The 57,671-nt window shown below is 43.1% G+C and carries 43 protein-coding genes, 2 tRNA genes and 1 other RNA gene; 28 read left to right on the top strand and 18 right to left on the bottom strand.

Translation table 11 applies throughout. The features are described 5' to 3' along the window. Nucleotides 1–123: 123 nt before the first annotated feature. Together QL886_RS04205 and putP are read left to right on the top strand one after the other, a co-directional pair. Nucleotides 124–996, top strand: coding sequence for a LysR family transcriptional regulator (locus QL886_RS04205; RefSeq protein WP_058023799.1), 873 nt, complete (start codon nucleotides 124–126; stop codon nucleotides 994–996). 457 nt (nucleotides 997–1,453) lie between these two features. Next, nucleotides 1,454–2,953 (top strand): sodium/proline symporter PutP, encoded by a 1,500-nt coding sequence (gene putP / locus QL886_RS04200; RefSeq protein WP_160020915.1) that lies wholly within the window; start codon nucleotides 1,454–1,456, stop codon nucleotides 2,951–2,953. Nucleotides 2,954–3,512: 559 nt separating this feature from the next. Here putP and QL886_RS04195 read toward each other — a convergent pair. From QL886_RS04195 to QL886_RS04185, 3 genes are all read right to left on the bottom strand, one after another. Then, on the bottom strand, nucleotides 3,513–4,841 hold the full coding sequence (locus tag QL886_RS04195; protein ID WP_290177731.1) for an outer membrane protein transport protein: 1,329 nt from the start codon (nucleotides 4,839–4,841) through the stop codon (nucleotides 3,513–3,515). Nucleotides 4,842–5,224: 383 nt separating this feature from the next. Next, a complete protein-coding gene (locus QL886_RS04190) occupies nucleotides 5,225–6,436 on the bottom strand; it encodes an outer membrane protein transport protein (protein ID WP_290177730.1) in 1,212 nt (403 codons plus the stop codon). A gap of 219 nt (nucleotides 6,437–6,655) precedes the next feature. After that, nucleotides 6,656–6,913 carry a SlyX family protein gene (locus QL886_RS04185; protein WP_102091271.1) on the bottom strand — a complete coding sequence of 86 codons (258 nt, stop codon included), beginning with the start codon at nucleotides 6,911–6,913 and terminating at the stop codon, nucleotides 6,656–6,658. Nucleotides 6,914–7,153: 240 nt separating this feature from the next. On the opposite strand from QL886_RS04185, the gene QL886_RS04180 reads away from it, so the two are divergent. The 6 genes from QL886_RS04180 (at nucleotide 7,154) to QL886_RS04155 (ending at nucleotide 13,524) form a co-directional block, all read left to right on the top strand. Further along, a complete protein-coding gene (locus QL886_RS04180; protein ID WP_290177729.1) occupies nucleotides 7,154–9,097 on the top strand; it encodes an ATP-binding cassette domain-containing protein in 1,944 nt (647 codons plus the stop codon). Nucleotides 9,098–9,618: 521 nt separating this feature from the next. Then, complete coding sequence (petA, locus tag QL886_RS04175) at nucleotides 9,619–10,203, top strand: ubiquinol-cytochrome c reductase iron-sulfur subunit (protein ID WP_057759305.1); 585 nt, start codon at nucleotides 9,619–9,621, stop codon at nucleotides 10,201–10,203. Between the two features lie 22 nt (nucleotides 10,204–10,225). Further along, entirely contained in the window at nucleotides 10,226–11,431 is a 1,206-nt protein-coding gene (locus QL886_RS04170) for a cytochrome bc complex cytochrome b subunit (protein ID WP_191115374.1), read from the top strand. Further along, entirely contained in the window at nucleotides 11,431–12,144 is a 714-nt protein-coding gene (locus tag QL886_RS04165; RefSeq protein ID WP_290177728.1) for a cytochrome c1, read from the top strand. Before QL886_RS04170 ends, QL886_RS04165 begins: the two co-directional genes overlap by 1 nt. A 195-nt stretch (nucleotides 12,145–12,339) precedes the next feature. Further along, complete coding sequence (locus QL886_RS04160) at nucleotides 12,340–12,954, top strand: glutathione S-transferase N-terminal domain-containing protein (RefSeq protein ID WP_160020910.1); 615 nt, start codon at nucleotides 12,340–12,342, stop codon at nucleotides 12,952–12,954. A 132-nt stretch (nucleotides 12,955–13,086) separates the two neighbouring features. Further along, nucleotides 13,087–13,524 carry a ClpXP protease specificity-enhancing factor gene (locus QL886_RS04155; protein ID WP_057759297.1) on the top strand — a complete coding sequence of 146 codons (438 nt, stop codon included), beginning with the start codon at nucleotides 13,087–13,089 and terminating at the stop codon, nucleotides 13,522–13,524. Nucleotides 13,525–13,673: 149 nt separating this feature from the next. Here QL886_RS04155 and dcd read toward each other — a convergent pair whose 3' ends face one another. From dcd to QL886_RS04115, 8 genes are all read right to left on the bottom strand, one after another. Next, nucleotides 13,674–14,249: a dCTP deaminase gene (dcd, locus tag QL886_RS04150; protein WP_058024138.1), complete on the bottom strand. Its 576-nt coding sequence runs from the start codon at nucleotides 14,247–14,249 to the stop codon at nucleotides 13,674–13,676. A 128-nt stretch (nucleotides 14,250–14,377) separates the two neighbouring features. Continuing rightward, a complete protein-coding gene (locus QL886_RS04145; RefSeq protein ID WP_290177727.1) occupies nucleotides 14,378–15,547 on the bottom strand; it encodes a DUF2804 domain-containing protein in 1,170 nt (389 codons plus the stop codon). A gap of 12 nt (nucleotides 15,548–15,559) precedes the next feature. Continuing rightward, nucleotides 15,560–15,997, bottom strand: coding sequence for a hypothetical protein (locus QL886_RS04140; RefSeq protein WP_290177726.1), 438 nt, complete (start codon nucleotides 15,995–15,997; stop codon nucleotides 15,560–15,562). A gap of 64 nt (nucleotides 15,998–16,061) precedes the next feature. After that, nucleotides 16,062–17,285, bottom strand: coding sequence for an iron-sulfur cluster carrier protein ApbC (gene apbC / locus QL886_RS04135; protein WP_290177725.1), 1,224 nt, complete (start codon nucleotides 17,283–17,285; stop codon nucleotides 16,062–16,064). 196 nt (nucleotides 17,286–17,481) lie between these two features. Further along, nucleotides 17,482–18,282, bottom strand: a complete 801-nt coding sequence (locus QL886_RS04130) for a 3-hydroxybutyrate dehydrogenase (protein WP_290177724.1) — start codon at nucleotides 18,280–18,282, stop codon at nucleotides 17,482–17,484. Between the two features lie 42 nt (nucleotides 18,283–18,324). Further along, complete coding sequence (locus QL886_RS04125) at nucleotides 18,325–18,954, bottom strand: 3-oxoacid CoA-transferase subunit B (protein ID WP_290177723.1); 630 nt, start codon at nucleotides 18,952–18,954, stop codon at nucleotides 18,325–18,327. A gap of 141 nt (nucleotides 18,955–19,095) precedes the next feature. Further along, nucleotides 19,096–19,809 (bottom strand): CoA transferase subunit A, encoded by a 714-nt coding sequence (locus QL886_RS04120; protein WP_261868801.1) that lies wholly within the window; start codon nucleotides 19,807–19,809, stop codon nucleotides 19,096–19,098. Between the two features lie 255 nt (nucleotides 19,810–20,064). Then, entirely contained in the window at nucleotides 20,065–21,405 is a 1,341-nt protein-coding gene (locus tag QL886_RS04115) for a TIGR00366 family protein (protein ID WP_290177722.1), read from the bottom strand. Between the two features lie 432 nt (nucleotides 21,406–21,837). Here QL886_RS04115 and QL886_RS04110 point away from each other — a divergent pair, with 432 nt between their 5' ends. Both QL886_RS04110 and metG read left to right on the top strand, forming a co-directional pair. Continuing rightward, nucleotides 21,838–23,253: a GntP family permease gene (locus tag QL886_RS04110; RefSeq protein WP_201572660.1), complete on the top strand. Its 1,416-nt coding sequence runs from the start codon at nucleotides 21,838–21,840 to the stop codon at nucleotides 23,251–23,253. Between the two features lie 360 nt (nucleotides 23,254–23,613). Continuing rightward, nucleotides 23,614–25,713 carry a methionine--tRNA ligase gene (metG, locus tag QL886_RS04105; RefSeq protein WP_290177721.1) on the top strand — a complete coding sequence of 700 codons (2,100 nt, stop codon included), beginning with the start codon at nucleotides 23,614–23,616 and terminating at the stop codon, nucleotides 25,711–25,713. Nucleotides 25,714–25,826: 113 nt separating this feature from the next. Here the strand turns inward: metG and QL886_RS04100 are convergent, their stop codons facing one another. Further along, nucleotides 25,827–26,216, bottom strand: coding sequence for a hypothetical protein (locus QL886_RS04100; protein WP_201572656.1), 390 nt, complete (start codon nucleotides 26,214–26,216; stop codon nucleotides 25,827–25,829). 602 nt (nucleotides 26,217–26,818) lie between these two features. On the opposite strand from QL886_RS04100, the gene QL886_RS04095 reads away from it, so the two are divergent. From QL886_RS04095 to QL886_RS04050, 10 genes are all read left to right on the top strand, one after another. After that, the gene (locus QL886_RS04095; protein WP_290177720.1) at nucleotides 26,819–27,868 is read left to right on the top strand and encodes an ABC transporter substrate-binding protein; all 1,050 of its coding nucleotides are present in this window, start codon (nucleotides 26,819–26,821) and stop codon (nucleotides 27,866–27,868) included. A 77-nt stretch (nucleotides 27,869–27,945) separates the two neighbouring features. Then, nucleotides 27,946–28,986: an ABC transporter substrate-binding protein gene (locus QL886_RS04090; protein WP_160020900.1), complete on the top strand. Its 1,041-nt coding sequence runs from the start codon at nucleotides 27,946–27,948 to the stop codon at nucleotides 28,984–28,986. A 444-nt stretch (nucleotides 28,987–29,430) separates the two neighbouring features. Next, nucleotides 29,431–30,330 (top strand): ABC transporter permease, encoded by a 900-nt coding sequence (locus QL886_RS04085; RefSeq protein ID WP_101204314.1) that lies wholly within the window; start codon nucleotides 29,431–29,433, stop codon nucleotides 30,328–30,330. A gap of 64 nt (nucleotides 30,331–30,394) precedes the next feature. Further along, nucleotides 30,395–31,189: an ABC transporter ATP-binding protein gene (locus QL886_RS04080; protein WP_057759272.1), complete on the top strand. Its 795-nt coding sequence runs from the start codon at nucleotides 30,395–30,397 to the stop codon at nucleotides 31,187–31,189. Nucleotides 31,190–31,405: 216 nt separating this feature from the next. After that, the gene (locus QL886_RS04075; protein ID WP_290177719.1) at nucleotides 31,406–33,727 is read left to right on the top strand and encodes an FdhF/YdeP family oxidoreductase; all 2,322 of its coding nucleotides are present in this window, start codon (nucleotides 31,406–31,408) and stop codon (nucleotides 33,725–33,727) included. 148 nt (nucleotides 33,728–33,875) lie between these two features. After that, nucleotides 33,876–34,904 carry a formate dehydrogenase accessory sulfurtransferase FdhD gene (locus QL886_RS04070; RefSeq protein ID WP_290177718.1) on the top strand — a complete coding sequence of 343 codons (1,029 nt, stop codon included), beginning with the start codon at nucleotides 33,876–33,878 and terminating at the stop codon, nucleotides 34,902–34,904. 785 nt (nucleotides 34,905–35,689) lie between these two features. Next, complete coding sequence (locus tag QL886_RS04065; RefSeq protein ID WP_356625745.1) at nucleotides 35,690–37,339, top strand: sodium:solute symporter family protein; 1,650 nt, start codon at nucleotides 35,690–35,692, stop codon at nucleotides 37,337–37,339. A gap of 84 nt (nucleotides 37,340–37,423) precedes the next feature. After that, entirely contained in the window at nucleotides 37,424–37,558 is a 135-nt protein-coding gene (locus QL886_RS04060) for a putative transporter small subunit (RefSeq protein ID WP_218870079.1), read from the top strand. Between the two features lie 181 nt (nucleotides 37,559–37,739). After that, nucleotides 37,740–37,813 (top strand) — tRNA-Cys (locus tag QL886_RS04055). A 124-nt stretch (nucleotides 37,814–37,937) separates the two neighbouring features. Then, a tRNA-Leu gene (locus QL886_RS04050) sits at nucleotides 37,938–38,024 on the top strand. A gap of 284 nt (nucleotides 38,025–38,308) precedes the next feature. Here the strand turns inward: QL886_RS04050 and QL886_RS04045 are convergent. From QL886_RS04045 to QL886_RS04035, 3 genes are all read right to left on the bottom strand, one after another. After that, complete coding sequence (locus QL886_RS04045; RefSeq protein ID WP_290177716.1) at nucleotides 38,309–39,937, bottom strand: long-chain-fatty-acid--CoA ligase; 1,629 nt, start codon at nucleotides 39,935–39,937, stop codon at nucleotides 38,309–38,311. A 292-nt stretch (nucleotides 39,938–40,229) separates the two neighbouring features. Further along, nucleotides 40,230–40,588: a transfer-messenger RNA gene (ssrA, locus tag QL886_RS04040) on the bottom strand. An 85-nt stretch (nucleotides 40,589–40,673) separates the two neighbouring features. Continuing rightward, a complete protein-coding gene (locus QL886_RS04035; RefSeq protein ID WP_290177715.1) occupies nucleotides 40,674–41,345 on the bottom strand; it encodes a dienelactone hydrolase family protein in 672 nt (223 codons plus the stop codon). Between the two features lie 445 nt (nucleotides 41,346–41,790). On the opposite strand from QL886_RS04035, the gene QL886_RS04030 reads away from it, so the two are divergent. The 4 genes from QL886_RS04030 (at nucleotide 41,791) to QL886_RS04015 (ending at nucleotide 46,404) form a co-directional block, all read left to right on the top strand. Next, nucleotides 41,791–43,161 (top strand): glycerophosphodiester phosphodiesterase family protein, encoded by a 1,371-nt coding sequence (locus tag QL886_RS04030; protein ID WP_290177714.1) that lies wholly within the window; start codon nucleotides 41,791–41,793, stop codon nucleotides 43,159–43,161. A gap of 232 nt (nucleotides 43,162–43,393) precedes the next feature. Next, complete coding sequence (locus tag QL886_RS04025) at nucleotides 43,394–44,173, top strand: response regulator (RefSeq protein WP_290177713.1); 780 nt, start codon at nucleotides 43,394–43,396, stop codon at nucleotides 44,171–44,173. Between the two features lie 16 nt (nucleotides 44,174–44,189). Next, complete coding sequence (gene creC / locus QL886_RS04020; protein WP_290177712.1) at nucleotides 44,190–45,974, top strand: two-component system sensor histidine kinase CreC; 1,785 nt, start codon at nucleotides 44,190–44,192, stop codon at nucleotides 45,972–45,974. A 229-nt stretch (nucleotides 45,975–46,203) separates the two neighbouring features. Next, entirely contained in the window at nucleotides 46,204–46,404 is a 201-nt protein-coding gene (locus tag QL886_RS04015; RefSeq protein WP_290177711.1) for a hypothetical protein, read from the top strand. Between the two features lie 134 nt (nucleotides 46,405–46,538). Here the strand turns inward: QL886_RS04015 and aroC are convergent, their stop codons facing one another. Both aroC and prmB read right to left on the bottom strand, forming a co-directional pair. After that, nucleotides 46,539–47,642 carry a chorismate synthase gene (gene aroC, locus QL886_RS04010; protein ID WP_290177710.1) on the bottom strand — a complete coding sequence of 368 codons (1,104 nt, stop codon included), beginning with the start codon at nucleotides 47,640–47,642 and terminating at the stop codon, nucleotides 46,539–46,541. 154 nt (nucleotides 47,643–47,796) lie between these two features. Then, nucleotides 47,797–48,969: a 50S ribosomal protein L3 N(5)-glutamine methyltransferase gene (prmB, locus tag QL886_RS04005; protein ID WP_290177709.1), complete on the bottom strand. Its 1,173-nt coding sequence runs from the start codon at nucleotides 48,967–48,969 to the stop codon at nucleotides 47,797–47,799. A gap of 340 nt (nucleotides 48,970–49,309) precedes the next feature. On the opposite strand from prmB, the gene QL886_RS04000 reads away from it, so the two are divergent. Beyond that, on the top strand, nucleotides 49,310–50,713 hold the full coding sequence (locus QL886_RS04000; RefSeq protein ID WP_290177708.1) for a L,D-transpeptidase family protein: 1,404 nt from the start codon (nucleotides 49,310–49,312) through the stop codon (nucleotides 50,711–50,713). A 151-nt stretch (nucleotides 50,714–50,864) separates the two neighbouring features. On the opposite strand, the gene QL886_RS03995 is transcribed toward QL886_RS04000, so the two are convergent. Continuing rightward, entirely contained in the window at nucleotides 50,865–51,077 is a 213-nt protein-coding gene (locus QL886_RS03995; RefSeq protein WP_290177707.1) for a hypothetical protein, read from the bottom strand. 275 nt (nucleotides 51,078–51,352) lie between these two features. Here QL886_RS03995 and QL886_RS03990 point away from each other — a divergent pair, with 275 nt between their 5' ends. The 3 genes from QL886_RS03990 to QL886_RS03980 all read left to right on the top strand — a co-directional run bounded on the left by QL886_RS03990 (nucleotide 51,353) and on the right by QL886_RS03980 (nucleotide 57,578). Next, on the top strand, nucleotides 51,353–53,107 hold the full coding sequence (locus QL886_RS03990) for a DUF389 domain-containing protein (RefSeq protein WP_290177706.1): 1,755 nt from the start codon (nucleotides 51,353–51,355) through the stop codon (nucleotides 53,105–53,107). Nucleotides 53,108–53,261: 154 nt separating this feature from the next. Beyond that, on the top strand, nucleotides 53,262–55,934 hold the full coding sequence (alaS, locus tag QL886_RS03985) for an alanine--tRNA ligase (RefSeq protein WP_290177705.1): 2,673 nt from the start codon (nucleotides 53,262–53,264) through the stop codon (nucleotides 55,932–55,934). Between the two features lie 357 nt (nucleotides 55,935–56,291). Then, nucleotides 56,292–57,578: an aspartate kinase gene (locus QL886_RS03980; protein WP_057759246.1), complete on the top strand. Its 1,287-nt coding sequence runs from the start codon at nucleotides 56,292–56,294 to the stop codon at nucleotides 57,576–57,578. The last annotated feature ends 93 nt before the right edge of the window (nucleotides 57,579–57,671 follow it).

Genomic DNA, 57,671 nt, shown 5'->3' with positions numbered 1-57,671 from the left:
GCAGGCAAATCCTATAATAATAATTGATGATTTTTAACCAGATGCAAACTTTTATTTCTAATACGTTATAATTGGCTCAGCCCACTTTTATTTATAGCTCACAAAGTAGCTAAGGAAATCCGTTTGAACACCACAAACTTGACGACATTCGTTACCGTTATGCACACTGGCAGTATTTCAGGTGCCGCAGAAAAGCTGTTCATCACTCAGCCTGCCGTCAGTAAGCGCATCAAAAACTTAGAAGATGAGTTTAACATTACTTTATTTGATACTGTAGGCCGCGGGATTGTACCCACGCAGGCGGCCAGTGAGATGCTGCCGCATGCAAAACGTTGGTTGGAAGATTATGAGAACTTCAAGATTAACTTGCAGCATTCTCAGCATATCGTCTCTGGCAAACTTGTGATCGGCACGAGCCATCATATTGGTTTGCATCATCTAGCACCCGTGCTTAAGCATTTTATTCAGACTTATCCCGCTGTTCAGTTAGAAGTTCATTTTGTCGATTCAGAAAAAGCACATAAAGCCGTATTAGATGGTGATTTATCGTTAGCATTTGTCACGCTACCTCCTGTATACGATAAACGCCTGACCTATCACACGCTTTGGTCAGATCCACTTTATTTTATGACGGGTACTTTGTCACCTTTGGCAACCAAGTCTAATGTCACTTTAGAGCAGTTAGCACGCTATCCTGCTATTTTACCTTCTGCTAATACCTTTACCAGTCAGATTACTTTGGCTGAGTTTGCCAAACATAACCTAAAACCTTATGCCACGATGAGTACCAATCCGCTTGAATCCATTAGGATGCTGGTTTCTGTTGGACTGGGTTGGTCAGTACTTCCGCAAACTATGGTCAGTCAAGACTTGGAACGTATCGATATGGCCGACAACATTGAATTACAACGCTATTTAGGTGTGGTTATCAATCCAAAATTAACTCAATCTAGCAGCGTGACCGCCCTACTAGACTTACTTGCGCCTATTGAATAAAAAGAGCTCACTATAACAGTCTAAGAATTAAGCTATTCGCATTTGTGACTCTCATGCGTTATAATACGCTTGACGTTGCTTTTATAACAAAAATTTACCACAAGGACACTGATAGTCATATATTGAATACTTCTAGTAAGATATGATGGTTAACAGTAGGTTTAATGGTTTAGATTGATGATGTAGGTTGCTAATACTCATATATAAATAGCAGATGCGAGCAATAACAATAGATAAGTGGAATGCGATGTTCCCGTTGTTCTCTATCTCTATATGAGTGCTAGCCATAGAACAATATCAATCATATAAAACTACAGAAGATACTGAAAAAAGCCATTATGTCTCAATTAATGGCTTTTTTTGTCTTTAAATATTGTTTTGAACATCGCCTTGCAGGACAAAACTTTTATAGTTAAAAAATAATTACAGCCAACCATGTTGGTTAAGGACAATTTATATGAACGGAGTTTCTAGTGGCGTGCTGATATCACTCGGCGCCTATTTCTTAGTGATGATTGGGATTGGTGTTTACGCTTATTTTAAGCAAGCCAATGATACTGAAGGCTATATGTTAGGGGGTCGTAACTTAGGCCCAGCAGTAACCGCACTTTCTGCAGGTGCATCAGATATGTCAGGTTGGTTACTACTTGGCTTACCTGGTTATATGTTTGCCGATGGTGTGGTCAGTATTTGGATTGCGCTAGGTTTGACATTAGGTGCATTACTAAACTATCTCATCGTAGCACCTCGCCTTCGTGTTTATACCGAAGTGGCTGACAACGCTATCACCCTACCTGATTATTTTGCCAACCGCTTTGAAGACAAGTCGCATATGCTACGCGTCATTTCAGCAGTGGTCATCATTCTATTCTTTACTGTATATACCGCTGCAAGTCTTGTAGGTGGTGGTAAACTCTTCGAAAGCTCACTTAACCTCTCATATAGCACTGGCCTATGGGTTACTGCTGGTGTGGTTGTGGCTTATACGTTATTCGGTGGTTTCTTAGCGGTATCTATGACCGATTTCGTACAGGGCGTTATCATGCTGTTTGCCATGGTAATCGTACCTGTCGTTGCCTTTACTGATCTTGGTGGTATTTCAGCTACGACAGAAGCGGTTAGAAATATCGACCCTACCCTTTTAGACGTTACTAGCGGTATGAGTGTCATTGGTATTATTTCGTTAATGGCATGGGGTTTAGGTTACTTTGGCCAACCGCATATTATCGTACGTTTTATGGCGATTCGTTCAGTGAGAGATGTACCGACTGCACGTAATATCGGTATGAGCTGGATGGTTGTGAGTCTTATTGGTTCACTAATGACTGGTTTTGCTGGTCGTGCCTACGTACAAAAAACTGCGATGACGCTGGATGATCCTGAGACTATCTTCTTAGTATTCACTCAGTTCTTGTTCCATCCATTGGTTTCAGGCTTCCTATTGGCAGCTATTTTAGCAGCAATTATGAGTACTATCTCATCACAGCTATTGGTTGTATCAAGCTCTTTAACCAAAGATGTATACAAACTATTCTTTGATAAAGATGCTCCAGAAGCTCGCCAGGTATTGGTTGGTCGTATCTCAGTTATTATCGTTGCTATCGTTGCCATTATGCTAGCGTCTAACCCAGATAGCTCAGTATTGAACCTAGTTTCTAACGCATGGGCAGGATTTGGTGCTGCGTTTGGTCCATTGGTTATCTTCAGCCTTACATGGCGTGGTATGAACCGTAATGGTGCTGTTGCCGGTATGGTTGTTGGTGCGTTGACTGTTATCCTATGGATTTATGGTCCTTTCCAAGTAGATGGTATGGCACTAAATAGCTGGTTATATGCTATCGTTCCAGGCTTTATCTTAAGTACTATCGCTATCTTTGCCGTTAGTATCATGACTGGTGGCCCAAGACCTTCAGTTTCTGCTAAGTACAAAGAGATGGAGCTGAACTTAAACAAATAAGTTTACGTAATGTCTTAAGCCTATTGCTATAAAAAAAACCTCGCCAATAGTGACGAGGTTTTTTTATAAGTAACGATTTAATATATGCAATCTACTACAGTATCAAACCATGAGAACTTATGATCAATGAGACAGTAGTATGGATAGCTCTGTGATGGATATACTAAGCCAGATTGTCCTAGCCTATTTGGCAGTCCAACTGCTGCTCACTTTTACGAAGTAAGCCTTTATCAACAATACTTCTTTTCTTAATATCACATTTGATTATCTATTTAGATCTTTTCCTTGTGTACCTCAAGTATGCTACGTTATTAACAACTCATTCGGTAAGGTACGAGTGCGTATAGGTTCTTAAATGCAAGGGTATTTGCTGTATATGGACACTAAGCTAAACTAGGCAAATAAAATGTAGTCGTGCTATATGAATTAATACTATAAAGATTATATTTGCTGTTCTATCTATATTTGAGAACTTACAGTCAAATAGGTAATAGAAAACCCACAAAAAAGCGACCTATGATAGGTCGCTTTTTTATTGTTCAGCAGTTATATAAAGAGGCTATTTACCTTGATAAGAAAGTTTTACACCAGCGATATAGCCATCATTGTCTTGGAAGTCACCAACAATTTTACCTGTTGGTAATCGACCTTGAGCATCACCGAACCATAAATATTTACCACCAGCTGACACTGCCCAGTTTTCAGTCACGTTATACTTAGCACCAAGACCCACACTATAGTAACCATCGACAGGACCTAACGATGTCGTTGGATCACCGGCACCACTGTCCCAACCAACTGTTCCGCTAATAGCAAGTGCGGGTGCAACACGCTTAGCTAAGCCTAGCTCTACTTGCCACTGATCATCTTCGTACTCAACTAAGTTTAGACCATCAGGACCATAATTTCTTTTACTAACTTCATTATATAGTGGTGGGGTGATTACAAAGTCACTCCACGGTACCCAGCGTACTTTTGCTGTTGCTAATGTCGTAGGATTGATACCTGTTTGGAAATCAAAATTGACCGATTTAGGCGTAGTAATTTCATAATTACTAACTTGAGTTCCTCCAGCTGCTATTTGTTCTGGAGTAGAAGCGCCTCCTAGAATAGCTGCTATAGGATAAGTTTCAGATATTTCTATACTATGATCAATTTCGGAACGATATGTCAATGCAGCTTTTAATGCGATTTCAGGCTTACTGTAGGCAATACCTGCTATATAACCATAGTCCATATCAGGATTGCTGTTTGACGTATAGCCAGTGGCTGGACCGTAAGCAAGACCACGTAGCTTCGTTGTAGATTCAATGCGCTGTGCAACTGGACCACCATAAATTTGGAAATTTTTATTAGCGCCAAATTTCATACCAAGAATACCTGTTAGGCTTTGACTACGAACCTCCACATTGGTATTTTCACCCGCTGTAAAGTCTTGTGCTGTGGCTATGCCTCCCGCTGTTAGTCCATCTACACCTTGACCGCCTAAAGTAGTAGCATTAGCCACTATACCGTCATCGTTAGCGACAAAATTGCTTTGAGTATATTCAGCCGCAGCACCGAAAGGCTCATCATATAGCAGGCCAATACTAAATGTATCGTTAATATCAGTTTTTACACCATAACGGAAAAAGTCATAAGCTTCAGCAATATCACCCGTTTTATTACCACGTTCGTAAGCATTTTGAGCAGGGTTAACATTAGCACTATCGTAACCACTTACATCGGCATCAATATAGGTATAAACGGCTTCAGCGTAAGTACCGTCTTGAAAAAAGGCGGTGACATCCTGACCTGAACGATCAAGACCAGCAGCATTAGTCATGCTAGCGATAGAGAGAGTAGCGATCGCTACTGCAAGGGTTTTCAAGTGAAAGGTAGTGCGCATTGTATATCTCCAACGGTCCTTGTTGTATTACTACTTTAATAATCAATATATAGCATTGCTGCGCTTAACATTGAGAGTATCAAAGTCGTGTCCTAAGTTGAATACTAATGCCTTTTTGACACTAAAACAACAATTAAAGTGCTTTATTTCTCAATTATGACTGAACAGTACAAATAAGATATATATAGAAAGTTGACGTTTACTTCTCGCCTCTATTATGATTTTCGATATAATACTTATTAATAGCAAGCAACTATTTACTTTTCTTAAAACTTTCTAAATATATTTTTATTAAGAAATCGTTCACAAAAAAAAGCGACTCTTGAAGGGTCGCTTTTTTATCAATAACATTTAAAAAATTTGCTATATAGCTAAGTTGTGAATTACTGAGCTTGGTAAGATACCTTTACACCTAATACAAAACCATCGTTACTTTCGAAATCACTAACGATCGTCTTAGTTGGGATTTGACCTTTGGCATCACCGAACCATAAGTATTTACCACCAGCAGATACTGCCCAGTTCTCGGTCACATTATATTTCGCACCAAGACCAGCGCTATAATAGCCTTCGATAGGACCTAACGAAGTGACAGGGTTGCCTGCACCACTGTCCCAACCAACAGTACCACTGACAGCAAGTGCTGGCGCGACACGCTTGGCCAACCCTAGCTCTACTTGCCATTGGTCGTCATCATAGCTAACTAACGCTAATCCCTTATCATCCCGAGTCGAAACCTTGCTAACATCATTATATAGTGATGGTACGATAGCAAAATCACTCCATGGTACCCAGCGTACTTTGGCAGTTGCTAGGGTTGTAGGGTTGATACCAGTTTGAAAATCAAAGTTAACTGATTTAGGCGTAGTGATTTCAATACTATCATTTCTCTGTGCTGAAAGACCTAATGCAGATTCGATGGGAGCTGGTATAGCGCCAGTACCTACAATAGGATAGATTTCAGATGATTGTGCGTTGTGTTCAATTTCTGAGCGATATGTCAAGGCAGCTTTCAACGCGATTTCAGGCTTACTATAAGCTACGCCTGCAATGTAACCGTAATCTTGATCTGGGCTAATATGTGTCGTATAGCCGTTAGCAGCACTATAAGCGGTACCACGTAACTTTACATCAGCTTGTACACGTTGGGCCACTGGACCGCCGTATACTTGAAAGTTTTTATTTTCACCAAACTTAGCACCTACGATAGCTGTAATGCTTTCAGTGCGTACTTCTACATTAGTACCTTCACCGCTTGCATCTACAAAGTTATTATCACCACTATAATCAGCTGCTGCACCGAAAGGCTCGTCATATAAAATACCAACACTGAATGTATCGTTGATATCTGTTTTTACGCCATAACGGAAAAAGTCATAAGACTCTGCGATGTCATCGATCTTATTACCTGAGGTATCTTTACCGGTAACGTCAGCATCGATATAAGTGTAGACAGCTTCTGCATAAGTGCCGTCTTGTAGGAATGCGGTGATATCTTGGCCTGAGCGATCAAGGCCAGCAGCACTAGCGACGCTAGCAACAGAAAGAGTAGCAATAGCTACTGCAAGAGTTTTTAAATGAAAGGTGTGGCGCATTTTATATCTCCAAACATCCGCATTGTTTTACTGTTTTACCCAGTATTAATAGGTAATCAGTATCCGAGGTGGAAGATAGTAAAGATTTTTTAACACTAAAACAACTACAAAAACACATTATTCCCATATTATGACCACATAGTCATTAAACAGTATCTATATATAAAAATACGTATATATTTTCCGTTATTAAAAGATTTTCTTTCCAAATCTTACTTATCAATAATGTGGCGGTCTGTCTGCCATTACATCGAATGGTGCAATGCCACTTTCCGTATCTTGACCCTCAATCTGTTTATAAATCAGCTGTAGTTGACGTTGCAGCGTATGAATATCTTTGTCTTGTCGCGTGATTACGTCATCCAGTCGTTCGACGGTAACTTCAAGGTGCGCGAGGCTCATTTGCAAATCGATTACTTGGGCTTGCAGATCATCTTGCACTGTAGAAGTATCGGTTGTAGTTTTAGATTGGTTCATATTTTTCTCTAGATCATAGTAAGTATTAAAGTGAAAGAATGGATTATTAAGGGGTTCAAGGAGTACTGTAGATTAGAGATAAATCTATAATAATAGTCGTTAAATAGCATCCATTAGTAAAAGCAATAAATAGTACTGATAAAACTATTTACTCCCACTACAGTGATGCGGTGGCATGTTATACTGCAGGCAATTTTGCAACAACCCCTACCTCACTATTATATAAGCTTAAGATACTCTATGGCACTGATTCATTTAAAAGACATTCACTTAGCCTTTGGCGTCGCGCCTGTTCTTGATGGTATTGATTTTTCTATCAATACAGGCGAGCGTGTGTGCTTGATTGGCCGCAACGGCGAAGGTAAATCTACTTTGTTTAAACTGATCAATGGCTCATTGCAGCCTGACAGTGGCGAGATTATTACCAACAGTAGTATGCGTGTAGCGATGCTAGAGCAAGACGTTCCCGAGACCAGTGGTCGCATATTAGACATCGTTATGGGTGGTAGTCGTCGCACGGCTGATTTGCTCATTAACTATAATAAGCAAGTCGATATGTGTGCGAATGGCGATATGGATGCCTGTGAGCACATGGCGACCCTACAACATGATATCGATGCGGTACATGGCTGGGACTTAGAACGCGATGCCATGCGTCTGATTACGACCATGGGCCTTAATCCAGAAGACGACTTATCATCCCTATCTGGTGGTCGTAAACGCCGCGTGTTACTTGCTCGTGCGCTAGTTACCAAGCCTGATGTACTACTCCTAGATGAGCCAACCAACCATTTAGATGTTGAAAGTATTGAATGGTTAGAGCGCTTTTTGCTTGACTGGCAAGGCTTGACGTTGTTGTTCGTGACTCATGATAGAGCATTCGTCAATAAACTTTCGACTCGCATTATTGAGCTTGACCGTGGCCAATTGACCAGTTATGACGTAACACAAGGTGAAGGTGGTTACGCGCGCTATCAAGAGCTAAAAGAGCTACAGTTACAGGCTGAAGAAAAGAACAATGCCAACTTTGATAAAAAACTGGCACAAGAAGAAGTTTGGATTCGCCAAGGTATCAAAGCACGTCGCACCCGTAATGAGGGCCGTGTACGTGAACTAAAAGCCTTACGTGAAGAGCGTAGCGATCGCCGTGAGCAAGTGGGCAATGTAAACATCACCATGGGCCAAGGCGAGAAAAGCGGTAAGCTTGTCTGTAAAGTTAAAAACTTACATCTTGAGTATGATGGCAATGTCTTGGTAGATGATTTTACGACCACTATTATGCGTGGCGATAAGATTGGTATTGTCGGCCCTAACGGTGCTGGTAAAACTACGCTTATTAAAGCCCTACTCGATATGTCTGATGATGAAGTCACCAAGTCTGGTAGTGTCGAATTAGGTACTAATCTGAAAATCGCATTCTTCGATCAGCTGCGTGATCAATTGGATCTTGAAGCAAGCGTTGCGCAAAACGTTTCGGAAGGTTCTGACTTTGTAGAAGTTGGCGGTCGCAAAACACATATCATGAGCTACTTGCAAGATTTCTTATTTGCACCAGAGCGCGCACGTACACCTGTCAAAGCACTGTCTGGTGGTGAGCGTAACCGAGTACTACTGGCCAAGCAGTTATTGAAACCTGCCAATATTTTGGTACTCGATGAGCCGACCAACGATTTGGACATGGCAACACTTGAGTTGTTAGAAGAATCAGTCGCCAGCTTTGGTGGTACGATTTTGCTGATCAGTCATGATCGTTCATTCATGGACAATGTCGTTACCTCTACGTGGGTGTTTGGCGAAGATGAAGACGGCAAAGGAGTGGTCAATGAGTATGTAGGTGGTTATCAAGAGTACCTCGTACAAAAGAACCGTGAAGAAGCATCACGTGCTGCCAAAGCACCTGCCAACAATGCGGCTAGTAATAAAGCGACAAATAAGTCTGGCGCAGATACCAAGCCTAAAAAAGCAGCCAAAAAGCTGAATTATAATGAGCAGCGTGAATTGGATAACTTACCAAAAGAAATCGCCGCACTCGAAGCCGAACAAACTCAACTACAAGAAAAATTGGCTGATGGCTCTTGGTTTAATACCGACTTTGATGCAGCGACAGCCGCAAGTGAGCGTTTATTGACAATCGAAGATGAAATGATGAGTAAGCTTGAGCGTTGGAGCGAGCTTGAAGGCTAATAATGGCACTTCTCTAGCCACATTTATTAGAATATCGCATATGTACTTTGCATTGTGTATTTCGATAAACAAGTTTCTGATAGTCTGATAAAGCATTATTAATTATTCTGAAAGCATCACCATTTTATTATATAGAGTGGTGATATTCGTTTTATGACGTTTTATCCAGTAGTGAGATGGTGAAAGTTAGTGAACATTACCTTAATTTCAAGTATCATTCGCTATTGCTGAAAATCCTTATTATTTATAAGGTCATCACATCATAATCCTTGTTAAAGCAAACTTAGCGTTAAACGTTGATAATCCAACTGTTTTGGTTTGATTGTCATATTCAACCTTCTAATATGTCCTATTGAGGTTGCTTTATTTTTAACGCAATAATTTATTTTATCACCGAAATAGCTTAGAATAGCAACAATTAGCAAAATTAGGCACAGCTAAAGTGGCTTGATATTGTATATTTTCTAAGCCACAAACCCAGTGTGGGATAATCCCATTTCATTCACCTGGAGGAAGTATTAATGAGCCAAGCCGAAGGCGTTAATGTACAACGCCGTAGAGTTCTTATTGCCTCAACTGCCGCGATTGGTGCAGCTGGGGTAGCTGCCGTGGCGACACCTTTTGTCCGTTCTTGGTACCCAAGCGCTAAAGCTGAGGCTGCAGGGGCTGCAGTGACCCAAGATATTGGTTCTATCGAAGATGGACAAATGATCGTCGTCAAATACCGTGGTAAACCTATTTATGTGGTTAAGCGCACCGAAGACATGGTTGCAGGATTAGAGTCAGTCAAACCTCTATTATCCGATCCTGAGTCTGATGCGTCTCTACAACCTGAATATTGCAAAAATCCTACTCGCTCTTTAGATCCAACCGTATTGGTGGTCGAAGGCGTTTGCACACATTTGGGCTGTGCACCAAACTACCGTCCTGATGTGGGCGCGGTGGATTTAGGTGGTAATGATTGGTACGGCGGATTTTTCTGTCCGTGTCACGGGTCAAAATATGACTTAGCAGGTCGCGTATATAGCGGCGTTCCTGCACCACTTAATTTACCCGTTCCAGAATATGGTATGGATGGTACCATCTTGACGGTTGGGGAGGCTTAATATGAGTATGGGTAAAAAGTTAATGCATTGGGTGGACGCGCGTTTTCCAGCGACCGAAACCTATGAATACCATATGTCAAAGTACTACGCACCAAAGAACTTTAACTTTTGGTACTTCTTTGGCGTGCTATCAATGATCGTACTGGTCAACCAATTGGTGACTGGTATATGGCTTACGATGATGTACAACCCAAGTGCCGAAGGGGCATTTGCGTCTGTTGAATATATCATGCGTGACGTAAAAGGTGGTTGGCTCATTCGCTATATGCACTCAACCGGCGCATCTGCGTTTTTCGTCGTTGTATACCTGCATATGTTTAGAGCCTTGCTATACGGTTCATACCAAAAACCTCGTGAGCTTATTTGGCTCATCGGTATGGGTATCTACCTAGCACTTATGGCAGAAGGTTTCTTTGGATACTTACTACCTTGGGGCAACATGTCATTCTGGGGTGCTCAGGTTATCTTGAACTTACCTGCGGCGTTACCTGTTATTGGTGATGGCCTTGCTGAATGGGTACGTGGTGACTATATCATCTCTGGTATTACTCTAAATCGTTTCTTTGCTCTACACGTTGTTGCTATTCCATTAGTACTCGTGGGCCTAGTATTTATGCATATTGTGGCGTTGCACCATGTGGGTTCGAACAACCCTGATGGCATCGACATCAAAAAGCTAAAAGATAAAAATGGTGTACCATTAGACGGTATCGAATTCCATCCGTACTACACTGTGCATGACATGGTTGGTATCGTAGTGTTCTTTATCTGTTTCTTTGCAGTGGTATTCTTCTTCCCAGAAGGCGGCGGTTTCTTCCTTGAGCCACCAAACTTTGAGACAGCGAACTCACTGAAAACACCAGCACATATTGCACCAGTCTGGTACTACACACCGTTCTACGCTATCTTACGTGCGGTTCCTGATAAGCTTGGCGGTGTCGTCGCGATGGGTGCTGCAATTGCCGTACTATTCTTGATACCATGGCTGGATAGGTCACCAGTACGTTCTATACGCTATAAAGGCATATTGTCTAAGATTGCTTTAACAGTATTTGCGATTAGCTTTGTCGTACTAGGCTACTTGGGTGCAACCCCAACGACTCCAACAGCGACCTTGATGGCTCGTATATTTACGATTCTATATTTCTTGTTCTTCTTGCTGATGCCATTCTACACTGCCATTGAGAAGTGCAAACAGCCACCAGAACGCGTTACCGGAGGTCACTAATGAACACGCTAATTAAATCCCTAGTTGGTCTAGGCTTAGGCGCGGCATTGACGTTGACTGCTGGTACAGCAATGGCTGAAGGCAGTGGTTGCGGCACGTTTACTAATGCTGAAGGCGTTGAAGAGCATTTGGCTTGTAGTACTGCTCCTATTGATTTTACCAATAAGGGCTCACTACAAAACGGTGCAAAAATCTTTATGAACTACTGTGCTGGGTGTCACTCAGCCAAATATGTTCGTCATTCTCGTATTGCACAAGATTTAGAGATACCGCCTGAGTTAGTCGAAAAGTACCTAATGGTTACTACCGATCAAATCGGTGACCACATCACTGCTGAGATAGATCCTGAGATTCAAGCATCTTGGTTTGGCGCAGCGCCGCCTGATCTATCACTTGAGACACGTCTACGTGGCGACGACTGGGTATATACTTACCTACTATCGTTCTATGAAGATCCAAGCCGTCCTTGGGGTGCAAACAACTTAGTACTGGCCAATGCAGCGATGCCTCACGTATTGCATAATATGCAAGAAGAGTTGAGCCAAGAAGAGTTTGAATCTGAAGTTGGTGACTTGGTTAACTTTATGGCGTGGATGGGTGAACCTGCTCGTCACGACCGTCAAGTAATTGGTTTCTTCGTCATTCTATTCTTATTAGTACTGCTCATACCAGTTTACTTATTAAATAAAGAGTTCTGGAAAGATGTTAAATAAGTCATAGTCAGCAGATAGTTTTTAGAAATAAAAAAGGCACTACTTCGGTAGTGCTTTTTTATGCCTTAGTATAGAGCTTAAGTACTAAATAAGCTGAGAAATAAGTCGCTCAGGGCTAATGTTTACGTACACTACCTTGATAAACGTTGCGAGTTTGTTTACGATGACAACCTTCACTATTAACATTAGGCTTTCATGATTGATGCGAATGACATTCCAAGTAGTCAGCTAATTTTGTATGCTGATGACGGCTACGACAGTCATGTGGTACGCCTATTACTTGAAGAAAAAAAGCTCGCTTACTATTTGTCTCGCTTACATTCTGAGCGCCCTGAAGATTTGACTGAGCTAAACCCTTATCATACCTTGCCTGTTTTGCAGCAGCGTGAGATTGCGCTTTATGAGGTTAACGTCATTTTTGAGTATCTTGAAGAGCGTTATCACACAAATAAATTGCTCCCTGAGACACCGCAAGAGCGTGCACAGTTTCGCCAATTGGCTTGGCGCATTCAGCGTGATTGGTTAGTGCTTGGCAAACGTCTGCTGACGCATCCAGATAGCTTTAATAAAGCACAGGCTGCCGTTGCCAAAAAACAGCTCAGTGATTCATTGATTACTCTGTCACCGCTGTTTGCTCATAAGCCTTATTTTATGGCTGATGAATTTGGTTGGTGTGACGTGTTATTAGCACCACTATTATGGCGATTAGATGAGATGGGGATTGAGCTGCCACGTGCCATTAGCCGTCCATTGTTCGAATACCAAACGAGAGTGTTTGAGCGTAGTAGCTTCCAAAAAAGCGTGCGTTGATTAGACAAGTATCGAAAGCTGTCCTAAAATAAAGTATAAATAAGATAGACGTTAATTAGCATTTGTCATTTGATAAATTGCTGAACGAGATATTTTTCATTATTAAAAATTATTAGTATAGGAAATCATTAGATGAGCGAAACCACCTCTATTACACCTACCCGCCCTTATATGGTACGCGCACTATATCAATGGATAGAAGACAACGCTCTGACACCATATTTGATGGTCGATGCTACCGCTGACAATGTGCAAATACCAACCGAGCATGTGCAAGACGGTCGTATCGTATTAAATATCGCCAGCCGTGCTACTGGCAACATGAGTATGGAAAATGATTATATTCACTTTAGCGCGCGCTTCGGTGGTGTATCACAAGAAATCTGGGTACCGCTTACTGCGGTGATGGGTATTTATGCTAAAGAGAACTCGCAAGGGATGTTTTTTGATCCAAAAGAGTATGACAACTATCAGCCAGAAGACGATTCAGCGCCAATGTCTAACAACAGCGCTATTAAAACCCCTAAACCAAAGCGCGATAATAAAGCTGGTTTAAAGGTCTTAAAATAAAAATTCTGGAAGTAAATAGAACCGTAGACCAGTTCTATTTAACACAATAAAAAAGCTAGCCATATTTAATATGACTAGCTTTTTTATTAACTATTTAAAGGCTTATTAACTTTCTATAACTGATAAGCTTTTAAACGGACGCTTACTGACTAGGTTCTTGGCAGTGTCACGCCGCGTTGACCTTGGTATTTACCACCGCGGTCTTTGTAGCTGGTCTCACAGACATCATCAGCATCGCTTTGGAAGAACAGCATTTGCGCCACACCTTCGCCAGCGTAAATACGTGCTGGCAGATTGGTGGTATTACTAAACTCTAAAGTGACGTGCCCTTCCCACTCAGGCTCAAGCGGCGTTACGTTGACAATAATACCGCAGCGCGCGTAAGTTGACTTACCTAGGCAGATAGTCAATACATCACGCGGAATACGGAAGTACTCCATAGTACGGGCTAAAGCAAACGAGTTTGGTGGAATAATGCACTCGTCGCCAACGATATCGATAAAGCTTTTATCATCGAAGTTTTTAGGATCAACGACCACTGAATGTACGTTGGTAAAAACTTTAAACTCAGGAGCACAGCGCACATCATAACCGTAGCTTGAGGTGCCGTAGCTCACCAAACGCTCGCCTGCATCATTAAAGCGCACTTGACCTGGCTCGTACGGCTCAATCATGCCGTGCTCTTCGGCCATTTTACGAATCCAGCGGTCAGACTTAATAGACATTGTTGTTCCTTAGCAAATATTTAATAGCGACGATTATACGGAATTGATGGCTGAATTTATAGAGGAGCGGCTACTTAAAACTGAATACAGCCAATAATCTCATTTACCCCCATGTTATATCTCAGAAGCTACCACTTGGCAAAATGATCTTCTGCGAGCCCCATGACATTATCAAGCCTAATAACTTCATCTCTTATTCGAATTTCACCATTATAAAACCCTATCCACTGCTCAAAGATACTGGCTATCACACCAAAATTATCGGTCTTTTTATAGACGGTAATCGGTGTGAAGCTCAAATCAATATCGACATTGCTCCATCCAAGATTTTGATGATAGATACGCCATGGCTTTGAGATTCTAGCGTCAGTTTCTACATTTTCTATACTTGGCTCAAGACTGTCTGGCTGACTTGATCGAATATTGGAATCCTCACGAGCAAACATAACGGGTGGTAAATAAAATATTTGCCCCTCAAGCCAACAAGCATTTTCACTGGCTCCTGTCTCATTGACACCCATAGACAGATTGAGCAAAAAGTGTCGACCATCTGACAAATAGCTAGTGATACAGCTCCAAAACCAATTGGTCTCATGCCGCATATAGCCGAGCGTCCAATCTAGATTGGCAATAGTAGCATCGGTGAAGGTTATTTTTTGAGGTTGAGCATCAGGAGTATCAGGAGTATCAGTATGAAATTTTGACTTGGCTTTAATGAGCAAATGCCCAGATAGTGCGGTCAACGGCTCTTTTTGCGTAAACGTCCAGCCACGCCTACCAGTCGGCGTACATATGGCTAACGGTTGTGCGCTTCGTGCTAACGCTGCCGTTATTGCAACATACTGACTGTCGACCGCAATATTCATCTGAGCAGGACTAAAATCCAAGGTGACGCTAAGCTTTGTATGTGTAAATGTCATCTGCCCTTGATAACCATCACCGTCTAAGTGCGTATGATGCGTCAAAAGCTGTAGCGCCTCACAGACTTCCAGCTGCTGAGTATCCTCATTATAAATGTAAACGAAAGCACTAGTCGCAAGCTTAATCGTTGCGAGCGCGAGGCACACTCGATAAGGGGGTTGGAGTATCTGAATGAAGCAGAATTGGTTGGCTTTTAGTTCTTTACGCCAGTTAGGTAAGGATTTTTGTGAAATGAGATGACTATAATAGTCTAAGTAGTTGATACTTTTGACTTGGGAGAAAACACCAAAAACAGGCTGACCATTTTGGATAAGATATTCGAGATTTGCCAGTTTTAAGTTGGCGGCAGTATACGGTTTGTCGTGGCTTTTATTCATGATATCGGCATCCTAGCCAAATTTTCCTAAGGGTACTATCTGTCCTTGATAGCGAACTTCAGTACATAGAATACTTCTTCTTGCTTTACTGGAGGCTACATGAATCAATTCTATTATCATCCTAGTTTCAACAGGCGTTAATCCATCCAATAGCTCTTTGCTCACATTAACTACCGCAATACCACTGACCCCATAAGAGTGTTTGGGAAATTTATATAGTAAGTCTACTATCGCTTGTGTAGCAGTAGAAAAGTCTATAAATAGCAGACGGCGATTGCTAAAATCAGCATAAATTTCATAGCGTTTGCTACTACCGTCTTTATAGTAGCAAACGGCACTCAACTGATTGTTTGAGAGTTCAATGATGTATATCGGCGGACGAAATAATCGTAAGACTCTATACTGCTTGGGAGTATTGTCTAAATGGCTTTGATAAATAGATAAGTTCAAAATATCCTCTTTTTAGACAATACATTCACTTTAAAAGTCGCTAGCTTAGGCTACTTCTCCATTATCAAAAAATCCGCTTATCATCGACAGGCTTTGCAAATTTATTGATATTGGTTTCGATGTTTTTGGCAATATCTAGGTAATATTGTGCAAACTCATCATCAGCTAAGACGCTTGGCACACCTTTATCAACTTGTGCACGAATGCCACTGGCAAGTGGTAGCTGACCCAATAGCGGTACCTGATACTGCTTAGCGATAAACTCACCACCACCCGTACCAAAGATTGCTTCGGTGTGATTACAGTTGCTACACGTATGTAGCGCCATGTTTTCAACCACACCCAGCACAGGAATATTGGTTTTATTGAACATCTCAACGCCTTTTTGCGCATCGAGTAAGGCAACATGCTGCGGAGTCGTGACAATGACAGCACCCGTGACTGGAATACGCTGCGCCAATGTCAGCTGTATATCACCCGTACCGGGTGGCATATCAATTACTAGATAGTCTAGCTGCGGCCAGTTGGTTTGATTGTATAACTGCATCAATGCCCCGGTCGCTTTAGGTCCACGCCATGCAACAGGTGTATTGTCCCCATCAAGCAAGCTACCGATAGAGAGCATTGCCATACCATGCGCATCAACTGGCACGAACTGCTCGTTCTCTAACTGCGGTTTTACGTCAGCAACGCCTAACATGGTTGGCATACTAGGGCCGTAAATGTCAGCATCAAGCACACCAACACGATTACCAAGCTTTTGCAATGCCAACGCGATATTGACTGTCGTTGTCGATTTACCAACACCGCCTTTACCTGATGCCACGACAATAATATGACGGATACGAGGATGCGCGGCCAACGATGCTTGCGTAGGTGCAGCTTTCGTAATCGGTGGCTCAGCGTTAGCGTTACTAGCATTGTTATTAACGCCAGATGAAGGCTGAGACTCCATCGCATTGGTTGTCTTTGGCATCTGCTTTGGTAAGCTTGAACCTGAACCCTTTTCTGGCGCAGGCAGACGCACGTTCATATGAATCGTGGTAATACCATGCGGATGTAGCAACTGCCCGAGCTCCTGCTGGATAACTTCAGGATTGCTATCTTTTGGCAAACGCAGGTCTAACGTAAGTGCTTCGCCATCACGCTCAAGCCCTGTGACCATCGTGGCAATACTGACAGCACCTATCTCATATCCAAGTAGGACTTTGTCGACGGCACTATCACGCTCTGCCTGCTGCTGAGGCGTTTCGGTTTTTGTGGTTTTTTTCTTCATAAAGTTAAACATAGCTACTATTATGGCCTATACAAGTGGGTAGATCTGGCAAATCGCTCAAGTCGTCTCATTGCGTATCTTACAGCTGATAGCGTTAATGAGTATATTAGCCAAACCTTCTATCGTGACAGTGTAGCTGAATTGGACGCATAAAAAAACCACAACGCCAGTAGGTCTGACGTTGTGGTATATGCAAATGGCATATATATTAATTCATAAACCAACCATGACTGGCAACGATAGATTGTCCAGTGAATACATTGGTTGGGAAAGCCGCTAAAAATAGCGCCAATTGGGCAATGTCTTCTACTGTCGTAAACTCTTTATCTACGGTATTGACCAACATGATATCGTTAATAACCGACTCTTCACTGATGCCCTTTTCAGCTGCTTGCTCTGGGATTTGTTTTTCTACCAATGGCGTTTTGACAAATCCTGGGCAAATCACATGCGAACGTACCTTATGCGCTGCACCTTCTTTGGCTAACACACGGCACAGTCCTAGTAGTCCGTGCTTAGCGGTCACATAAGGCGCTTTATATAATGAGGCCTCATGCGAGTGCGCAGAGCCCATATAAATAACTGTGCCACCTTTATCACCTTTATACATATGCTTAATCGCGGCTTTAGTGGTCAAAAAAGCGCCATCTAAGTGGATGTTCAGCATTTTTTTCCAATCCCTAAACGCCATTTTATCAATAGGGTCGATGATCTGAATGCCAGCATTAGAAACCAAAATATCAATACTGCTAAAAGCATCAACTAGCTGTTGTACACCATCGTTTACTGCATCTTCTGAGGTAACATCCATGGCAATCGCCAGAGCACGTCCACCAGCAGATTCAATAGCATCAACCGTCTTTTGTGCCGCTTCGAGATTAATATCGGCAATACCAACCGCTGCGCCTGCTTTTGCATAAGTTTCAGCGATGTCACGTCCGATACCGCTTGCAGAGCCAGTGACCAACGCTACTTTGCCTGTCAAATCTTGTTCTAATTGGGTCGCCATATAGGTTCCTTATTATGATCTATAAATATCAGAAGATAAATCCTATTGAGCAATACTGACTGGCGTTTTTTCTTGTAACTCGTCAAAGCTAACACCATCTGCTAATTCAACCAATTTTAGGCCACTGTCAGTAACATCTAATACGGCAAGCTCAGTAATGATACGATCAACCACGCCTTTGCCCGTCAATGGTAGCTCACAGTTGGCTAAGATTTTTGGATCGCCATGCTTATTGACCTGTTCCATCAATACAATCACGCGCTGTACGCCTGCGACCAAATCCATCGCACCGCCCATACCTTTGACCATTTTTTTGGGAATCATCCAGTTAGCAAGGTCACCTTTTTCTGAGACTTCCATCGCGCCCAATATCGCCAAGTTGACATGACCGCCGCGAATCATCGAAAAGGACTCTGAACTACTAAAATAACTGGCCCCTGCTTCTGCAGTCACGGTTTGCTTGCCCGCATTAATCAAGTCTGCATCGACGTTTTCTGCTGTAGGGAACTCACCAATACCCAACAAGCCATTCTCTGATTGTAGCCATACGTCTACGCCTTCAGGAATATAGTTGGCGACCAACGTTGGTAGACCGATGCCTAGGTTCACATAGTAGCCATCTTGTAGCTCTTTTGCCGCGCGCTGCGCCATTTGTTCTCTTGTCCATGCCATGCTGATTTCCTTGTTTTTTGCGATATTCTATTTTTATTCATTTAGACAGCCAGTTATCTAATCAATTGGCTATCTAAGTTATTATCAATCTAAAATTGACTGTTAATGTCACATACGATTAAGCGTCGACCACGTTTTTATTTACGCGCCTTCTACAGCTTTAGTCGTGGTCTTTTCGATACGTTTTTCAGGGCTAGCATTCAGCACAATACGTTGAACGAAAATACCCGGTAGATGCACTTCGTCTGGATCAAACGTACCTGTCTCAACGATTTCTTCTACTTCAACGATCGTGATTTTACCGGCCATCGCACAATCTGGATTAAAGTTACGAGCGGTTTTATTAAATATTAGATTGCCCGCTTTATCGGCCTTTTGTGCTTTGATGAGTGCTACATCCGCGCGTAATGAATGCTCTAACACATAAGTACGACCATCAAAATCACGTGTCTCTTTACCTTCGGCAACTAATGTACCTACGCCTGTTGCAGTATAAAACGCAGGGATACCAGCACCGCCTGAGCGCAATTTTTCAGCCAATGTACCTTGCGGCGTCAATTCAACTTCTAGCTCGCCTGCTAAGTACTGGCGCTCAAACTCTTTGTTTTCGCCCACATATGACGAAATCATTTTTTTGATTTGACGTGTCTGTAGTAGCAGACCAAGACCGAAGTCATCGACACCAGCGTTATTACTGATACAAGTCAGCTCTTTGACTTTGCTATCGCGCAATGCTGCAATTAATGCTTCTGGAATACCGCATAGTCCGAAGCCACCGATCGCTAGCGTTTGCCCGTCACTGACGACACCTTTTAGCGCTTCTTCGGCACTGTTATATACTTTTGATTGACTCATGCTTGTCTCCTATGATTGTTATTTATATTTTTAATCCTTGCATAAACTAATGCTGAATTAAATGTCTCAATTATCCGTTTGATTGTTGCTTTTAATAAAACCTAACATTGAAAATTCATCATGCTTATTTTTCTTTTGAGCGTTATAACGCCATATAGTCGATTCAATTTAAAAATAGTACAAGGCAACCGAGTGTAGATGTATATTAAATACTTCAAGCGAGGTTAACGCAGTAATATTTTTATAGTGGAATGACTATACCAATAGCCAAAACACGCTCATGATAATAGCACCCGATACTGCCAGTACGATCAAGCAGTAGCCCATGATAGCGCGTGCATCCAAACCTGCGATACCTAGTAATGGCAACGCCCAAAACGGCTGAATCATGTTGGTCCATGCGTCACCCCATGCAATCGCCATCGCAGTAATGGCTGGACTAACACCCAGTTCGATACCAGCAGGAATCATAACAGGGCCTTGTACCGCAAACTGCCCACCGCCCGATGGTACAAAGACGTTGACCAAGCCAGCACTTAAAAATGCAAAAATCGGAAAGCTGTCTGCGGAAGCAGAATTGACAAAAAATTCGGTCACTTGCGTACTGATAGAGATACCATCCGCATTTGCTCCCGTCATAATGCCCATGATGCCACCGTAGAACGGGAACAATAGCACAATACCCGTGATGCCACCTATCCCCGAGTGTACGGCACGATAATAACGCTCTAACGTGCCATGCGATAGCAAACCTATAAATAGGAATAGCCCAATGACGATATTTAGCCCTAGGTTAAAACCGTTACTACCAAACTCGCTGATATAGTACATCAGTGCTAAGGCCAATAAGATGACAGCAATAATACGGCTATCATCTAGCTTTTGTGCAGGCGTGTCTCTTTGGGGCGCGACGTAGATCTCTTCTTTGATCAGCTTAGGATCAATAACCGTAGGGTTTTTAGGATGCATAAAGCGATTTAGCAGAGGCAAAATAATGATAAGTAAACCTACTAGCAGCATGTTGTAGCCTGCAAATACCGTCTGCGATAAAGGTACTGCTTCGGTCATGGTATTGCCTGACAGCGTCAGTAGCGTATCACCGCCCGAGCTAAGTGTCAGCGGTATCGAACCTGAAAAACCGCCATGCCAAATCACGAAACCTGAATACGCGGCAGCGACCAATAGCGGATAGTCGACGTTGGCCACTTTTTTTGCCAAGGCTTTGGCAAAGATAGCCCCGATGATCAGACCGAAACCCCAGTTTATCCATGAACCAACCAATCCCACCAAGGTCGATACGATAATGGCGGTCGTAGGAGAGTGAACACGACTAGCCAGATTGTCCAATAAGCGTTGAATGAATGGCGCACTGGCAAAGGCATAGCCTGTCACTAAAACCAATGCCATTTGCATGGCAAAGCTATGCAGTGACCACAGTCCATTGCCCCAATGCCCTGCCATCGCAATCATATCTTGGCCAGTAATTGCCAGTCCTACAGCAAATGCAATGAGGGTCAATACGATCGAAAACACGAATGGGGATGGTAGATAGCGGTTGACTAACTGTACGCTCGCATTAGTGATGGCACTAAACATATTCACATTCCTTGTAAATTTGATGTTTGGTTTTAAAAATTATAGTTAGAGCTATGTTGAACGATTATCATATTTGAGAGCAATTACTATTTACTGCACCTAATAAATGGAAAACATTGTATTTTATATTATCATCCATACCAATACATTTTATATCGCTATATCATGCGTGAAACACTTGTGCTAACTTAACATATTATTTTCGTAGCGACTAGAAAATAACCATCAGCGCATGTGAGTCAACGCTGTGCGGGAGTTAAATTGTCGAGATATTAATGGTTAGCAGTCTATGAGTCTATGAGTCTATGAGTCTATGAGTCTAGATTTATGTTTGATAAAACAGACTGAATAGGCTTATTTTGATTAATTTTATTGACCTATATCGATAAGCGCGACATACTCGCTGTCTTAATTTTGCCAAGGAGGGCTATCATGTTTAGTACATTTGCGATTGTCATCACCCTATTATTACTCATGTTTTTTGCTTATCGCGGTTATTCTGTGCTGATCCTAGCACCGATTATGGCGACGCTGGCAGTCTTACTATCAGGTGACTTCTTAAACACCATCCCCGCTTATACCGATGTTTTTATGGGCGCGTTAAGTGGATTCTTGCTTAAGTTTTTTCCTATATTCTTGCTAGGGGCACTATTTGGCCGCCTAATGGCAGACTCTGGCGCAGCAACCGCCATTGCCAATACGGTCGTCGAAAAGCTCGGTGCTAGCAAGGCCATCCTTGCGGTGATTTTGGTCTGTGCTATTTTGACCTATGGCGGCGTATCGTTGTTCGTTGTGGCTTTTGCTATTTATCCAATCGCCAAAGACTTGTTTAGAGCAGCCGATATCCCAAAACGTTTGATTCCAGCAGCGATTGCTCTAGGATCATTTACGTTTACGATGACTGCACTGCCAGGCACGCCAGCCATTCAAAACGCTATTCCCATTCCTTACTACAATACCAACGTATTTGCCGCCCCTATCTTGGGTATCATCGGCGGTACGATCATGTTTATTTGTGGTTGGATGTGGCTGCAATCACGTGCCAGAAAAGCCAATGCAGCGGGCGAAGGCTATGGTCAGCATGATGAAGAGGATACAGGTAGCATTGGTGCGGCGGCAAAAGAAGCTGAGGTATTAAACACTCATCACACTTCTTTTACCATTGCGATGATTCCGCTGGTATTGGTCATTGGTTTGAACGCTATATTGACCTATGTGGTATTCCCGTCGATAGATTTCAGTAGTCTACAAACTCAGTTCCCAGACTTGAATATCGCAGGCTCACTTGGGTTATGGTCAATTATTATCTCGTTGGTCGTGGCTTGTGTGGTGTTAATTCTGCTACGTATTGGACACTGGAACAACCTACAAAAAACCATCAACCGTGGTACTTATGATTCGATGTTGCCGATTTTTAACACGGCATCAGAAGTGGGTTACGGTGCAGTTATCGCGTCGCTCGCAGGCTTCCTTATCATTCGTGATAGCATTTTAAACCTTACCCCTGACAACCCTCTGATCTCAGAAGCCGTCGCGATGACCACGCTTGCTGGTATCACAGGCTCATCGTCTGGTGGTTTGAGTATTGCGCTGTCGACCTTGGGTGAAGATTATCTGCGCATGGCCGTCAATGCGGGCATCGACCCTGAGCTAATGCATCGCGTAGCCGTCATGGCGGCAGGTGGTCTTGATACGCTTCCGCACAGTGGCGCTGTCATTACCTTGCTAGCCATTTGTGGTCTGACCCATAAGCAGTCTTATTTAAACTTGGCGATGGTTACAATGGTCATTCCGTTGGTCGCTGTAGTCGCTGTGATTATCTTAGGTACGATGTTCGGTTCATTCTAAGCTAACTTAGTCGCTTAGCTATTTATTGTGACTAACTATTGGTATCTAGGTGAATAATGGATAAATAAAAAACCCACTCGGCATACTGCTTGGTGGGTTTTTTCATGGCTGATTGATAACTATTCTATAACTATCAAATACGATGCAAGGCTATTGTTTATGGTTAATAAGTGCTTGCCAAATGAGAAGTAATTACCAAGGAATATCACAAATTTATTTGATTTACGGTATCATAGGCACACTTTTTGAATTTTTATTATTTTTAGAAGTTTTTAGCATTAACGATGTCGCATCGATGAGCGATGAACCGCTTAAGATGTTCGATAACTAACCCGTTTATATAAAAATATAGGTGATTTTGTGCGTGAGATTCTAGTAACCAGTGCGCTGCCCTACGCCAATGGCTATATCCATTTGGGGCATCTTGTAGAATATATTCAGACTGACATTTGGGTACGTGCGATGAAAGCGCAAGGCCATCAGGTCACCTATGTCTGCGCGGATGATGCACACGGTACGGCAATCATGCTCAAAGCAGAGGCCAATGGCGTAACGCCAGAGGAACAAATTGCCTCAGTTAAAGCCTCACATGAAGCGGATTTTTCAAAGTTCCTTATCAACTTTGATAACTACCACAGCACGCATTCAGAAGAAAACAAACAGTTCTCTGAGCTGATTTATCGTCGTCTCAATGATGCTGGTCATATCAGCACAAAGGATGTCGAGCAGTTATTTGATCCTGAAAAGCAATTATTTCTAGCTGATCGCTTTGTCAAAGGTACTTGTCCAGAGTGTGATTCACCAGACCAGTACGGCGATAACTGTGAAGTATGTGGCACCACTTATGATGCAACGGATCTAAAAGACCCACATTCGACACTGTCTAATGCAACGCCTGTGCTCAAAACCTCTAAGCATTATTTCTTTGACTTGCCAGAGTTTGAACAGTTCCTAAAAGACTGGACGCGCAGTGACAACCGTTTGCAAACGTCAGTCGCCAACAAACTTCAAGAATGGTTTGAGGCAGGACTTGCCAGCTGGGATATCTCACGCGATGCACCCTACTTCGGTTTCCAAATCCCAGATACCCCAAGCGATGAGCCAGACAAATACTTTTATGTGTGGCTAGATGCGCCAGTTGGCTACATGGCAAGCTTTAAAAACCTCTGTGATAAGCGTGCAGGAACAGACCAAGCGCTTGATTTTGACCGCTACTGGGCACAAGAAAACGAGCACAAAACTGAAGTTTATCACTTCATCGGTAAAGACATCGTTTACTTCCATGCCTTGTTTTGGCCAGCGATGCTAGCAGGTAGTGAACTGCGTACGCCGACTGGCGTCTTTGCCCATGGTTTCTTGATGGTCAATGGCGAAAAAATGAGTAAGTCACGCGGTACTTTTATCAAAGCCGAGACGTATGCTGAGCACTTACATCCTGAATACCTGCGTTATTATTTCGCCAGCAAACTGTCTGATAAAGTTGAAGACATCAACTTAGATTTAGAAGACTTTATGCAAAAGGTCAACTCTGACTTGGTTGGTAAAGTCGTCAATATCGCCAGTCGTAGTGCAGGGTTCTTGGTTAAGAAGTACGACGGTATGCTGTCAGAAGTTTGCGTCGAGTCAGAGCTATTAGAAGACATCACCAAAACGGGCGATGAGATTGCTGCTGCTTATGAGAATCGTGAATTCTCGCGTGCTATGCGCCTAATCATGCAATGTGCGGACAAAGCTAACGAATATATCGATGCCAAAAAACCATGGTCACTAGCGAAATTGGAGGGTACTGAGCAAGAAGTTCAAGACGTCTGCTCGGTCGCTATCAATATCTTCCGTCAATTAATGGTTTATCTTGCGCCAGTGCTACCTGAATTGACTAATAATGCCAAAGAGTTTTTAAACCTTGATGACTTAAGTTTTGCCAGTCGTAATGAGTGGTTACTAGGTCATAAAATCAATAAATTCAAACCACTAATGCAACGTATCGAAGAAAAAGATATTGAAGCGATGGTAGAAGATTCTAAAGCATCATTAACTCAAGCAGACGCTCCTGCCGCGACTGATAATAGTAAGCCTGCCGCAAAAGATAAAGCATCTGCAACAGATGCTAGTACTGATGCCGAGCAGACTGACTATATTGGTATCGAAGACTTTTCCAAAGTTGAGATGAAAGTCGCACACGTTTTAGAGTGTAACCATGTCGAAGGTGCTGATAAGCTACTACAGTTCACGCTAGATGTTGGCGAAGACAAACCTCGCAATGTGTTTAGCGGTATTCGTAAGTTCTATGAGCCTGAGCAATTGATTAATAAAAAGGTTATTTGCGTGACCAACCTTGCCCCGCGTAAGATGAAATTTGGCGTATCAGAAGGCATGGTATTGTCAACTGGCGAGCCAAAGACAGGCTTAACTGTCGTTACCTTGCCAGATGCTTGTGTTGTTGGCGACGTACTGGCATAAAGGTTATTTTTAGGATTAAAAAATAAAAAAAGATGCCCTAAGCGGCATCTTTTTTTATGGCTGATTTAGCAAATGGCTAAAAACCAAGCCTGATACTTATCTACTCAAAATACTTATCTACTCAAAATATCGATAATCTGTAAAGTATCATTAATCACCGTCACAATGTTATTTTCTGGCGTACGAATACGAACGTAACGGTCATCATAACGATCTAAAACGACAGAGCGGTCATAATCCCTTCTATCAATCTTGCCGACTACTCTATAACCGTATCTATCAAGATCACGCTTAAATGAGGCGTTAGGACTAGCATTGCGATAAGCGTTAATACTTGGGTGGGCGTTGCCACTATGCTTATAGTTTTTACTAACATGGGCAGAGTTACCTTTGCTATTACCGTGCCCGTTTCCATGACCATCTTTTGCCATAGCAGGCAATCCAATCAAAGAAGTAGCAGTGATACCGGCGATGGTTAATAATTTAAGATTAGCAGTGTTCATAATATTATCCTTAAAATGGTCATTCGAAAAATTAGATAAATAATAGCGTATATTTCATATCCACTATTCAGCACAATGTCACCAAAATGACTGGATTATCCTTAGACCTATCGTGTTTCTCGTATGAAAATTAGCTTACGTTAATTATGAAGTGAGTACGTAATAGATGCGTTGCTAGGATGTAAGCCTTTTGCATATGTTTTCAGCAAACAAAAGTACTCTAGCGGCATCTGTTATATTCAGATCTACACAAGAGCTTCAATGCATCACGCGTCTTGATAAGATAAAAAGAAGTGATGATTTTTTTATTATCCATCACCATGACCGCTACACATTAATTTCTTATTGCGATAACTTACATTACTGTCATAATATGAACATAATAATCGATGGAACGATTACTTTATTTAATTGTTAGCCTGCTATCTTAGCATCAACATAGCATTGACTTGGCTAATCTGCATTCTTCAATATCATGGTAAAAAACCAAAGTACACCAAACAGATGAGCAAAATGACTACTATATAAATTAGTAGGCTCAGTCAGTCTGGCCGTATCTACTTGGTTTTTGCGATTGATATAACCTATGAGTTAACCTAATAATGACTATCGCTTCTACTCTACGCTTAAGCCTATATGGCGTTGCTCTTAGCGCCATTAGCACACTGGGACTAATCGGCTGCTCAAACTCCTCTACCGAGACCGCAGCGACTGCTGAAAATAGCACGGCTACAGACAAACCTGCCAAATCTATTGCCATTACTCAAATCGTTGAGCATCCATCATTAGATGATATGCGCCGCGGTATTATTGATGAGTTGGCAGATAACGGTTATGTCGAAGGTCAAAACCTAACTGTTAACTTTCAAAGTGCGCAAGGAAACACAGCGACTGCAGGACAGATTGCCAAGCAATTTGCAGGAGACAACCCTGATGCGATCGTAGCAATCTCAACGCCTTCTGCGCAGTCAGTGGTAGCCGCGACCACCACTATCCCTATTATCTACACTGCTGTGTCAGATCCGCTAGGTGCCAAACTCATCACGGCAGATGGCAAGCCCTTTCAAAGCAATTTGACTGGACTCTCAAGCCAGTTGCCGCTAGAGCCGCAGTTGGATTTGTTACAGCAGATAAAACCCAACTTAAAGACCATTGGTTATGTCTATAGCCCAGGTGAGGCAAACTCAGTATCATTGCGTGAAAATTTAAAACAAGCTTTGCCAGCAAGAGGTCTGTCACTATTAGACATTCCTGCCAATCGTCCAACGGATATCGGTATGGCGACGCGCAGCTTGCAAGGACGTGCAGATATTATTTATACCTCATTTGACAACAATGTTGCCTCTGCCTTTGAGGCCATGACCCAAGCAGCAAATGAGCTAAAGTTACCGATTATCGCGTCTGATGAATTCAGTGTAAAACGCGGCGCGACTGCTGCGCTTGGTGTTAATGACTATGACTTTGGTCGTACCACTGGCAAGATGGTATATCGTGTGTTAAATGGCGAAGCGGTCAACACCATCAAACCTGAAGTCATGAATGATCTGACCTTATATGTCAGTCCTAAGCACGCCAAAACACAAGGTGTCAGCTTGCCAGCAGAGTTACTAAAAAACGCCATCAATGTTGATATTGATGCCGAAACCAAATAAAAAGTAGTAAGCTATCTATTAGCTCGTCAATTATTTATATAGTGTACGGACACACTATTATTTTAGGAGTAAGACCCATGTTGTCTCAAAATCGTTTTGGTCGTTTTAATTTTGGTAAGGCTTTATTATTAGGCGGTGTATGTACTGCTATCTTGACTGGTTGTAACCAATCAGCGCAAGATGATGGCTCCACGGATGCTGCCGCTAGTGGTGATGCAGCGACAGCTATGAAGACCGTTGCTATTACCGCTATCGTCGAACATCCGGCGCTTGATGATGTACGTAAAGGCGTCATCGACGAGCTAAACGAAGCAGGCTTCAAGGACGGTGAAAACTTAACCGTTAACTTCCAAAGCGCACAAGGAAACACTGCTACTGCTGGTCAGATTGCCAAGCAATTTGTCGCTGATGCACCAGACGTTATCGTCGCTATCGCAACGCCGTCGGCGCAGTCTGTTGCCGCTTCTACTAGCAGCATTCCATTGGTATTCTCAGCAGTTACTGATCCAGTAGCCGCAAAACTGGTACCTAAGTTAGATGGATCTGGCACCAACGTTACAGGCGCATCAGATGCCCTACCGTATGAGCCACAAATTGATTTGATGCGTCAAATCATTCCATCATTAAAGAACGTCGGTTATGTCTATAGCCCAGGTGAAGTCAACTCAACGATTATCTTAAAAAATCTAAAAGAGAAGTTAACACCACTCGGTATCAATGTATTAGAAGCACCTGCACAGCGTAGTAACGACATCGCGATGGCAGCCCGTAGTCTCGAAGGTAAGGTCGATATGATCTATACTTCAACTGACAACAACGTAGTATCAGCGTACGAATCACTTTATCAAATCGCCAAACAAAGTAAGATTCCTCTAATTGCCTCGGACACTAGCTCAGTTGAACGCGGTGCTGTTGCTGCTCTAGGCGTGAACTACTATGAGCTTGGCCGCGAAACTGGTAAAATTGTCGTACGTATCTTAAACGGTGAAAAAGCAGGTGCTATCCCAGTTTACACTCCACAAGCGCTTGATCTATACGTCAGTCCAAAACACGCTAAAGAAGAAGGCATCACGTTGCCACAAGCGGTTATCGATAAAGCAAAAGAAGTGGTAGAATAACGCACCTTTGTATTTGGCTCAAAATAGCAGGTATAAATAGGAAAGCGACACGAATCAATACTGTGTTGTCTACCTTAAAATATACGGCTAATAATTAAACAAGAAACCCAGCTATGAGTCATTAGGCTGGGCTTCTTGTCTAAACAGAGTCTTTTTTTTGCAAGCGTGCTTAATAGTGCTGTATTTGTCTGGCCATTTATCTGATACTTGTTAAATAGATGATAGGTCTATTGATTGCATTGCAGTGCCTTAAACCATCGCTTCAAACCAAGGTAGCTTATGATCGCTGTTAATCGTGATATGTTTTGGTTTACCCTAACCGCAGATTGCTTAATCTGTTAAATTCACCGCTTAGCTGTTTAGCAGGTAGATGATTTTGGCAATTGCCATTTAATTATCTTGGTACCATACGCTAGACACTTGGTTATGACTTACTGATCTCTTATGTCTTTAATTGCTTTTTTTGGTGCGCTTGAAAGTGGTCTGATTTATGGCCTAGTAGCACTCGGTGTGCTTATCTCATTTCGTACGCTCGACTTCCCTGATTTGACCGCTGACGGTAGTTTTCCGTTAGGTGGCGCAGTCGCTGGTATTTCTATCATCGCTGGTATCAACCCATGGTTGGCCTGTGCTTTTGGGATGTTAGCAGGTTCAGTCGCTGGTATCGTCACTGCGTGGTTGCATGTCAAACTTGGCATCTTGCAACTGCTTGCCAGTATCTTGGTCATGGTTGCCTTATATTCTGTCAACCTACGCATCATGGGCGCGCCAAACCTACCCTTGCTTGGCGAAACCACAGTGTTTAGCACCTTGGTGACCGATGGTAATGGTTATTGGATGCGCTGCCTAATTATTGGTGTCGTTGTCGCAGCTGCCATGTTATTTTTGAACTGGTTCTATAGCACTGAGACAGGTCTGTCGATGCGTGCTACTGGCTCAAACCTAAGAATGGCACAGGCGCAAGGTATCAATACTTCGTGGATGACCATCATCGGTATGGCGATTTCTAACGGTTTGATTGCCCTAGCAGGTGCACTGTTTGTCCAGACTCAGGGTGGTGCAGATATCTCAATTGGTATCGGTACAATCGTCATTGGTCTAGCAGCGGTCATCATCGGTGAGACCATCATTCCTGCCAAGCGTATTTGGCTGATCACCTTTGCCGTTGTTGTCGGCGCGGTATTGTACAAACTGTTTATTCAGGTCGCACTATCAAGCGATACGCTACGTAGCATCGGCTTTGGACCACAGGATTTGAACTTGATTACCGCATTGCTCGTGGTACTAGCCTTGGTATTGCCAAAAGCAAAAACCAAGTTTTTATCACGCAAGGTTCGCGCCTAATGACAGTCAAAGCAAGTATTTATAATACTTGCGATGCTTGAAGAGACAATAAGGAATAACGATTATGATGCAAGCCACCGATTTACGGTTGACCTTTAACCCAGGCACGCCCATCGAAAACCCTGCCCTACGTGGTATCAGCTTAAATATTGCTGATGGTGAATTTGTCACTGTCATCGGTACCAATGGCGCAGGTAAATCTACTTTTTTGAACGCAGTAAGCGGTACGACACGCGTCGATAGTGGCTCAATCTTGCTAAATGGCATTGATGTGACCAAAAAATCTGCCCATCAACGCGCGCATTGGGTTGCTCGTGTTTTTCAGGATCCGATGGCGGGCACTTGTGAAGCGCTAACGATTGAAGAAAATATGGCTTTGGCCTACAAACGTGGTGGTAATCGCGGTCTGAAATTTGCACTGAACCAGAACAACCGCGATTTGTTTCGAGAAAAACTATCCGTTTTAAAATTAGGTTTAGAAAATCGTCTAACCGATCGTATGGGCTTGCTCTCTGGTGGTCAACGTCAAGCGGTAAGTCTGCTAATGGCATCATTGCAGCCCTCTAAAATCTTGTTGCTTGATGAGCATACTGCAGCTCTCGATCCTAAGACTGCGGCGTTTGTCTTAGAATTGACTGATAAGATTGTCACGGACAATAAGCTGACTACGATGATGGTCACCCATTCAATGCAACAAGCCTTAGCACATGGCACACGCACCGTTATGCTACACCAAGGTCAAGTCGTGTTGGATGTGGCTGGTGACATTCGCAAAGGCATGACCGTACATGATCTACTCGATATGTTCGAGCAAACACGTGGCGAAAAAGTTGAAGACGACAGTTTGATTTTGAGCTAAGTTTTTGAGCTAATGCTGTCCATGACTTACGACTTATAAATTTGTACCTGTCGGATATAACCATTTCCGATAACTTCAAAGACCTTCAAGAAAATTGATTTTTCTTGGAGGTTTTTTGTTATCTATAGTTAATGATCATATAAACTTTTTACTGACCATTATATAGTTGTCGTCTAACAAAGCTTCGCTGTTGCCACTTACTATATGAGGTCTGTCATGCGCAAAATTCCTATCTACTCCCACCCTGCTGCTGGTTGGCCTGCGCTGATCTCCTCTACCCAAAAGCTAATGGACTATAAGACATTTTTGCGCGGCGGTATAAGCGTATTTAAAAGCAATCAGCCCCAAGGCGGATTTGACTGCCCAGGCTGTGCTTGGCCTGACCATAAGTCACACAAAGCTATCGATGTCTGTGAAAACGGCATTAAAGTCATTGCCAGTGAGACCATGACCCACAAAGCAGATGCCGAGTTTTTTGCAAGGCATACCGTTACTGAACTACAGGGCTGGACTGGTTACGAGCTTGAGCACAGTGGTCGTTTATCAGAGCCGATGTATTACGATGCGGCGCAAGATCGCTATGTTCCTATCCCTTGGGAAGCCGCTTACAGCTTAATCGCTGAGCAGTTAGGACAGCTAGATTCGCCTGATGAGGCATTATTTTATACGTCAGGCCGTGTGACTAATGAGCCTGCCTTCTTATTTCAATTGTTCGTACGCTGCTTTGGTACCAATAATTTGCCTGATTGCTCAAATATGTGTCACGAGCCAACCTCAGTAATGCTAAGCAGACAGCTAGGTATTGGTAAAGCGACCGTAATGCTAGAAGATTTTGAGCAGGCCAAGCTGATATTGATGTTTGGGCAAAACCCAGCGACTAACCATCCACGTATGCTAGAGATGCTCGCTCATGCGCATGAGCAAGGCTGTCAAATCATCTCAATTAACCCGATGCGTGAACAAGGCCTGAGTAAGTTTAGAAATCCGCAAAAACCAACACACATGGCCGCCGGTCAAAGTGCTGACATGGTCGATGATGTTATTCAAATTCAAATCGGTGGTGATGCAGCGTTATTAACGGGCATTGCCAAATGGCTAATCGAGAACAATAAAATCAACCATGAGTTTATTACCACTCATACTTCAGGATTTGAACCTCTAAAACAGTGGCTGACAGAGCAATCATGGACAGATATCACACTTGGCTGCGGTATTTCTCAGACAGATATTATTAATCTCGCTGAACTCGTGGCCTATAGTCCAGCAACGATTTGCACTTGGGGCATGGGCATTACTCAGCACGTACAGGGTGATGACAATGTCGCAATGATTACCAACTTGCTCCTTCTGATGGGCATGATTGGTATCGATGGCGCTGGTGCATCTCCAGTGCGTGGGCACTCCAACGTACAGGGCGATCGCACCATGGGTATCCATGAACGACCTAGCAAAAGCCTACTAGACAGTTTAGAGCGTGTGTTTGAGCACCCTATGCCGCAAGAGCATGGCTACGATGTCGTCACAGGTGCCAAGGCTCTTATCGCAGGTAAACTAAAAGTCTTTATGGGTATGGGTGGTAACTACGCAGTGGCCGCCCCTGATACCAGCGCTATTGAGCAAGCCTTAACCACTACTCAGCTTAATATATTTGTCGGTACTAAGCTCAATGAGACCATGCTATACCCAGGTGCTAACAATTTGATCCTACCTTGCTTAGGCCGTACCGAGCGTATTGTCACAACAAAGGGTGAGCAGTTTGCCACTATCGAAGACTCTATGTGTCAGATCGTACCTACTCAAGGTAAGCTCAAACCTGTTAGTGATACTCTAAAATCTGAAGCGCAAATCGTAGCGGATATCGCGACTCATGTACTCGGCGCCGACTCGTCTATTCCTTGGTTGGCGATGAGTGAGGATTTCGATATTATTCGAGACTATATCGCTCAAGCTATTAACGGATTTGAAGACTTTAATCAGCGTATTCGCACCTCTGAGCGTGGCTTTCATTTGTATCATGCGGCGCGTCATCGTGTATGGAATACCGAGAGCGGCAAAGCTCAGTTTGAAGTACCGCAATATCCGATTACTTTTGTCGCAGCACAAATGGCAGCCGCAAACGATATCGATGAGCATGCAGATACAGCACAAAAAGTTTGGCAGTTGACCAGTGTCCGTAGCCATGACCAATTCAACACTATGATTTTTGGGTTTAAAGACCGCTATCGTCAGACGGATCGCCGTGATGTGCTATTCATGCACCCTGATGAAATAAGTCGTTTAGGTTGGCAAAAAGGTGACCGTGTTATGGTCACTCGCCAGCGTGCCAAAGACAGCCTAGAGCAACCGCGCGTATTAGGCCCATTGGTATTGAGCGAGATGGATATTGCCTCTAACGCTGTCGCTGCTTACTATCCTGAGTGCAACGACCTCTTTGATTTAGAGACACATGCGCCAGACTCTCATATCCCAGCGTACAAATCGACGACCGTCGTTTTAGAGCGCGTAGAGGCAAATACATCGATAGCTACGCCTGCGTAAATCATACTGCGGAGAGCTAATGAGAATGACTTTTTCATTGGCTCTACCTCTATATGACTATAAGCACACTCATAATTTTAGGCCATAATAAATCGTGATAACCATTGAAAATAATGCTGAACAAAGTGAGGCTCTTATCGGCCCCGCTATGATAGATAACTCAACCGACATTAAGAGAGTTGTACCTAAATCACCTAACGATAATAGGTTGTCAGAGACACCACTTGCTCGTAGTCACTTAGCACAAAAGCATCATTACCCGTCAGTTATTAGCAACCCTAATAATGACTCTCACCTTCAAATCGAATCTCAGACCACCAGCTTAGCAGTCGAAGCTGCGGTCTCTATCATTATTAATGGGATTCATTATGCTGTGCTGATGGCCAGTCCTCATCAGTTAGAGTATTTAGCGGTTGGGTTCTTATTTAGCGAAGGCTTAATTCAATACAGTCACGAGTTACTCGACTGGGAAGTGACTCATCTTGCAGATCTAGCTAGCTATCAGCAGTTTGCTCAAGATTCGAATGACGAAGATTTTGATTCAGTATCAATTGAACAAAGCTTAGAACAATTTCAAGATTACGATATCTATGTCGTGGAGTTGGTATTGAGCCAACGCTGCCATCAACGTATACAGGCACAAAAGCGGCAGCTCGCAGGGCGTACAGGCTGCGGTATGTGCGGTATTACTGGACTAACGCAAGCTTTGCCTGATTTAAGTACTTACTCACAAGACCATTTACACCATGAACATAACCGACAGACAGGTATAAATGGCATTCAAACGAGCGCACCAAGTCTTGACTCCCTATTGGCACTGCGTCAACAAGTGGATGCCGCGCAACATACGCATCAACTGACAGGTGCGGTACATGCCGCAGCGACGATACATAATCAGCAGCTACATTTATTCGAGGATGTAGGCCGCCATAATGCACTTGATAAACTCATCGGTTGGCAATTACGCCAAAAAGCAGACGTTAGCTGTGTGCTTATGACTTCGCGTCTCTCTATTGAACTGGTTCAAAAGTCTATTCGAAGTCAAATCCCGTGGCTAGTTGGCATGTCAGCGCCTACCAGTACAGCAGTGCGCGTGGCTGAGCGTTATGGCCTTGGATTGGCTGGATTTTTACGTGATAACCGAGTCACTTACTATACCAAACAAGATAATATATAAAAATTCACTTCTACTTGTTCATTGAGAGCAACCATCATCTATCGCTCATTATCTATTTTTCTAATGAAAGCTTCAGCTAACCATTCATGGTTATAACTTAGCTCATAGCGATATATCACTCGATGCTACTAATAATAAAACCTTATCTTTCAATGCTTTATTAAAAATATTATTAAATCTCTTTAAATAAATACTTATATATCATCTTCGGTCATTGTTTGGTAAATATCGGATAATGTTTGAGGTTAATGACATAATAGGTTACTCTTATCCCGCAAATATGTTACAGGCACTTAACAAATATGTAGTTTTATTTATTAATGCCGCTTAGTAACACATCAATCGCAATAGATGAGTAGAGATTTCTCAGCTATTGTTTATTACAGCTGATAAGGCTGTCTAAATCGAGTTCGGGTCATTTTATCATGGCTTAGTGCTTATTCGTAATTCCGCTATAGACACTCATCACATGAGTTTTCTTTAGCATGTAGCTACCTTTGTGTATGCCTATTAATAGCGTGATGGTTTACCCATTAACTGACGCCTATTGAAAGTAGTCCCTGTCTTTTTGATTTGACAGTATCTGTCTCATTAAGATTTGGGCGTAACACTTAGCATTTGCTTACCACTGCAGTTGGTATTTTCGCTATTTATATTAGCCACATACGTTCGGTATGAGGACTGTGTAGGCTATGCTGTATTCCTAATGGTTTGGTATCTTTCATTTTTGCTGAACTTTATTCATCAACTAACAATTGCGAGGTCTGAGTTTGAAAACTGAGTCATTGTTCCAATTTTCATCATTAACGATTATTTTATTATTATTAGCATTTTATGGCGGCACCTATTTACTGTCCTTATTAATCAAAAAAGATAAAGAGACCACTTCTGGATTTATGGTCGCAGGTCACGGTGTTGGCTTTGGTATGGGTGCAGCCAGCATGACCGCCACTTGGATTTGGGCAGCCTCATTTTACGCTGCGGCCACCTCTGGCTATAAGTACGGCGTATCAGGGCCGATACATTATGGCTTTTGGGGTGCATTGATGATTTTATTCATCTACCCTTTTGGTATGCGCTTTCGTGAATTGGCACCAGATGGCCATACACTAGGTGAACTGATTCATGCCCGCCACGGTTCATCAAGCCAATTAATCTTAGCCATATCCAATATTATGGGCAGTTTAATTAGCTTGATGGTCAACTTTACCGCTGCTGGGGCATTGGTGTCAGTCCTGTCGCCATTATCGTTCCAAACAGGGGTAATGGTCGCAGGTATCGGTGTCCTGAGTTATACATTGACATCAGGGTTTCGAGCATCTGTCTTTACGGATTTCGCCCAGTTGGTCGCTCTAATGGCCATTGGCATTGTCATTATTCCCGCCGTGTTATTTGGCATGGGTGGCCCTGAGGTTATGGTCAGCGGGCTGTCGAACCTGACGTTAGAGCAGCAGAACTTTTTCTCCTCTGAGGCATTCTTTCAACAAGGTGCGCCCTACTTCGTCGCTGTATTAGCATATGCTATCGGTAATCAAACCATCACTCAGCGATTATTCGCGATTGATAAAACCAAGATTAAAGCGACGTTTATCACTGCTACAGTCGGCTATGCTGGTATCGTTATTGGTCTTGGTATGATTGGACTAATGGCTGTGACGATTGGCGTCGAGCCACTCGATGGCAATATGAATAACCTCATTCCTCAAATGGTCAGTACTTATCTGCATCCTGTCTTTATCGCCTTATTCTTTATCTTAGTGATTGGGTCGTTGTCCTCGACCGCTGACTCAGATTTATCAGCGCTATCAACCATTATGATGGCCGATGTCTATGGTAAAAACATCGCCAAAAAAGGCCATGTTAAACCTAAAACAATGATGCTAATTGGTCGCGGCACGATGATTGTTGCGACAGCAGCTGGACTAATTTTTGCGAGCTTTAAGCTCGATATTCTCGTCATGCTAGTATTTGTTGGTGCACTATGGGGCGCTATCGTCTTCCCTGTCATCGCCAGTGTGTTTTGGAATCGCGTCACCAACACTGCCTTTACCTCAGCAGTTATCGTCGGACTACTCTTATTTTGCGTTGCCCGTTTCGAATTACTCCCAATCACTGGTGTCACCGCCCTATTCTTTGAAATACTGGCCAGTGTCGGTGCAGCGGTTGTTATTGGGCTAATGGTCTTTGGATTCTTAGGTCGTAAGATTGGCATGGTCGCCGCAGCTATCACGCTTGTGCTGATGCTTATCTTCGCTACTGGCTTCTTACGTCAATATATGGTCCTGCTAGCTTCTCTAACAGCTTACGGCGCTAGTACTGTCGTCTGTGTGATTATCAGCCTGATGGGGGATGAACACTTCGACTTCGATTTAATTAAGCAGCGCGTGGGCAATTACGATAAAAAGTCGGAAATCCCATCGTCACTTAAATCTTAAACCAAAGTCGCTTTATCCGAGTAATGATTAGTCAGGAGTATCTGGCTAATCGCTACTTACTTAGCAATATTATAAGGAGATATCATGGACAACGTCTTTATCTACGGCTTATATATCTTAATTTGGCCCGCCATTACTCTTGGCGTACTCGTATTAATTTGCACGGCCACTTATCGTGATGTGAAAAGTGCCAAACGTAACAATAGAGATATAGTTTAGCGCACTATATTTTAAACCATCATCATCAAACACTGGTTTACTAATAGTTTGAAAAAGCCTATTAACAGTATAAACGCTTCTAAATTGGGGCTAAATATAGATAAGATAATAAATAAGCTGTTTTTAATGAAAAAAGGACTTGTAATTTACTATATTTTTGCTAATATAGGCGACCTTGATTGGCTGGATGGCAGAGTGGTCATGCAGCGGACTGCAACTCCGTTAACGCCGGTTCGATTCCGACTCCAGCCTCCAATTATTTATTAACTTTACGTTAATTTTGGCTTGCATTATTATCACAACCGATTATAATAGCGACCACTTATCTAGTAACTAGATGGTCTATCAACTAGTTCACATTTTAGATAAAACAAGTTTTGCCCGGGTGGTGAAATTGGTAGACACAAGGGATTTAAAATCCCTCGCTAGCAATAGCGTGCCGGTTCAAGTCCGGCTCCGGGTACCATTACATAGTCCTATACTATCTTATAGAACAGCTAAAGCCCCTGATATCAGGGGCTTTGTTGTATCTGGCGTTCTATACTATCCTGCTCTACCTATCCCAATCCATGCATCTGATGTACCTTAACCTGTCAGTGCTCATTTAAAATAATGATCATAACAATCGATATAGATGACGAGCACTTCAAACGCTCTATTCACCTATACCACTATTCTTAGAGAAATCTAACTAGACTACACACTTGGTTTTGCAAGTAGCATTGTCAATTTTTGCTTTTAACAGCTAAATCAACTATCCAACAATACGTTGCCATAGTCATCACGCAGATCTTTTTTGACCATTTTCCCAGCGCCATTTAGCACGATGTTATCTACAAATATAACTTTATCAGGTATTTGCCAGCTGGCGATTTTACCTTCGTAAAAGTTCAGTACTTGCGACTCATCAATTTCTGAATCTGGCTCCTTCACCACAATTAGTACTGGACGTTCGCTCCATTTTTTATGCTTTGCAGCAATAGCGGCCGCCATTCTTATCTGTGGATGGGAGACTGCGATGTTTTCCAGCTCTACTGACGATATCCACTCCCCACCAGATTTAATCAAATCTTTTGAGCGATCCCGAATATTCATATAGCCATCGGCATCAATGGTTGCAATATCGCCTGTGTCGAACCAACCATCTCCAGTTATCGCATCAGGGTTCTCGGTGTAATAATCGTTGATGATCCAATGCCCTTTGATCTGTAAACGACCTTGAGACATACCATCTTCTTCGACTCGCTGTAGCGGCTCGTCAGTATCTATGAGACGTAGCTGAACGCCGTAGGGTGGACGACCTTGAGAGTTACGCAACTCATTAATCTCATCTTTACTCAGCGATTTATGCTTGGCTTTTATTTGATTCATCGTTCCAAGTGGGCTGGTTTCTGTCATGCCCCAACCATGTACTGCATCACAATTAAAATCCTCTCTAAACGTTTTGATGACCGATGGTGGACATGCGGCTCCTCCGACAATAGTACGCGTCATGCTATCAAGCTTACTACCTCTGGCTTTGGCAGCGGTCAATAGACTTTGCCAAATCGTTGGAACCCCTAGAGCAACCGTAACATGACAATCATCAATGAGAGATACTAGGCTGTCACCATCGAGATTTGGACCAGGAAGTATGAGAGAGCAACCAGTCAGGGCAGCTGCATAAGGTGTGCCCCACGCATTGACATGGAACATCGGTACTACGGGTAACAAAACGTCTTGTGCAGAGAGCGCGGAGACATCAGGCATGCACAATGCCATCGCATGCAGCACAGAAGAGCGATGCGTATATAAAATTCCTTTAGGGTTACCGGTAGTTCCTGAGGTGTAGCATAAAGAGCTGGCTGTTGCTTCATCAAATTGAGGCCAGTCAAAGTCAGTCGAGTTTTCTGCTAATAGCTCATCAAAGAACAGTACATTAGGCAGTTTTTCGACGATACTATCATCTCGATCACTTAGACAAATGAAGTGTTCAACACCTTTGATATGCTCTTTGATTGCCATAATTAGCGGTAGGAAAGTAGTATCAAAAAATAGTACACGATCATCAGCGTCATTGATAATGTAGCTAAGCTGCTCAGGGAACAAACGTGGATTGATAGTATGGCAAACCATGCCACTGCCTGAAATGGCATACCAAGCTTCTAAATGACGTCGATTATTCCAAGCCAAAGTTGCTATGCGTTCTGATGATTTAAGACCCAGTGTAGCCAATGCATTGGCCAATCGTTTTGAGTTATCTGAGACAGTACGCCAATTGGTATGAGTCATCTGTCCATCGACTTCTTTGGACAAAACCGCCGTATCGCCATGATAACGGGCAGCGTGTTCGATTAGACCACTGATCAGCAATGGCTGATACATCATTTTTCCTAACATAATACATTCCCTGTAGTTATTTGAAAGTCCGCTTATTCTTGCTACTGCATTGCCTGATGCGAAGAATAGGCCTCAACTAAGAATAATCAGAATTATTCTTTAAGACAAGTTAATATTATGTTCTCCATAGGCGACGAAAAACTGTGATTCAACTTCAAAGACTTGATGATTACTCTATATAAATAGTTTTTACTTTCTCATCAAAAGTTTATTGGTATCATTGTTTCTTTAATTAACCATAAAATTTAGACAAAAAAAATCCGACCACCTAAGTGATCGGATTTTTAATGTTTGGTGGAGATGGCGGGAGTTGAACCCGCGTCCGCCAGCATTACGCTCATGAATCTACATGTTTAGTTTCTGTCTTTAGTTTTAATCCGCACCGATCCGACAGTCAGGATGGATTGGACGATTCTCTACTTTTGAACCCAAGCAATTGAGACAATCACTTGTGGCGAGCCTACATGCGGACGCTTCAACTTAGTTAACCAACTGTAGGTGATCAGCAACTAAGTAAGCAGGGTTTAAGCTGCTAGAGCGTAAGTTTCGTCGTTTGCGACTATAACAATATATGTTTGATTAACGAGAGGACATACACTCTCGACATGCATCATTGAGTTTCATCACCAGCGTCGAAGCCAGAACATCCCCAATAAGACTGGCTATTATATAGGAGATATCGGTTAGGTTTCAACCTATAAGTAGCCTGCATTACATTACGTTACAGCTTAATAATTTACGCCAAAACAATGTTTAACCATTTACCGATATTTTGAATCTGCGGCATACAGACCTGATGTGCCATCGGATACGTATTATAAGACACATTATAGTCCTTTGCCGACAATAACTGCTGGGCTTGCTCACCTAGGATAACAGGCACGACTGGGTCATGAGAACCATGTTCAATCAGAATCGGCATGTCTTTATTGGCAGCACTATACTCAATATTATCATTGGTCGCTAAGTACGTAGAGAGCGTCATCAAGCCAGCTAAGCGCTCTGGGTAACCAAGTGCCACGTGATATGCCACTGCTCCGCCCTGCGAAAATCCTGCAATAACGATATGCTCTGGTGATACGCCGCGCTCTATCTCACGACTGATCAAATCTTGTATTTGCTGAGCAGACTCTTCAATCTGAGCCACATCTACTTTACGCTCCAGACTCATCTCTATGATGTCGTACCATGCTGGCATCACCATGCCTCCATTTACTGTGACTGGGCGTTTAGGTGCATGTGGGAAGATAAAACGTACTGCCATATCATTAGCCAAGCCAAGCTGCGGTACCACTGGCTCAAAATCATGACCGCTAGCACCTAAGCCATGTAGCCAAATCACTGCGCGATCTATCTTTTTTTGAGAGGGATTGTGCTCAACGACGACGGCGTCTAAATAGTTACTCATAGTTATCCTTAATAATGTAGTGAGATATGCCTTAAGCATTTTTGTATTTTTTGCCGAAATAATGTGTGTGTCATTATATGGTCAATATCATCTGTTAGTTTGAGAGTATGGTCAATAGTGAGGTACTAAATGGTCAATAGCAAAAATGTGAACAGTATAAGAAGACACGTATGATTTTACGACCGATAAGCTCAATACTATCAAGCTTAAAACTATAAAGCTCAAATACTGTCAGCTGTCTATTCTTTAGTACATGTGCCTACAATTGTATCCGCATTAATGCTAAGTTCTTACAAGACTAAGCTCTTACCAAACTAAGTTCTTATAAGAATGCACGACCCTTAGCTTCTTTTGGCAAGTAGCAACCAATAGTCAAACGTTAATTTTTCAATTCCTATCCATACGTCCGATGGGATTTTTTTATAATTTTGCAGGAACATTTTACATGACAATTTCTAATAAATCAGCGCTTGAGCTGAGTAAGCAGATGCCGGCTAAGGTTAATAAGATTAATCTCGCCTTACCTTTAACGCTGATCAGCTCATTATTGATAGTAGGCTGCACTACTGACAGCCGCTCAGTGCTCACATCAAAAGCCCCTTTATCGACAGCGCAACCACAATCACAGCCACAATTGTCCTCACCTGTCGCATATACCTATGGAGTGCGTCCGTTTTATCTGATAAACGATATGGACGAAGGACCACTAAAAGAAGAGCTACAGGCATGCAGGGGGCAACTGCCAAGTAAGACAGACTTCTCTATTGCACATCGAGGTGCGCCATTACAGCTCCCTGAACATACTTATGATAGCTACGTGGCGTCAGCACAAATGGGTGCTGGCATCTTGGAATGTGATGTCGCTTTTACCAATGATGGTGAGCTTGTCTGTCGTCATGCCCAAAACGATTTGCACACCACTACTAATATATTAGCCACGCCGCTGGCCAAGCAATGTACCGTACCGCCCATCTTAGATGCTAAAGGCAAACTTACCAATGCCGAAAGTATCGAATGCCGAACCTCAGACATTAGCGTTACTGAGTTTAAAACCTTGACGGGTAAGATGGATGCTGCCAATAAAAAAGCAACCAGTATTAGTGAATATATGAATGCAACCGCGCCTTGGCGAACGGACTTATACTCGCAAAACGGCAAAGTGTTAACCTTGAAAGAGCATATCGCGTTGGCTCGCAAGCTGGGTATGAAGCACACGCCTGAGCTAAAAGCACCTGTAGTGACTATGCCGTTTGACGGCTATCGTTTGGACGATTATCGCCAACAGCTGATAGATACTTATAAGGCAGCGGATGTACCTGCAAGCGATGTATTTGCCCAGTCATTCAATATAGAAGATCTGGATTACTGGATCAAAAACGAGCCAGCTTATGGTGCTAATGCCGTCTATCTAATCGATGACAGTAATGAGACCGCTAAGGGTAAAACATTTAATAAAAATGACGCAAGCACATGGAAGCACTCATTGGCTGATATCAAAGCACGCGGCATTAACACCATTGCTCCAGCACTTTGGTTGCTAGTCACTACTGATGGTAAGGGAAATATGCAACCATCAGAATACGCAAAACAAGCCAAAGCCAATGGTCTAAAAATCATTACCTGGTCGATAGAGCGTTCAGGACCATTAACCGATGGTGGCGATTGGTACTATAGCGGTCTTGATGATGCTATCAACAATGATGGTGATATGATGAATTATATTGACGTACTAGCACAGGACGTCGGTGTTCAAGGCATTTTTTCAGACTGGCCCGCTACGGTGAGCTACTATGCCAACTGCAAAGGTCTTAAATAGGCTTTCACTTAGTCTATTAATAGACAGTCATGCTTAATCTTCGTTACCAAGGCCAGCCTATTTATTGAGCTGGCCTTTTTGTTGAATGTATTAAGGTGATTACATCACAAACTATCTACTGAGCACCCTACTTTTCCATTAACTTTTCACACCATTTAACTCGTGGCAGCAAGAGCAACCTACTCTTTTGTGCTACGATAATTTACTAAGCTTATAATACGATGTAGAGACTATGACCCATATTTTACTGGTAGAAGATGATCCTGCGATCGCGATGTCGCTTAAGGTTACCTGCAAGCGCGAAGGCTGGCAGATAACTTGGCTAGATAATGCCAGTAGCGTGTTACCCATGCTGCATAGTCATGAAGCACAAGATCTATCGGCGATCATTATGGATGTCGGTCTGCCAGATGGTGATGGCTTGAGCCTATGTCAACAAATACGTCATACACCTGATATCGATGCCTTAAAAGACTTACCTATCGTATTTTTGACTGCACGTAGCGATGAGGTCGATCGTATTCTAGGATTGGAGATGGGCGGTGATGATTATTGCGCCAAACCCTTTAGTCCACGTGAGTTGGTCGCGCGTTTAAAAGCCATTTGGCGACGTGAACAGCTGATTCAACAGTCAGGCTCTCATACCATAAACTCAGATAACAGTACTGATAATACTTCCTCGAATAATCTATCAGGACAAGCATTAATGTTTGAAAATCAATCTGGCGTTTGGCATTATCAACCGCTGAACTATTCATTAACGTGGCAAGAGCAAAAGCTTGAGCTTAGTAATACAGAACGCAAAATTTTGCTGACATTATTACAAGCGCCGTATCAAGTCTTTAGCCGTGAGCAGTTACTTAGCGCAGTGAGCGACTATCCTGACCACCGCTTGGCACGCACTATAGACAGTCATATCAAGTCAATTCGTAAACAGCTCGCTATGGTAGATATTAATGTCGATGTCATCCATACGCATCGCGGACTGGGTTATGCACTATGTCCCGCTTAACAGTGGCTGCTAGTTTATGAATAATAAAACCAATCCTGCTGAAAATGATATTCATAATGACCAAAGCAATTGGTATGCCAAACTGCACCCTATTGGTACTGCTCAGCAAGCTCCTAAACGTAAACGACTGCTCAATTTAAGTATATTTTTTAGAATTTGGCTAGCAGTTGCGTTGGTGCTCGTCATATGCGGCGTGGTCGTGTTTACTCAGTTGTTTGGCTACGTCAAGCCAACCGCGCAGCAGGTCATCGAAGACACGCTTCTAGACACCAGTAAATTACTCGCGGCCAGTCTACAGGTGCCGTTATCTACAGGACAGTTATATGACGAGGAATATCAAGCGCAACTTGATGCTGCATTTGTCGGCATGCCAGCGATGGATGAAATACTCAGTCCTGTCGATCAAACCAAAAGCCACAGTAGCTTTCGCGTATACGTGACAGACAGTAGCGGCATAGTCATTTACGACTCCCTGCCCAAACCTGATAATAATGAAGGGCAGAACTATGGACGCTGGAATGATGTCTATCTCACGTTAAAAGGACAATACGGTGCAAGAAGCACGCTGCGAGACTATCAGCGACGTGATGGTTCGGTCATGTATGTGGCTCAGCCCATCAAAAACCCGTCTGGAGATATCATCGGTGTGGTCAGTGTCGGTAAGCCTGTCGCTAGCGTATTGCCTTATTTAGATGACACACGTAACCGTATGCTTATCACAGCGCTACTCATTAGCATTGCCGCCCTTATTTTAGCAGGTCTCGTAGCATGGTGGCTTAAGCAAAGCATCACTTTAGTGACTCAATATACCAGTGCGCTGGCAGAAGACACCAAAAAGCCCTATTTTTATCTGGGTCATGAGCTAAATAGCCTGACGGATACGATTGAAACTATGAAGCATCGACTCGAAAACCGTGCTTATGTGACTGATTATGTCCATACTTTGACCCACGAGCTAAAAAGCCCTCTAACCGCGATACGCGCCAGTAGCGAGCTACTAGAGGACGATGGATTAGATGGCAATAAACTGGATAATGAAGATCGTCAAATGCTTATTGAGACGGTTGGTGAGCAAAGCGTAAAGATGCAACAGCTCATCGACCGCCTACTGTTGCTGGCTAAAGTAGAACAGCCTACCTTTAAACTTAACCGACAACTGACTCCCCTGTTACCATTATTGCAAATTCTGATCAGAGATAATGCCGCCAAGCAGCAACAGCAGAACCTATACCCTATCGATATACATGTTGATAATAAGAATGTGACCAACATTGCAAACTTGCCAGCAGAAATATTGGCATCGACCAGCGTGTATGCTGACCAATTTTGGTTAATACAAGTACTGCAAAATGTGCTTGATAATGCGATACACTTTGCAAATCGTACCGTTGATATTTCATTGCATAGCACTACTCGAACCGTCACTATCGATATATTCAATGATGGTAAGCTGCTACCCGAATATGCTGTCGCAAAAGCATTTGAGCGTTACTTTAGCTTGTCTCATCAAAGCCAACCATCATCTCAAACAACGAATCGCACAGACAACAATGATCTATATACAGAGTCGGCAGATCCGACGACTGAGCCAAGGCAGACTGACTATAGTAGTAATACACTTAAAAAAGGCACTGGGCTTGGTCTAACACTAGTGAAGCAAGTAATTGAACATCATGGTGGTCAGGTAGCCATTAATAATGTCCATGCCAATGATGATAAAGCCACTGATAACACTGATACTGGTAAAAACCAGCGTTCTGGTGTGATGGTTAGTATCACCCTGCCCTTAGCTTTAGAATAATAACTTGTAGTCGATTCAATTTAAGAGTAGTACAAGGCAACCGAGTGCAGATGTATATGTGATACTTCAAGCGAGGTTAACGCTGTAATACTTTTATAGTGGAATGACTATATAAGGATTCATCAACTTTCCATCATGACTACACAGGATTTCTACTTCTTTGTTTTACGATAGCACTAGGATCTATTGAACCGTCAAATTCGTAAAGTAAATTAGGAGTAGAAAATCTATGTCACATCAATTAACGGATAACCCTATTATCAAGAGCCTAATCGGACTTAGCCGTCATCACTGTACACAAACTTTATCAAGCCAAGGCGTCGATAGTATTGAGTTTGGACATTGGCTAGCGATTCCTAGTCAGCGGTTGTTATTGGTATTTCGACATCAGCAGTGTGTGGCTATTGATGAGTATCAACTGGCAGCCTGATATCTTGTTCGCTCAACACATTAACTGTATTTAGGTAATAACTGTATTTTATTTGGACATAAAAAAGCCCTTTGTTATTTCTAGTATTAAACTACTGGAAACAACAAAGGGCTGATTACTCTACGACAAAAATACTAAGTAATCGATTGTACTGGCGGCTTCACATCAGTGTTTTGACCGCGATGACGCAGATAGTGATCAAGCAGTACGATCGCTAGCATCGCTTCGGCAATGGGCGTAGCACGCACACCAACGCAAGGATCATGACGACCCTTAGTCAGCATATCGACTGCTTCACCCTGAGTGTTAATGCTCTTGCCAGCAGTAGTAATACTAGATGTTGGTTTTAGAGCAATACTCACACGGATATCTTGACCTGATGAGATACCACCCAAGACACCGCCAGCATGATTGGCTGCAAACCCATCTGGGGTCAGCTCGTCACGAGCGCTATGTCCGAATTGACCTGCCACCGCCATCCCATCACCAATCTCGACGCCTTTGACCGCATTGATACTCATCATCGCATGAGCGATATCTGCATCTAAACGATCAAATACTGGCTCGCCTAAGCCTACTGGTACACCGCTCGCAATGATATCAAGGCGCGCGCCACAGCTAGTGCCTTCACGGCGCAAATTATCAATCAAGGTTTCAAAACGGCCAATCGCTTCTTTGTCTGCGCAAAAGAACGGATTGCTATTTACAAACTCCCAGTCAATTTGGCTTGGGTCTAAGACATTACTATGCTCATTGCCAATCTGAGTCACATGACCGCGGATTTGAACACCCAGACGTTCTTGCAAATACTTCTTGGCGATAGCACCAGCAGCCACTCGCATAGCCGTCTCACGCGCTGACGAACGACCGCCACCACGATAGTCACGGAAGCCATATTTCATACTATAAGTATAGTCAGCGTGTCCAGGACGGAAAGTATCTTTGATATCGCTATAGTCTTTAGATTTTTGATTGGTATTACGAATCAATAGACCGATAGACGTACCTGTAGTTTTACCTTCAAATACGCCAGAGATAATCTCAACTTCATCAGACTCACGGCGCTGGGTTGAATACTTAGACGTACCCGGTTTGCGACGATCCAAATCTACTTGTAGGTCGTCTGCAGATAATGCTAAACCTGGTGGTACGCCATCAACGATGGCCATAAGGCCTGCGCCATGTGACTCACCGCAAGTGGTGACCGTAAAAACCTGCCCAATACTATTGCCTGCCATAACTGTCCTTAAACAAGTAAACGCTACTGATGACTATGTGACCAATCACTCATGCCACTTATGATGATTGCTTGTGTTGCTTATAATGAGTGATTGTAGTTGTTGCTTATAGTTTCGGCTCATGAAGCCGACGTCTATTTAACCTAATATCTGTCTATTGAAGGCTATCTAATAGCTGAACATAAGAGGCAAACAATTGACGGTTTGAAACTAGCTCATCATAGGTAATCGCAAAGACGCCATGTCCGCCATGTGCAAACTTCAACCAATCAAATTGGATTTCAGGATAGGCTTGTTTTAGCGCCCATTCGCTGTCACCCACTTCACAGATCAGCAACCCATCTGGGCTAAGGTAATCTGGCGCTTCAAATAAGATACGATGTACCAAATCTAAACCATCTTGGCCAGCTGCTAATGCATGCTCAGGCTCATATAAGAACTCAGGCGGCAAATCTGCCATGATAGCAGCATCTACGTATGGCGGATTGGTGACGATAAGCTCATACTGATTCTCAGCAGGTATCTTGGCAAACAAATCAGACTCGATTACGTTTACTTGATGGCCAAGGTCATGATGATCGACATTGACCATTGCCACTTCTAATGCGCCTTTATCGATATCAACGGCATCGACCAACGCATCAACGAAACGGGTAGCAAGCGCGATAGCGATACAACCAGAGCCAGTACACAAGTCCAAGATACGCTCAGGCTGCGACAATTGCTTCACATCTAGGCCATGGTCATAAAATACCGCTGACTTTTCGTTCGGACTGACACCCAGTGGTTTGGCCAAGTCAGTAACTTCAAAGTACGGATGGAACTGCTGACGAATCAACTCTGCAATCGGTGAACGCGGGATAAGAACACGCTCATCAACATAAAAAGGCAAATCGCAGAAGTATGACAAGTTAATCAAATAACTGAGTGGTTTACGTTCAGCGATACGCTCTTCTAACAGTCCTAGTACCAACTGCTTTTCAGAGGTGGTCAGACGACAGTCTAAAATCTGCTCATTGGCAGACCAATCGAGAGACAAAGAGTGCAGGACAATGGCTGACGCTTCTGCAAACTCATCGGTCGTGCCTTGTGCAACAACGACGTCATAATTACGCAGCTGCGTGACTGAAAAACGAATAAAGTCGCGAATACTGACGAGCTGCTCACGTGCTTCGTTTAGCTCTGCATGTAAGTTAGCAAATTCATCGTGCTCACCAAGAAGTCCAGTCTCTAAATCATACTCCATCTCACCGTCTAAGCCCTCAGACTCATCATTGAAGTATTGGTTTTGAAACTCTTCTGCACTCATTGTTTGGTCTTCTGACATATCGCACCTTGTGGATTAACTGCTAGCGGGTTAAATTGCTTTTTACTAAAAATCGTTATATTAAATAAAATTCAGTCATACATTATAGACGTAAACCTCTAGTAGCGCCAATAACTGTCATTTTTACTTGCACAAAAAATAGTGCGAATAATGAACAGTTTGCGTAAGAATCGAGCACGACGCCATACACACCTTGGTTAAATTATTACCCAACTGTAGCGAATACGTCAGCAGTTGACGTTTGGCAAGTCTTAAATGCAAAAAGATGTGTCAAAAGTTTGCGATGCAATCAAATTATGCGCATAATAGCCGCATTAGTAGCAACCACAAGTGACTCAATATGATGAAAATAAAGCCAATTATTACTGCCATATCTATCGCAGCTGTAAGTGCTAGTGTAGCCGCAATTGCTGCACCTGCCGATAGTACTCGCACATTACCAGTACGCACGGCTGACGCTATGCCAGGTCTTGCCAAAAAGGTTAGCCTGAATGTGCAAGAGAACCGTAGTCGCTCAGATGGCGCTGCTACTGTACAGTTGAATACAGAGAAAGCGAAACCAGTCGACAGCATGAACCAGCTTATCAACAACAAGCAAGAAGCCAGTCAAAACGTGCCAGCCCCAGCTGCTGACAATATGAGCGCAGCAGAACTGACGCGTAAAGATGAGCAAGCTGACCGCAATGATGACATTAGTGAGGGTCAAGCCGTTGCTGCGCCTAGCGACCTATCATCTATCGACTCGTCTGATCCACTCGCTTTTGAGTTACCAGAAAGTGAGAAGCGTCAAGACTTTAGCGATGATCCGACCATCAAAAACATCGAAGACAAAGATGGCAAGAAGCACACAACGCTGAACTTGTCGAACTATGCTAAGCAAGTGAACGGTGCTGTCTGGTCACCTAATATGAAAGTCAACTCAGCGATGACCATCAAAATGCAGGCGCTGCTCGATTGGAACCATGCTTCTCCTGGTCCTATCGATGGCGGTTGGGGCATGAACAGCAAAAAAGCCCTCGTTAACTTCCAAACGATGAAAGGCTTGCCAGCGACTGGTAAAATGGATCAGAAAACTTGGGATGCCTTGGTTAAAAACATCCCTGCGAATAAACCTGTACTGGTCACTTACACGTTGACCGCAGAAGATATCAATACCAATTTTGCGACCACGCCTTCTGGCTCAGAAGCGAAGTCAAAAATGAAAGGTCTTTATTATCAAGATATTAAAGAGATGCTAGGTGAACGTTTCCATATGGATGTACGTTACTTAGATAAACTCAACAAAAACAAAAAGTACGCTGTTGGCGAGACTATCACAGTGCTAAATACTCGTGACAAGCTGAACCAACGTATCAATCGCGTGGTTGCCAACAAAGCCGACAAAACATTGTATGCCTATAATGGTGACAAACTGGTTGCTACTTATCCGACGACTGTTGGTAGCGATGCCACACCGTCTCCAAAAGGCACGTTCAAAATTATCAATAAAGTGAAGATGCCTTGGTATAAATCAACCGTTGGTGAAGGCGCTCAAAAGAAAGTTCATATGATAGCACCAGGACCAAACAACCCAGTCGGTGTCGTTTGGATGGGATTATCTAAGCCTTCTTACGGTTTACATGGCTCACCAGTACCTGAAGGTATCAGTCGTCAAGGCTCAGCAGGTTGTGTTCGTTTGACCAACTGGGATGTGTTAGAAGTTTATGCCAATATCGAAAATGGCGCAGTTGTCGAACTTCAATAAATAGAACTTTATTGAATCTAGCTTCGATGCTAGTTAGCAGATATTTTTAATGATAAAAAAGACCTCAATATTGAGGTCTTTTTTGTTTGCTGATGGGCGGTCCCTCTTCACATCGATAACACTGCTTGTCTTTATGTCTTACTGTTCGCCTTTATGTCTTATAGCCTTCCTCATTCCCAGTAATACTGCCAATTTTTTTGGTAAAGAATAATCCTGCAGGTATCGAAGCCAAAATACCCAATCCAACCGCTATTTGAATATGAAATATCTCATCGAACCCTGTAATGAGAGCACCAATCATAAAAAGTCCGATAGTCACGGTGGCTGTCATTGAGTAGATGACAGAAAATAATGGCCAGTTCATAAGTTATTCCTTATCTTTATTGTGGATATAATATATTTAACCTTAAACCCACAAAAAAAGTAAGTATTTACCGTAAACCCTTGTAGCATCTATATTGAATGACTTTTGAATAAAAACCATGCTATTATTAAGGTTTTAGACTTAATCATAAGAAACATCAGTTTCTACTCCCATTTTCTCTCAACTCTTTTTTATATTTTCAAGAATCCCCTATATCTTTATCTATTTATCATTACAATAATGACTTTCTTTATCTACTAAGAACGCTATCTGCTATGTCCTCATCTGAAAAAAATACTGCGCCTAACTCAGTGGATCAAAATGATTCACCAATCATTACTGACGCCTCTCACAATCAAAACGCAACAAGTGACCCAGTAGTTGATGATGCCGCTGTAGTCAATGATGAAAGCGAAGACAATCAACATAAACAATCGACTGATACAGATGACGAAATAGACTCCGAAGTAGACACTGAAGTAGACACTGAATGTGCGCAGCCACCTGACGCTGAGATAACCATGGAAACTATCAGTGACGATGTGGTCGTAGCAACCTTAGAATCGACAGAACCTGAGTCACAGTCAAATACTGAAGCATCAGAGAGTGTAGAGTCAGAATCTATAGAAGCGAGAGAAAAGTCCGATTTCTTTCAGTCGGATACGGCAGAAACAACAGAAAAAAGTGCTCAAGACGATAGTGATGCTGAAATAACGGTAGAAGCAGAAGACGACTCTGCTAATGACCCTGCTGATGACACAAACATCGCAGCACAGTCATCAGATAACAAAACAGCCACTCAACAAAAGACAAAAAATGCATCTAGTCGCAATAATGACCATCAAAATAATGACTCAGAAGATAAAAGCCAAAATAAAGACACCGATGTAGAAGATAGTGATGTAGAAAACGAGAGTGACGAAGATGAGGTTCAAGAGGAAAAAGAAGCCAAACTTGAGTCTTACAAGCAATTTGTCGCCGAACAATTTAGTAATCAAAAAGTAGATTACCCAGAAGTACGGGTTAGGATTGAGGCAAACGCCCTGCCTAGCAAGATGTACTTCATCATGAACATTTTGTCTGCCATCATTGCCAGTTATGGTCTAGTGACCAATTCAGCAGCCGTGGTCATCGGAGCGATGTTGGTTGCGATGATGCTAGGCCCTATCACGGGTATAGCGCTAGCGATTATCGATCACCGTATGCCACTGCTACGTAAGTCGCTCTTTACCGTCATCATCGGTGTCTCATTAGTGGTGCTGGTCGGCTTTATTGTTGGTTGGCTACATAAGGATCAACCGCTAACGGCAGAAATCCTATCACGTACCCAGCCTACTTCCATGGATCTGATGATTGCCTTAGCAGGTGGTACTGCTGGCGCGTACGCGATGGTATCTCCGCATCTTTCAGTCGCTGTTGTTGGCGTTGCGGTTGCCACAGCCTTGGTGCCACCACTGGCTGCTAGTGGTATCTTGCTCGCTAATGGCGAGATGCAGCTTGGACTTGGTGCCCTGTTATTGGCAGCAACCAACATTCTTGCTATCCAGTTTACCAATGCGCTTGTCTTATGGTTATTAGGGTTCCGTCGTTTGGTCGATGACGATTATAAATCCAATACCTATCTGACCTTTTTGCAGCGGAACGCCGTGACTTTATTACTACTTGGCGGCTTAGGTGCCTACTTAACCATCAACCTACAGACCAATGCCAAGCAGCAAGTATTTGAGAGTAGTGTCAAAGAAGCCATCAACAACTACTTTATCGATCAAGGCAATGTATTGACCAATACACAGTTTGATACCTCAGAAGAGAACCAAGTGGTGCGGGCAATCGTACGTGGAGAGACTTTACCGAGCTCATATGACGTACGCCAGATTGAAACGCTCATTACTCAAGATATGGCAGAGAATTTCCCAGAGTACTTGCCAATCAAGCTCCAACTACGCTATCTACCCGTACAAGTGATTGAATCCAATCCAACCACACAAGACAAATTGGATGAAACGGATGCGGCAATTTTGACCAATTAGTCTGCATACTCTACAAATTAGGCAATGACTAGCATACGTATAATAACCTAGTAGTTATAACTCTTGTACCAAGAGCTTGGGCGTTTGTGCTAAAATCGCTTGCAAAATTATTTTATGTCATTTACTCAATTCTATCCGTCAGTAAGGAGCCGCTGTGAGCCAGCCATTTCGCTCAGCCGATATTCGCCAAGCCTTTATCGATTTTTTCATAAGCAAGCAGCACACCCAAGTTTCATCGTCTAGCTTGATTCCACACAATGATCCGACATTGCTATTTACCAATGCCGGTATGAATCAGTTTAAAGAGACATTTTTGGGAATGGAGCCACGTGACTATACACGCGCGGTAACCTCTCAAAAGTGCGTACGTGCTGGCGGCAAACATAATGATTTGGATAATGTCGGCTATACCGCACGTCATCATACTTTCTTTGAAATGCTTGGCAATTTCTCATTTGGTGATTATTTCAAGCAAGCAGGCATCGAGTATATCTGGGAGTTTTTGACCTCAGATAAGTGGTTAGCGATTGATAAAAATCGTCTCTACGTCACTATCTATGAAACTGATGACGAAGCTTTTGAGATTTGGAATAAAAATATCGGCATTCCGAGTGAGCGCATCATTCGCATTGGTGATAACAAAGGTGCTCCTTACGCTTCTGATAACTTTTGGACAATGGGCGACACTGGTCCTTGTGGTCCTTGTACCGAAGTGTTTTATGACCACGGTGCTGAGATCGAAGGCGGCTTGCCAGGTACGCCAGAAGAAGACGGCGATCGCTATATTGAGATTTGGAACTGCGTATTCATGCAGTTCAATCGTCAAAAGGACGGCACGCTATTGCCACTGCCAGCACCTAGCGTCGATACAGGCATGGGGCTTGAGCGTATTAGTGCCATCATGCAAGGCGTTCATGGCAATTACGAGATCGATTTATTTGTCCATTTGATGAATGCAGCAGCTGAAATCCTAGAAATCAATAATGAGCAACAATCATCATTGAAAGTCATTGCCGACCATATTCGTGCGGTGGCGTTTTTGATTGCTGATGGCGTCACGCCAAGTAATGAAGGTCGCGGCTATGTATTGCGCCGTGTCATTCGTCGTGCGGTACGTCATGGCAACAAACTTGGCGCTGATAGCGAGTTCTTCTATAAGATGGTTGCGCCGCTTGTCGCTGAAATGGGCAGTGCCTATCCTGAGCTACAAGACAAGCAGAGCGTCATCGAAAGTGCTATTCAAAAAGAAGAAGCACAGTTTGCTAAAACATTGGCCCAAGGCTTACGTTTACTTGCCAGCGAACTTGAAGGCTTACAAGATGGCGATACGCTATCTGGTGAAGCGGCATTTAAGCTTTATGATACCTATGGTTTCCCACTTGATTTGACCGCCGATATCACTCGTGAGCGTGGTATTGCTATTGATGAAGCGGAATTTGATGAGCATATGCAAGCACAACGTGAGCGTGCGCGTGATGCTGGCAAGTTTGACGTCGATTACAGCAGTGTCATCCAAGTAGAAACACCAACGACATTTATCGGCTATGAGCAGCTTGAAGAAGACGGCGTGACTATTGACGCACTTTATCAAGACGGTAACCCAGCAGACAGCTTAACAGAAGGCATGGAAGGCGTTGTGGTATTAGATCGCACCCCATTTTATGCCGAAGGTGGTGGTCAAGTGGGTGAGCTTGGTGAAATCCGTACGGCATCTGGCGTTTTTGAAGTACAAGATACCAAAAAATCTGGTCAGGCGATTATCCATTATGGTGTCGTGACCATGGGCGATATCAGCACTAAGCAAACCGCTGAAGCGCAAGTACTGTCTAGTATACGTGCAGCCAGTGCCAAAAACCACTCGGCTACTCACTTATTGCATGCAGCGCTAAGAGAAGTACTGGGCGACGCGGTCACGCAAAAAGGCTCACTAGTCTCAAGCGAAGTACTACGTTTTGACTTTGCTTATGACAAACCTGTCAGCGCCGCTGAAATCATGCGTGTCGAACGTCTCGTTAATGAGCAAATCCAAGCCAACACCCCTGCCCGTATCGAGCACATGTCGATTGACGAAGCGATGAACCAAGGCGCTATGGCACTGTTTGGCGAAAAGTACGGTAGTGACGTTCGAGTCCTAACCATGGGTACAGATCGTATCGTTGATGGTCAGCGCAAGCCTTTTTCTATCGAGCTATGTGGTGGCTTGCATGTACAGCGTACGGGCGATATCGGTGTGCTAAAAATCACCAGTGAGTCTGGTATTGCGGCTGGTATCCGCCGAGTTGAAGCTGTCACTGGCATGAATGCGGTCAAAAATATTCAGCAAAGCGAGCAACAACTGAGCGAGTTGGCAAGTCAGCTGAAAGTAAAACGTCCTGAAGTGGCGCAGCGCGTCCGTACTATGGCTGATAAGCAACGTGACCTAGAAAAACAACTAGAGCGCTTGCAGCAAAAAATCGCCAGTGCTCAAGCAGCCAACTTGCTTGATGATGTACAAACGATCGCAGGTACGCCCGTTCTTATCAGCACCTTAAGCGGTATCGATGGTAAATCCATCCGTACGCTGATGGACGATATCAAATCAAAACTGCCTGATAGTGTGATTGTATTGATTGGTGATAAAGATGACCAGTTAGCACTCGCAGCGAGCGTCGCAAAATCTGTCACTGCTAAAGTGAAAGCTGGGGATATTATTCGTCACTTGGCAGGTGAGCTTGGTGGTAAAGGTGGCGGTAAGCCTGACTACGCACAAGGTGGCGCACCGAAGTCTGGTAACAGTGCAGCGGTTATTAGTGCTCTACCTGCTTGGATTGAAACCCAGTTTATCTAAACTAGCGAATATTAAACTCGTGAATATACTGGTTTAGCGCTCCACAATGTATCTTATATTTATCGCATAGCTTTACTCTACTACGCATAGAATACGTGATTGGTTATAACTACTATAACCAATCGCCATACATCTAAGCGCTCCTGAGGCTTAAAGTTATGCGGTAGATATGGTATAAAGGTCAACGTTTGGGCATATTGTTCATTCCATAAGGTTGATAGATACCATTAGAAGAATGCAAAACCTAAAGGCATAACTCTTATCATCTGGCTTTATCTATACAAGCATTGGCGAGTATCACATTGACTCTCATCAATGACAATAAAAAGTCATTATTGAATAAATAGGTAGATTTTTATGGCGTTAATAGTACAGAAATACGGCGGCACTTCGATGGGCAGTATCGACCGAATCAAAAACGTCGCCAAACGAGTCAAACGCTGGCATGACAATGGTCATCAAGTGGTCGTCGTGGTCTCAGCTATGAGCGGCGAAACCAACCGTTTGATTGATCTAGCTCGCCAAATTAGCACGCAACCTGATCCTCGCGAATACGATCAGATGGTCTCAACAGGTGAGCAGGTTTCTATCTCTCTACTCGCTATGGCCATTAAAGAGCTTGGTATTGGTGCCCGTTCAATGACTGGTCGCCAAGTCGCGATTAAAACCGACAACGCCCATAATAAAGCCCGTATCGAAAGCATCGATGACAAAAACATACGCGAGCAATTAGATGCTGGCAATATCGTTATTGTGGCAGGTTTTCAAGGTATTGACGAAGAAGGCAACGCGACCACATTAGGGCGCGGCGGTTCTGATACCACAGGTGTGGCGATTGCTGCGGCCTTAGGCGCTGACGAGTGTCAAATTTATACCGATGTCGATGGTGTCTATACCACTGACCCTCGCGTGACCTCAAAAGCCAAAAAACTTGAAAAAATTACGTTTGAAGAAATGCTTGAAATGGCAAGTCTTGGCTCTAAGATTCTACAGATTCGCTCAGTAGAATTCGCTGGTAAATATGGCGTGCCGCTACGTGTACTCTCTAGCTTTGATGAAAACACAGACGGTAGCTTTGACCAAGAATTTCAAGACAACGTTGGTACCCTAATTACGATAGACGAAGGAGACAATATGGAACAGGCAATCATCTCAGGTATCGCGTTCAACAGAGACGAAGCAAAAATCTTAGTACGCGGCGTGCCTGACCATCCTGGTATCGCCTCTGCTATCTTAAGCCCAATTGGTCGTGCCAATATCGAAATCGATATGATTGTACAAAATCTTTCGGATAACGGTACCACTGACTTTACTTTCACAGTTAACCGCACTGATTTAGATAAGACGCTAAAAGTGCTTAACGAAGAAGTGAAAGATGAAATTGGTGCCAAAGAAATACTAGGTAACAGTGAAGTCGTCAAAGTATCATTGGTTGGTGTTGGCATGCGTTCACACGCAGGTGTCGCTAGCCTTATGTTCCAAACACTGGCTGAAAACAACATCAATATCCAAATGATTTCAACCAGCGAAATCAAAGTGTCGGTTCTGATTCAAGATCAACACTTAGAAAAAGCTGTTAAGTCATTGCACACGGCATTTGGCCTAGATCGTGAAGACGGCGAAAGCAAAATCGCTGGGCTATAAGACATAAAAACTGTTAAAATATGGCATTAAGATTTATGGTTATCTATTAACCGCTATTAATGACTTTATACTTTATATAGTATGTAGATAAAC

Source organism: Psychrobacter sp. APC 3281 (assembly GCF_030407815.1).
In the GTDB taxonomy this organism is placed as follows: domain Bacteria; phylum Pseudomonadota; class Gammaproteobacteria; order Pseudomonadales; family Moraxellaceae; genus Psychrobacter.
Note: the sequence above shows the minus strand (reverse complement) of the source record. Positions and strands in the feature narration are given on the sequence as shown.

What these genes read in the sequence shown, in the direction of transcription:
- QL886_RS04120 (WP_261868801.1), bottom strand. Translation starts at nt 19,809, where the DNA reads ATGAGTCAATCAAAAGTATATAACAGTGCCGAAGAAGCGCTAAAAGGT.
- QL886_RS03990 (WP_290177706.1), top strand. Translation starts at nt 51,353, where the DNA reads ATGTCCTCATCTGAAAAAAATACTGCGCCTAACTCAGTGGATCAAAAT.
- QL886_RS04125 (WP_290177723.1), bottom strand. Translation starts at nt 18,954, where the DNA reads ATGGCATGGACAAGAGAACAAATGGCGCAGCGCGCGGCAAAAGAGCTA.
- QL886_RS04130 (WP_290177724.1), bottom strand. Translation starts at nt 18,282, where the DNA reads ATGGCGACCCAATTAGAACAAGATTTGACAGGCAAAGTAGCGTTGGTC.
- aroC (WP_290177710.1), bottom strand. Translation starts at nt 47,642, where the DNA reads ATGGCAGGCAATAGTATTGGGCAGGTTTTTACGGTCACCACTTGCGGT.
- QL886_RS04165 (WP_290177728.1), top strand. Translation starts at nt 11,431, where the DNA reads ATGAACACGCTAATTAAATCCCTAGTTGGTCTAGGCTTAGGCGCGGCA.
- QL886_RS04110 (WP_201572660.1), top strand. Translation starts at nt 21,838, where the DNA reads ATGTTTAGTACATTTGCGATTGTCATCACCCTATTATTACTCATGTTT.
- QL886_RS04045 (WP_290177716.1), bottom strand. Translation starts at nt 39,937, where the DNA reads ATGTTAGGAAAAATGATGTATCAGCCATTGCTGATCAGTGGTCTAATC.
- QL886_RS03980 (WP_057759246.1), top strand. Translation starts at nt 56,292, where the DNA reads ATGGCGTTAATAGTACAGAAATACGGCGGCACTTCGATGGGCAGTATC.
- QL886_RS04095 (WP_290177720.1), top strand. Translation starts at nt 26,819, where the DNA reads ATGACTATCGCTTCTACTCTACGCTTAAGCCTATATGGCGTTGCTCTT.
- QL886_RS04145 (WP_290177727.1), bottom strand. Translation starts at nt 15,547, where the DNA reads ATGAATAAAAGCCACGACAAACCGTATACTGCCGCCAACTTAAAACTG.
- QL886_RS04070 (WP_290177718.1), top strand. Translation starts at nt 33,876, where the DNA reads ATGATAGATAACTCAACCGACATTAAGAGAGTTGTACCTAAATCACCT.
- apbC (WP_290177725.1), bottom strand. Translation starts at nt 17,285, where the DNA reads ATGTTTAACTTTATGAAGAAAAAAACCACAAAAACCGAAACGCCTCAG.
- QL886_RS04115 (WP_290177722.1), bottom strand. Translation starts at nt 21,405, where the DNA reads ATGTTTAGTGCCATCACTAATGCGAGCGTACAGTTAGTCAACCGCTAT.
- QL886_RS04090 (WP_160020900.1), top strand. Translation starts at nt 27,946, where the DNA reads ATGTTGTCTCAAAATCGTTTTGGTCGTTTTAATTTTGGTAAGGCTTTA.
- QL886_RS04025 (WP_290177713.1), top strand. Translation starts at nt 43,394, where the DNA reads ATGACCCATATTTTACTGGTAGAAGATGATCCTGCGATCGCGATGTCG.
- QL886_RS04080 (WP_057759272.1), top strand. Translation starts at nt 30,395, where the DNA reads ATGATGCAAGCCACCGATTTACGGTTGACCTTTAACCCAGGCACGCCC.
- QL886_RS03995 (WP_290177707.1), bottom strand. Translation starts at nt 51,077, where the DNA reads ATGAACTGGCCATTATTTTCTGTCATCTACTCAATGACAGCCACCGTG.
- QL886_RS04180 (WP_290177729.1), top strand. Translation starts at nt 7,154, where the DNA reads ATGGCACTGATTCATTTAAAAGACATTCACTTAGCCTTTGGCGTCGCG.
- QL886_RS04075 (WP_290177719.1), top strand. Translation starts at nt 31,406, where the DNA reads ATGCGCAAAATTCCTATCTACTCCCACCCTGCTGCTGGTTGGCCTGCG.
- QL886_RS04035 (WP_290177715.1), bottom strand. Translation starts at nt 41,345, where the DNA reads ATGAGTAACTATTTAGACGCCGTCGTCGTTGAGCACAATCCCTCTCAA.
- QL886_RS04170 (WP_191115374.1), top strand. Translation starts at nt 10,226, where the DNA reads ATGCATTGGGTGGACGCGCGTTTTCCAGCGACCGAAACCTATGAATAC.
- prmB (WP_290177709.1), bottom strand. Translation starts at nt 48,969, where the DNA reads ATGTCAGAAGACCAAACAATGAGTGCAGAAGAGTTTCAAAACCAATAC.
- putP (WP_160020915.1), top strand. Translation starts at nt 1,454, where the DNA reads ATGAACGGAGTTTCTAGTGGCGTGCTGATATCACTCGGCGCCTATTTC.
- QL886_RS04100 (WP_201572656.1), bottom strand. Translation starts at nt 26,216, where the DNA reads ATGAACACTGCTAATCTTAAATTATTAACCATCGCCGGTATCACTGCT.
- QL886_RS04000 (WP_290177708.1), top strand. Translation starts at nt 49,310, where the DNA reads ATGATGAAAATAAAGCCAATTATTACTGCCATATCTATCGCAGCTGTA.
- petA (WP_057759305.1), top strand. Translation starts at nt 9,619, where the DNA reads ATGAGCCAAGCCGAAGGCGTTAATGTACAACGCCGTAGAGTTCTTATT.
- QL886_RS04085 (WP_101204314.1), top strand. Translation starts at nt 29,431, where the DNA reads ATGTCTTTAATTGCTTTTTTTGGTGCGCTTGAAAGTGGTCTGATTTAT.
- dcd (WP_058024138.1), bottom strand. Translation starts at nt 14,249, where the DNA reads ATGTCTATTAAGTCTGACCGCTGGATTCGTAAAATGGCCGAAGAGCAC.
- creC (WP_290177712.1), top strand. Translation starts at nt 44,190, where the DNA reads ATGAATAATAAAACCAATCCTGCTGAAAATGATATTCATAATGACCAA.
- QL886_RS04190 (WP_290177730.1), bottom strand. Translation starts at nt 6,436, where the DNA reads ATGCGCCACACCTTTCATTTAAAAACTCTTGCAGTAGCTATTGCTACT.
- QL886_RS04160 (WP_160020910.1), top strand. Translation starts at nt 12,340, where the DNA reads ATGATTGATGCGAATGACATTCCAAGTAGTCAGCTAATTTTGTATGCT.
- QL886_RS04155 (WP_057759297.1), top strand. Translation starts at nt 13,087, where the DNA reads ATGAGCGAAACCACCTCTATTACACCTACCCGCCCTTATATGGTACGC.
- QL886_RS04060 (WP_218870079.1), top strand. Translation starts at nt 37,424, where the DNA reads ATGGACAACGTCTTTATCTACGGCTTATATATCTTAATTTGGCCCGCC.
- QL886_RS04015 (WP_290177711.1), top strand. Translation starts at nt 46,204, where the DNA reads ATGTCACATCAATTAACGGATAACCCTATTATCAAGAGCCTAATCGGA.
- QL886_RS04185 (WP_102091271.1), bottom strand. Translation starts at nt 6,913, where the DNA reads ATGAACCAATCTAAAACTACAACCGATACTTCTACAGTGCAAGATGAT.
- QL886_RS04030 (WP_290177714.1), top strand. Translation starts at nt 41,791, where the DNA reads ATGACAATTTCTAATAAATCAGCGCTTGAGCTGAGTAAGCAGATGCCG.
- QL886_RS04195 (WP_290177731.1), bottom strand. Translation starts at nt 4,841, where the DNA reads ATGCGCACTACCTTTCACTTGAAAACCCTTGCAGTAGCGATCGCTACT.